Genomic DNA, 57,671 nt, shown 5'->3' with positions numbered 1-57,671 from the left:
ACGACGGGGCGGCGGTCGGCGAGCGCGCGCGGGAGGGTCACGGCTATCGCTTCGGCGGTCTCGGGGTGAGGGGCAGCAGACACGTGGAAAGGGTACGCCCCCCGCGGTGGGCCCCTGCCGGGGCGCGGGAGTGGAAGACTCGACGGCATGCAGCAGCTGATCAATCCCCTGCCCGGACCGGTGGACGACCCGTGGTCGCTGGAGTCGCTGGCCGAGGTGTACGCGTACCCGGAGCAGGTCCGGCGGGGCCGGGCCTGGCTGCGGGCCAACATGGTGTCGGGCCTGGACGGCGCCGCCCGGCTGGACGGACTGTCGGAGGGCCTGTCCGGCGCCGCCGACAAGCGGATCTTCGGGGTGCTGCGGGCCCTGTCCGACGTGGTGCTGGTGGGCGCGCAGACGGTCCGGGCCGAGGGCTACCGGCCGGCCCGGGCCCGGGCGGAGTTCGCGGCGGCGCGCGAGGCGGCCGGGCAGCGGCCGGCTCCGGTGATCGCGATCGTCTCGCGCGGTCTCGACCTGGACCTGTCGACTCCGCTGTTCACCGCACCGCTGGTCCGTACGGTGGTGGTGACCTGCGAGGACTCCCCCGCCGAGGCCCGTCGGGCGGTGGCGGCGGCGGCCGACCTGGTGGTGGCCGGCAAGGATTCGGTGGACCTGCCCGCGGCGCTGGCGGAGCTGGCCTCCCGCGGCTGGACCAGGCAGCTGACGGAGGGCGGCCCCCGGCTGCTGGGGCAGCTGGCGGCGGCCGGGCTGGTGGACGAGCTCTGCCTGTCGCTGGCGCCGCTGCTCTCCGGCGGCGGGTCGCCGCGCATCCTGGAGGGCCCGTCGATGCCGGCCGCCCAGCCGATGCGGCTGGTCTCGCTGCTGGAGCAGCAGGGGTTCCTGTTCACCCGCTACCTGCGGTCGGACGGCTCCGGGGGCGGTTCCCGGTGACGCCCGCCAGCCCGTGGCCCATGTGGCGCGTGAGCAGCGTGAGGAAAGCTTCCTCCGGGCAGTATGAGAAGGGACACCGGACCCGGGGGCCTGTGACAGCGAAGGGACTCACGTGTTCAAGACCGTACTGATGATCGAAAAGGCGCTCTCCGACGCCGATGTGGAGCTGGTCACCACGCTCCACGGCGAGGAGAAGGTCTCGTTCGTCGTCGTGATGCAGCCGCGCGGACGCCAGGACGAGCTGCTCCGCGCCCTCGACGACGTGGCCCTCGGTCACCTCGACAAGGCGGTGCACGAGCACGACGAGCACACCGACAGCCCCACTCTTGCGAGCGAATCCCTGGAGCACAGCCTGCGCCATCTCCAACGCGCCGGGGCGGAGGCCACCGGCATCGTGATCGAGGAGAAGCCGCTGGAACGCCTGCGCGACGTGGTCGAACAGAACCGCGCCGACGAGGTCCTGGTCCTCACCTCCCCGCACTTCGTCGAGGAGTTCTTCCACCGGGACTGGGCCTCGCAGGCCCGCCACAAGGTCGGCGTCCCGGTCCTGAAGCTGTTCGCCCGCGACTCCTAGAGGGTGCCGCCCGGTAGTGCAGAATCGTCCTTGCGGAACCCTCCGCGAGGACGATTCGCCGTCCTGCCCCCGGCCGCCCCTGCCGCAGCCCGCCGCACCCGAGTACGGAGCACTCTCTTGAACGACGCCGCCCACGACCTGCACGCCCCGCACTTCATCGGTATCGGCGGCGCCGGCATGTCCGGCCTGGCGAAGATCCTCGCGGTGCGCGGTGCCAAGGTGTCCGGCAGCGACTCCAAGGAGTCCGAGACGGTGCTGGCGCTGCGCGCCCTCGGCGCCGAGGTCCACGTCGGCCACGCCGCCGAGAACGTCCCCGCCGGCACCAGCAGCATCGTCGTCTCCAGCGCGATCCGCGCCGACAACCCGGAGCTGGCCGCCGCCCGCGAGCGCGGCATCCCGGTGGTGCACCGCTCCGACGCGCTGGCCGCGCTGATGGGCGGCCGCCGCGCCCTCGCGGTGGCCGGCACCCACGGCAAGACCACCACCACGAGCATGCTCGCGGTCAGCCTCGGCGAGCTCGGCCTCGACCCCTCGTACGCGATCGGCGGCGACCTCGACGCGCCCGGCTCCAACGCCCACCACGGCACCGGCGAGATCTTCGTCGCCGAGGCCGACGAGAGCGACCGCAGCTTCCACAAGTACGCGCCCGAGGTGGCGATCGTGCTCAACGTGGAGCTGGACCACCATGCCAACTACGCCTCGATGGACGAGATCTACGAGTCCTTCGAGACCTTCGTCGGGCGGATCGTCCCCGGCGGCACCCTGGTGGTCTCCGCCGACCACCCGGGCGCCCGCGAGCTGACCGCCCGGGTCGCCGGCCGACCGGAGCTGAACATCGTCACCGTCGGCGCCGCCGAGGACGCCGACCTCCGGGTGGTCTCCGTCGCCGCCCGCGGGATGACCAGCGAGGTCACCGTCGAACTGGACGGCGCCGAGCTCGTCTTCACCGTCTCCGTGCCCGGCCGGCACTACGCGCACAACGCCGTCTCGGCGCTGGCCGCCGGCATCGCGCTGGGCGTGCCGGCCGCCGATCTGGCCAAGGCCATCGGCAGCTACACCGGGGTCCGCCGGCGCCTGCAGCTCAAGGGCGAGGCCGCCGGCGTCCAGGTGATCGACTCCTACGCGCACCACCCTACCGAGATGGCCGCCGACCTGGAGGCGATCCGCGAGGCCGCCGACGGCCGGGTCCTGGTGGTCTTCCAGCCGCACCTGTTCAGCCGCACCCAGCAGCTGGCCGAGGAGATGGGCCGGGCACTGGCGCTGGCCGACGGCTCGGTGGTGCTCGACATCTACCCGGCCCGCGAGGACCCGATCCCCGGCGTGACCAGCGAGCTGATCATCGACGCGGCCCGCCGGGCCGGCGCCGAGGTCACCGCGGAGCACTCCTTCGCGGCCGCCCCCGCGCTGCTCGCCGGGCTCGCCCGTCCCGGTGACCTGGTGCTCACCATGGGCGCCGGCGACGTCACCAACCTGGGCCCCGAAATTCTGGCGGCCCTCGGCGGCGTTGCACCGAGGGACTGACACCAGCCGAGCCGGGGAGCCAGCCGTGAGCTACGAGATCGAGAAGACCGACGCCGAGTGGCGCGCCGAGCTGTCGCCCGAGGAGTACCACGTCCTCCGCGAGGCCGGCACCGAGCGCCCGTTCGTCGGTGAGTACACCGACACCAAGACCGTCGGCGTGTACGCCTGCCGGGCCTGCGGCAGTGAGCTGTTCAGCAGCGAGACCAAGTTCGACAGCCACTGCGGCTGGCCCTCGTACTACGCGCCGCTGGCCGGGGACCGGGTCGAGTACATCGAGGACGGCACGCTCGGCATGCGCCGGGTCGAGGTCCGGTGCGCGAACTGCGGCAGCCACCTCGGGCACGTCTTCGACGGCGAGGGCTACGGCACCCCGACCGACCAGCGGTACTGCATCAACAGCATCTCGCTGACGCTGCGACCTGCCGAGCGGCCGGGCGAGTAACCGTACGATCACCGCCGCCACCGGGCTCCTCCCGGCATGCCAGACTGATCATCGTTCAGGGTCGGTGGGAGGAGCACGGTGGCGCGGCGGCACGGCACGGGCGTACTGGGGATGCTGGCGGCGGCGCAGCGCGAGCAGCACCGCCAGGCGGAGGAGCAGCGCAAGGCGGCCGCCGCCGCACAGGCCCGGTACGAACGTGAACAGCGGTCCGCGCAACGGGCCGCCGCCCAGGGGCAGCGCGAGGCGCTGCGCGCGTACCAGCAGGCCCGGGAGGCCGACGCGGCCCGGCGCACCGCCGAACTCGACGCCCGGGTCGCCGAGCTGCGCGGCATCCTGGCCCGGGGCCTGGCCGGCCCGGCCTTCCGGCCGGCCGAGCTGATGCGCGCGGCGGAGCCGGCGCCGTTCGACCCCGGGCAGCTGGGCGAGCCCGTCCCACTGCCCGACCAGTCCTGGTACCACGTCGTCCCGCCGACCGAGCTGCAGGCGCGCGACCCGGGCATCCGGCGGCAGTACGAGGAGCGCCTCGCACACGCCCGTTCCCGGTTCGAGCACGACTGGTACGCCGCGCAGGCCGCTGAGCAGCAGCGCCTGCAGCGGCTCGCCGAGTACCGCGCCCAGTACGACGGTTGGGCAGCCGAGCAGCGCCGGTCCGCGGCCGCGCAGGCCGAGCCCGCGCGGCGCCTGGCGGCCGAGCTCGGCGCCGGTTCGACCACCGCGGTGGCCGAGTACTTCGAGACCGCCCTGGCCTGGCGGGGCGACTGGCCCGACGAGGTGCCGCAGGAGGCCGCGGCCCTCTGGGACCCGTCGGCGCGCCTGCTGGTGGTCGACTGCCGGCTGCCCGACTACCTGGTCGTCCCGGCGCTCTCCCGCTACCGCTACGTCAAGGTGGACGACCGGGAGGCCGAGGTGGCCCGCTCCGCCACCGAGCGCAAGGAGGTCTACCGCGAGGTGCTGGCCCAGTGCGCGCTGCGGGTGCTGACCGAGCTGTTCCGGGCGGACGCCGACGGCCTGCTCGACGCGGTGACGCTCAACGGCTATGTGGAGGCGCCCGATCCGGCCACCGGGCGGACCGGGCAGCGCCACCTGCTGACGGTGACCGTCGCGCGGGCCGACTTCCAGGCCCTCGCCCTGGACCGGGTCGAGCCGGTGAGCTGCCTGGTGGACGGACTGGGCGGCCGGCTCTCCGCCCGCCCGGAGAAGCTGGTCGCGGTCCCGGTCGGGCGGACGGCCGACCCGGCCGCCGCGGCCGTACCCGACCCGGCGCCGGCCGCGGCGCCCCTCCCGGCCCCGGCGGACGGGGACGGAACCGGGGACGGGGACGAGCCGGACCTGTTCGCGATGGACCCCCTGGCCTTCGAGGAACTCGTCGCCGAACTCTTCCGCCGCCGCGGCTTCGTGACCAGGACCACGGCCCGCAGCGGCGACCAGGGGGTGGACGTGGTCGCCGAGGACCCGGACCCGATCACCGGCGGGCAGATCGTCATCCAGGCCAAGCGCTACCGCGGCCGGGTCGACCCCACCGCCGTCCGCGACCTCGACGCCACCCGGGTCCACCACGGTGCGAACAAGGGCATCCTGGTCACCACCGCGACCTTCGGCAAGGGCTCGCGCGACTGGGTCAAGGGCAAGCCGCTGACCCTGGTCGACGGCGCGCAACTGGTCGAACTGCTGCACCAGCACGGCCTGCGGGGCCGGCTGGGCGCCAAGCCGGCCCCCGCGGCCCGCAGCCTTCCGGCCGAGGCGCTCGCCCCCGGACAGAACACCGTGCTGCCGACGGCCGACCTCGCCGAGCTCTCGGTCTCGTTCAGCTCGGCCGGGGCCGAGGCCGACCTCACCCTGCTGCTGCTCACCGCGGACGGACAGGTCCGCGGCGACGACGACTTCGTCTTCTACCACCAGCCCAACGCGGCCGCCGGAGCGGTGACGCTCGGACAGAAGACCTCGTCGAAGGGCGTGTCGACCGAGACCGCGGCGATCAGGCCGGCGACGCTGCCGGCCGCCGTGCACCGGATCGCGGTCTCGGTGAACATGGACACCGACTCCGGCGCGGACTGCGGGCAACTGCGCCGGGCCCGGCTGGAGGTGCGCGGCGCCGCCGGTACCGGCTGGGCCTTCATCCCGCCCGCCGACCCCGCCGTCTCGGCGATGCTGGTGGCCGAGGTCTACCGGCACCGGGCGGGTACCCCGCAGGAGGTGTGGAAGCTGCGCGCGGTGGGCCAGGGCTGGGCCGACGGCCTGGCCGGGCTGGCCCGCGCGCACGGCGTGCAGATCGCCTGATGGCGGAGGGCCCAGGGCGTGTTTGCAAAGTCCCGCCGGGTCCGCGACGCCGGGCATCCCGCCTGGACGCACGCCCGAATCGCCTAAGTACGGTCCAGTACGAGGCCGATCCGGGCGCACGCCCAGACGGGCGCCCAACGCCGCGGCCTCGTCCGACGCGACTTTGCAAGCGCGCCCTAGGCGAGGTCCCGGGTGTGCTTGAGCTCGGTGGCGCAACGGCGGTAGCCGAGCCGGGCGTTGATGGCCAGCATCGGCGCGTTCGAGCCGTCGTTGCTGGTGTAGGCGGCGGTGCAGCCCGCGGCGCGGGCCCGGTGCAGCGAGTCGAGCTTGGCGAGCTTCGCCAGCCCCCGGCCGCGGTACTCGGCGCGGGTGGCGGTGAAGGCCGACCAGTAGCGGGTGGCGCCGTCGGTCTGGGCCGCGCTGAAGGCGGCCGGGGTGCCGTCCACCACGGCCACGGTGGTCAGCGCGTGGTCGAGGTCCGGCCGCTGCCAGACCTCCGCGATCCACTCCTCGTACGGCTGGTCGTTGAGCGCGATGTCGCCCGGCTCGTCCTGGGCACCGGCCACGTCGATCAGGTAGACCGGGTACGGGTCGGACCGGAAGTCGGTGGCCGGGCGGAGCTCGACGCCCGCGGGCGGCGCGGGCAGCGGCGGCAGCCCGGTTGTGAGGTCCAGCCCGCCGAAGTGGGCCGCCCGGCCCCCGCGGTAGCCGTACCGGGCGGCGAAGGCCAGGGCGGCCGGCTCGTCGTCCACCCAGCCGTGCACCCGGGCGGCGCCGAGCGCCGCCAGCGCCTGCTCCCCGCCGCGCAGCAGGGCGCTGCCCGCGCCATGGCCGCGGTGCTCCGGCAGCACGCTGATGTTGAGGAAGGCCTGGCCGGGTTCGGCGCTGTCCACCAGCAGCCCGAACCGGGCGGTGCCGACCACGCGGTCGTCCAGTTCGGCGACCAGCAGGTGGTAGTGCGGCCGGGCGGCCAGCCAGCGGATCACCTCGGGGGTGGTCACCAGATGGGGGCGGCCGGCCGAGTAGGCGGCGGCAGCGCCGGGGGCGTCGGCAGGGCGGAATTCACGGACGGTCACAGTCATAGGCGCGTCACGTTAGCCACTCCGGTATCCGGGCGCCGCTGAATAATCCGCGGCCTCGCGGAAAGCTCAAGTTCAGCTCTGAGATTGCCGGGGACGGGTTGGCAGCGAGTCCTCGGGGATACACCCTCAGCAGCAGGGCGGAGCGCGATGGAGCCTCCCCCGCCCGGACTGGTTCCACACCTTTTCCCCGCCGTTCGGCAAGCCCTCCGGAAGGAGGCGTCACCCATGGATTTCCGTACTTCTGAAACACCCCGGCTGGGCGTCGGCATCGGCTGGCGGTCCGAGATCGACACCGTGGTGGAGCGGCTGCCCGACCTGGACTGGGTCGAGGTGGTCGCCGAGAACATCTGCGCCGGTCACCTCCCCGAGTCGCTGCGCGCCCTGCGGGCCCGCGGGGTCGCGGTGGTCCCGCACGGCGTCGCACTGGGCCTCGGCGGCGCCGCGCTCCCGGACCGCGCGCGGCTGGCCCGGCTGGCCGAGGTCGCCGAGGCCGTCGCGGCGCCGCTGGTCACCGAGCACCTGGCGTTCGTCCGGGCCGGCGGACTGGAGGCGGGACACCTGCTGCCGGTGCCCCGTTCCCGGGAGTCGCTGCGCGTGATCGCGGAGAACGTCCGGATCGCCCAGCAGGAGCTGCCGGTGCCGCTCGCCCTGGAGAACATCGCCGCCCATCTTCGCTGGCCGGACGACGAGTTCACCGAGGGCGAGTTCCTGGCGGAGCTGGTCGAGCGGACGGGCGTGCGGCTGCTGATCGACGTCGCCAACCTGCACACCAACCGGGTCAACCTCGGCCTGGACGTCACCGCCGAGCTCGACCGGCTGCCACTGGAGGCGGTCGCCTACGTGCACGTGGCCGGCGGGATCGAGCGGGACGGCGTCTGGCACGACACCCACGCCCACCCCGTCACCGCCCCCGTCCTGGAGGTGCTGGCCGAGCTGTGCGCCCGCACCGCACCGTCGGGCGTGCTGCTGGAACGGGACGACAACTTCCCGCCGCCGGCCGAACTGGCCGGCGAGCTGGCGGACATCCGCCGCGTCCTCGCCCGGCAGGTGCAGCATGCCTGAGCACGACGAGTACCTGCTGCGCGGCGAGAGCGCGGGCGATGCCGAACTGGTGGTCGCCCGGGCCGCGCTGGCCCGGCGGCAGACCGAGCTGGTGGCGGCCCTGGTCGCCGGCGGGCCGGTGCCGGAGGGCTTCGATCCGGAGCAGGTCCGGATCCAGGCCCAGGGCCTGGCCGCCAAGCGCCGGGACACCGTGGCCCGGGTCGCCCCCGAGCTGGCGGCGATCCTCGGCGAGGCGTACGGGCCGCTGTTCCGCCGGTACGCCGAGCAGCACCGCCAGACCGGCGGCTACCGGGCGGACGCCCGGGCCTTCGCCGAGTGGACGCTGGCGGCCGAGCCCGCGACGCCGTGGCGCGGCGCCATCTCCGCCTGGCTCCGGCCGGCCGACGGGCGAGGAGCTCGCCGCCGGTTCGGCCGCCGCACCACCTCACCCGGGCACTGAGCCCTCTCGTTCGCAACGTTCTACGGGGGAAACCACCATGTGGCACACCGAATTCGCCGTCGCCTTTGTGCTGGTGGCGGTCAGCATGCTCTGGACCACGATCGCGCTTCGGCGGATGCGCCGGGTCTCGGACCCGCAGGGCCTGCCCGGCCGCGGGCTGCCGCTGGCCGACGCCGCCTTCCTGGCCGGCGGCCCCACCCGGGTGGTCGACACGGTGATCGTCCGGATGGAGCGGGAGGGCCGGTTGGTGGTCTCCCGGGACAGCACCGTCACCGTCACCGACCCGGCGCCGCGGGACGCCGTGGAGGCCGCGCTGATCGAGGCGGCCGGCCCGGCCCGCCGCCAGCAGCTGACCGCGCTGCGCCGGCAGACCTGTGCCTCCCCCGCCGTGCAGCAGATCGGCGACCGGCTGGCCGCCCGCGGGCTGATGCTCCGCCCCGACCTGCACCGCGCGGTGGTCCGGGCCCGCCGGTTCTGGGGACTGGCCCTGCTGGCCACGGTGGTCCTGGCCGTGGTGTCGGGGTTCGCCTGGGTGGACCGGGTGTCCACCGAGCGGGACTTCAGCTTCCCGCCGTTCCCCGCCTTCGCCGTCCTGCTGATCGTCGGCCTGGTCGGCCTGCTGGCGACCCGGCCCGGCCGGGCCCGGATCACCCCGGCCGGCCGGCGGCAGCTGTCCCTGATGCAGCAGGGCTCGCCGTGGCGCCCCCACGACGTGGCCGGCGACCGGACGGACCAGCTGCTCTACGGCGCGGTGGCGCTCGGCGGCGCGGCCGTCCTGACCGACGAGGCCCTGCGGGAGGCGATGACGGCCCGGCTGGCGGCCGCCACGAACGGGAGCACGGGCTTCAGCGGGTCGGACTCCAGCAGCAGCGTGATCTGGTGCGGGTCCTCCGGCGACAGCGGGTCGTCCGGCGACAGCGGCTCCTCCGGCTGCGGGTCCTCCTCCAGCTGCGGCTCCTCCAGCTGTGGCGCCAGCAGCAGCAGCTGCGGCAGCTCCTCCTCCAGCTGCGGCTCCTCCAGCAGCAGCTGCGGCAGCTCGTCCTCCAGCTGCGGTTCGTCCAGCAGCTGCGGGGGCGGCAGCAGCTGCGGCTCCTGACCTGCGAAGTCCGGTCACAGTTCGGTATCGCGGTCCGGGGTTCCGCTGCTGCGGTGCCCCGGACCGGTCTACAACAGCCCCATGTGGCTGCTCCTGCTGATCCCCGCCTGCCTTGCCGCCGTGCTGTCCTGCCTGCGGCTGGTCCGGGTCGCGGCCACCTTCAATCCCTTCCCGCACGACGCGGCGGCCCGGCCGGACCAGCTGGCCGGCGTCGGGCTCTACGAGACGGCGTACCTGGCCGGCGGGCCGACCCGGGTGGTCGACCTCGTGCTGGTCCTGATGGCGGGCCGGGGCCGGCTGCACCTGGCGCACACCGGGTGGACGACGGTGGTCGACCCGCAGGGCCGCAGCCGCCTGGAACGGGCCCTGATCGGCTCGGTCGGTCGCGATGGCCAGTGCCGGACGGCCCAGCTGCGGACGGTCCTGGCCGGGCACCCGACGGTACGGGAGATCGGCGAGCGGCTCGCGGCGGCCGGGCTGGCCACCCCCGAGCCGGTACGGGAGAGCACATCACTGGCGCTGCGTCAGGTCCGCACCGCGTTCCTGTCCGGGCTGGCGCTGCTGGTGGCCGCGCTGGTGCTGGGCACCCCGGGCGCGGGGGACGCCGGGGCCGCGCTCGCCTGGTTCTCGCTGCCGCTGATCCTCACCGGCGGCACCCTGCTGATGGCCCGGGTCGACGTCCGGCCGTACACCCGCTGGGCCGCGCCGGCCGGGCAGCGGGTCCTGCACGCGGCCGCCCTGCCCCGGCAGTACGGCGGCCCAGTGGACGACGCCGAGCGGGAGCTGCTCACGGCGGTGGCCATGGTCGGCCCCCAGGCCGTGCCGGACGCACGGCTGCGGGCGGCGCTGCGGCACTGAAGCCGGCGCGCCGCCCGCGGCGGCGGGTGCCCGGAACGGGCCGGCCGTCAGACCAGACCGGCCAGCAGCTCCGCGACCGGCTTGCGGCGGCCGGTGTAGAACGGGACCTCCTCGCGCACGTGCAGCCGGGCCCGCGAGGGGCGCAGGTCGCGCATCAGGTCGACGATCCGGTGCAGCTCGTCCGCCTCGAAGGCGAGCAGCCACTCGTAGTCGCCGAGGGCGAAGGAGGCCACCGTGTTCGCCCGGACGTCCGGGTAGCCGCGGGCCATCATGCCGTGCTCGGCGAGCATCGCCCGGCGCTCCTCGTCCGGCAGCAGGTACCACTCGTAGGAGCGCACGAACGGGTAGACGCAGATGTAGTCGCGCGGGCGCTCGTCGGCGAGGAACGCCGGGATGTGCGACTTGTTGAACTCCGCCGGGCGGTGCAGCGCCATGTTCGACCAGACCGGCTCCAGCACCCGGCCGACGGCGGTCCGCCGGAAGCGGTTGTACGCCTCCTGCAGGTCGTCCGAGTTCTCCGCGTGCCACCAGATCATCACGTCGGCGTCGGCCCGCAGGCCGGACACGTCGTAGGTGCCGCGGACGGTCACGTCCTTGGCGTCGAGCTGCGCGAACAGCTCGTCCACCTCGGCGGCCAGTGCGGCCCGGTCCTCGGGCAGCTCGCCCTTCAGCTTGAACACCGACCACATGGTGTAGCGGATGACCTGGTTGAGGTCACGGGCCTTCTTCTTCACGGGCTGCTCTTCAGTGGTCTCAGTCATGCCCCCATTGTCCCTTCCGTAGCGGATCCGCCCCGAGCCGGGGTCGGCGGTCCGTCGAGGCCCGCCAGCCCCGCGACCGCCCTGCGGGCGCTCGCGACACAGGCGGGAATGCCCACCCCGTCGTACGCCGCCCCGCAGACCGCCAGCCCGCCGGCCGCCTCGACCGCGGCCCGGATCCGGGCCACCCGGTCCAGGTGGCCGACCGGGTACTGCGGCAGCCCGCCGGCCCAGCGGGTGACGGCGGTGTCGTACGGGCGCGCCCGCAGGCCGACCGCCTCCGCCAGGTCGGCGAGCGAGCGGGCCACCAGCTCCTCGTCCGGCAGGGCGAGTGCCTGCTCCTCGCGGTAGCGGCCGAGCGAGGTGCGCAGCAGGAAGGCGTCGGGGGCGGCGCGGTCCAGCCAGCCCCACTTGTTCGAGGAGAAGGTGGAGGCCTTGATCGACCGGCCGTCCACCGGCGGGACCAGGAAGCCGCTGCCGACGAGCGGCTCGGCCAGCTCCGAGCGGTGGAACGCCATCGTGACCAGGGCCATCCCGGCGTACTCGATCCCGCCCAGCTCGGCGGCGGCGCCCGGCAGTTCGGCCCGCAGCAGGGCGGCGGCGTGCGGGGCCGGGACGGCCAGCACCACGGCGTCCGCGGGCAGTTCCCCGTCCTCGGTGACGACCCGCCAGCCGCCGGGGGTGCGGCGCAGCCCCGTCACCGGGCTGTCGGTGCGCAGGTCGGCGCCGGCCGTGCGGCAGTACGCCTCGACGGCCTGCGGGAGGGTACCGATGCCGCCGCGCAGGCCCTGGAACACCGGGCCGCCGGCCGGCGCCCGGCCCAGCATCCGGTGCACGCCCTCGACCAGGGAGCCGCCCTCCCGGGCCACCGCCAGCAGTTGCGGCACGGCGGCCCGCAGCGAGATCTCCCGGGCCTGTCCGGCGTACACCCCGCCGAGCAGCGGTTCGACCAGCCGGTCGACCACCTCCGGGCCGAGCCGGGCGGCGACGTAGGCGCCGATCGCGACGTCCGGTCCGAGTTCGGCGTCGCGCTCCTGCCGGGCGCGCTCCAGGCCGGCCGGCGAGAGGACCCCGGAGGCGGCCAGCGCGTCCAGGTCGCCGGGCACGCCCATCAACTGCCCGGCCGGCAGCGGACGCAGTGCGTCCCTGGTCCAGACGGCGGCCTTGGCGGTACTCGGCGGTTCCAGCTCGGCCCCCAGCCCGACCAGTCGGGCCAGCTCCACCGCCTCGGGCCGCCGGGCCAGCATCGACTCGGCCCCGAGGTCGACCCGGACCCCGCCGACCTCCCCGGTCATCAGCTTCCCGCCGACCCGCCCGGAGGCCTCCAGCAGCGTGACCCGGCCGGGGCCCGCGCTCAGAAAGGCCGCGGCGGCCAGACCCGCGATGCCACCGCCGACCACCACGACATGCGCTTGTGCCATGTCCGGCAGTCTCTCAGGCCTTACTCATCGCCCGCGGACCAGCCCGTCGAGGTCGACGGTGACCGGGAACGGCACCGGCCGCTCCAGCTTCCCCCGGAAGATACCGGCGGGCGCGTACGCGGAGGTTGACCGGTCGAGCTCGTAGGCGTGCACCACCGGGCGGTGGGGCTCCTCCTCCTCGATCAGCCAGTAGTGCGGGATCCCGGCCTCGGCGTACTTGCGCAGCTTGACGGTCCGGTCCCGGTGGGCGGACTCCGGGGAGAGCACCTCGACCACCAGCTGGACGTCCTCGGGGGCGAACCAGGTGCGGTCCGACTCGTAGGGGACGGTGACGACGACCAGATCCGGTTCGGGACGGTTACGGCCGTCCAGCCGGATCGTCATCTCGCGCTCCGGCTCGAACCCCTCCGGGGCCTGCGTCACCAGGACGTTGGTGAGAGCGGTGACGACCCGGCCGTGCCAGTTCCGCTGGGGGGACATCATGAAGACGAGTGCTCCGTCGATCAGCTCGGTGTGTCGCGGGGCCTCGGGAAGGTGATCGAGGTCCTCCGCGTACCAGCCCTCCTGCCGAGGAGGAGTCATCCACTCGGGCAACGCGCTCATACCGCCCACTCTAGCCATGCGGCGCCCTCGGATCGGCGGGCTTCGAGCAGGGCGCGCACGGCCCGGCCGTTCTCGGCGTCCGCCCGTTCGCCTCCCCGTTCTACATCCGAACGCGTCCGGGATGTGACCGGTTCGGGACCAACCGGCGGGATCCTGCCGGGATGCGGCTGCGTCGGATCGGTGGAGCAGGCCCGCCGACGGGCACTGCCGGACGGGAACGGGGAGGGCCAGGAATCGTGCGGGAGCGAAGAGTTGTGGGCGCGCTCGGGGTGGCGGCCGTACTGCTGCTGAGCGGCTGCAGTGCGGCGGGCGGCGGGGCGGACTCGGCGGCGAACCGCGGGGCGGCACCGGCCGCGGCGGCCGCGCCGGAGGCGGGGAACCCGGCCGCCGCGGACGGCAAGGCCGCACCGGGGGACGGCAAGGCCGCCTCGGGCGGCGGGGCGGGCCAGCAGTCGGCGGCCCCGGTGGTCGACCCCAAGTACATCGAGTTCAAGGCGCAGTTGAGCCTGGAGGTGAAGGACGTCGGCAAGGCGGCGGAGGCGGCCACCGCCGCGGCGCAGGCCGCCGGCGGCTACATCAGCAACCAGAGCGTGTCCGGCGGGGACGCCCAGCTCACCCTGAAGGTGCCCTCGACCGGGCATCAGCAGGCGCTGGACCAGCTCGCCGCGCTCGGCACCAGAACCCTGCGGCTGACCAGCCAGGCCGAGGACCTGACCCAGCAGGTGGTGGACGTCGACAGCCGGGTGCGGACCCAGCAGGCCAGCGTGGACCGGGTCCGGGCGCTGATGGCGGATGCGAAGACGCTGGCCGAGGTCGTCTCGCTGGAGAGCGAGCTGAGCCGGCGGGAGGCCGACCTGGAGTCGTTGAAGAGCCAGCAGCAGAAGCTGTCCGCGCGCACCTCGTACTCGACCATCACCCTGGAGCTGCACGCCGAGCGGGCCCCGGCGGAGCCGGCCAAGAAGAAGGACGGTTTCCGGGCCTCGGTCGGCCATGCGGCGGCCGGCGGCTGGCACGTGCTGGTGGCGGTCTTCCAGGGCCTGCTGGTCGCGCTGGCCGCGATCGCGCCGTTCCTGGTGGTGGCCGTCCCGGCCGGGCTGCTCTTCCGGATGCTGCGGCGCCGGCGCCCGCGGCGGGCGGCGGGGGTGGCCGTCCCGGCGCAGCCGACCGGGACCGACCCGTGGGCGGCTCCGGCCGCCGAGCCGCAGAGCCCGCCCGCGCCGCCGTCCGGCGAGGCACCGCCGCGGTGACACCGCTCCGACACCACCGCCCGGTGGCCCTCCCCCTGCGGGGCGGGCCACCGGGCGGTGGGTTCCGCGGGCGGTCGGCTCAGCGGGCGCTGGCCTCGTGCACGAAGGCGACCAGCCGGCTCAGCGCGTCCGGGTCCATGCTCGGCATCACGCCGTGGCCCAGGTTGAAGATGTGGTGGCTGTCGCCGACCGCCTTGGCCGCGGCGTCCAGCACCTCGCGGGCCTTGGTCTCGACGACGGCGGTGGGGGCGTAGAGGACGGCGGGGTCGAGGTTGCCCTGCAGGCCCTTGCCGGGGCCGACCCGTTCGGCGGCGACGTCCAGCGGCACCCGCCAGTCGACACCGACGATGTCGGCGCCGGCCTCGCCCATCAGGCCGAGCAGCTCACCGGTGTTGACGCCGAAGTGGATCCGCGGCACGCCGTAGGAGGCGACCGCGTCGAACACCTTGGTGCTGGCGGGCAGCACCGAGCGGCGGTAGTCCTCGGGGGCGAGCGCGCCGGCCCAGGAGTCGAAGAGCTGGATCGCGGAGGCACCCGCCTCGATCTGGATCTTCAGGAAGGCCGCGGTGATGCCGGCCAGCCGGTCGACCAGCTCGGCCCACACCTCGGGCGCGCCGTACATCATGGCCTTGGTGTTCTCGTAGCTCTTCGAGGGGCCGCCCTCGACCAGGTAGCTGGCCAGCGTGAACGGCGCTCCGGCGAAGCCGATCAGCGGGGTGCCGCCGAGCTCGTCCACCAGCAGGCCGACGGCCTCGGTGATGTACGGCATGTCGTCCGGCTCCAGCGGGCGCAGCCGCTTGAGGTCCTCGGCGGTACGGATCGGGTCGGCGATCACCGGGCCGACCCCGCCCTTGATCTCGACGTCGATGCCGACGGCCTTCAGCGGCACCACGATGTCGCTGAAGAAGATCGCGGCATCCACCTTGTGCCGGCGGACCGGCTGCAGGGTGATCTCCTTGACCAGGTCGGGCCGCATGCAGGACTCCAGCATCGGAATCCCCTCGCGCACCTTCAGGTACTCCGGCAGGGAGCGGCCGGCCTGCCGCATGAACCAGACCGGGGTGTGCGGCACCGGCTCGCCACGGGCAGCGCGCAGGAAGGCGGAGTCGTGCGCGGCGCCGCGGCGCGCGAGGGGCTGCTGACCGGTCTGGGCTGCGGGGGTGGCCGCGGAAGTCTCGCTCACGCTCCAAATCTTCGCACGCGCCCCGAGCGCGCCCGGCCCCGGCAAGTGGTGAATTCCTCCAGAATGGGCGCCTTCGCGGGGCTTCCGGCACGCCGGACCGGCGAAAGGTACTCGGAATGCGGCGCCCGGCCACCTAGTCTTCAGAGCATGGCAGCGGTCGGCGGGCACCCCGCACACGGTGGAGGAACGGGCAAGGAGTCGGCGCCGATCGAGTTCCAGGACGCGGTCGAGGCGCTGGCCGGGGCGCGGTTGCGCCCCGAACTGGTGCTCTCCCCCACACCCGCGCCGCGCCGGCTGGCCCCGTTCGCGTACGCGGTCGCCGCGACCGTCGAGGTGGACGGCGAGGAGCTGGCCGACGGCCGGCTGGTGCTGCTGCACGACCCCGCAGGGCAGGACTCCTGGCACGGCGACTTCCGGGTGGTCACCATGACCCGCGCCGAGCTGGAGCCCGAGATGGCCGGCGACCCGATGCTCTCCGAGGTCGGCTGGGCCTGGCTGATGGACGCCCTGCAGGCCCACGGCGCCGGGTACACCGCGCCGGGCGGCACGGTGACCCACTGCGCCTCGCAGTACTTCGGCGCGCTCGCCGACCGGCCGTCCTCCACCGAGATCGAACTGCGCGCGTCCTGGACGCCGTCCGACGGCCGGTTCGAACGCCACCTGGCCGCCTGGGGCGATCTCCTGTGCGTCTGCGCCGGCCTGCCGCCGGTGGTGCCCACGCCACTGCCGCCGGCCGACGCCCCGTCACTCGGCGGAGTGGTACCGATGCCCGCGCGCCGCCGTCCGCGCCCCCACTGAGGGTCATCCCGGCGTCCAGCGCGCCATGCCACCCGCAGGACTGACGGATTGTGACTTCTGTCGCGCACTGTGTCAATTACCTGCCCGGACGTGATCATTCCGATCCGGATTTGATCGAATCTGTACGATTTCTGGGCATGTCGCATCAGTCACCTGCGCGATTTGTCCGTATTGTTACTCACTAGATCGTGATCTTTCGCTAAAGCCGGGCACGGATGCTGCCGAAGGTGTCAGTGACCCTTTCCACCCGCGGAACACTCCGACCGCCCCCATCGGGGTTCCGTCCGCCACTCCACCCAGGAGGCCTGGTGTCGGTCCTTCTCGAGCACCCCGCAAACGTGGTCGCGTACCGTCCGACGAAGCCCACCGCCATGGTGGTCATCGCCGACCCACGCGTCCGAAACACCGTCACCCGCCACCTGTGGGCCCTGGGTGTGCGCGACGTCATCGAGGTCTCCTCGATTGCCGAGGCCCGCCCCCGGGTCACCACCCCCCGCGACATCTGCATCGCCGATGTCCATCTGCCGGACGGCTCCGGCCTCACGATCCTGGCCGAGACCCGGGCCGCGGGCTGGCCCAACGGCCTGGCGCTCTCCGCCGCCGACGACATCGGCGCGGTCCGCAGCGCGCTGGCCGGCGGCGTCAAGGGCTACGTCGTCACCGGCACGCGGACCAACGTCGCGATGCCGGGCCGCCCCGGTATGCCGCTCGGCGCCGCCGGAATGGCCGGCCGGATGCGGCGCCCCGGCATGCCGGGCGTGCCCGGTGCGGCCGGCGTCCCGGGTGCACCCGGCGCACCGGGCGCTCCCGGCACCCAGAGCTCCGCGTACCGCGAGCTGTCGGGCCGTGAGGTCGAGGTGCTCCGGCTGGTCGCCGAGGGCCAGTCCAACAAGGCGATCGGTGTCGCCATGGGCCTGTCCGCACTGACGGTGAAGAGCCACCTGGCCCGGATCGCGCGCAAGCTGGGCACCGGGGACCGGGCCGGCATGGTCGCGGTCGCACTGCGGACGGGCATCATCCACTGAGCCGATCCACACAACCCCGACACAGCGGTGGCGGCCCGGAGGAACGTTTCCTCCGGGCCGCCTCCTTTTCTCCCCGCTCCCCCCTCTTCGAGGCCGCCCGGGCGGCCCCCGGCAGCCTCCCGGCGCTTCCCGAACGGCTTCCCGAACGGCCGGCCGGGCCTGCGGCATATGTCGGAACCCGGTCTGACCAGTCCGACAACACTCCCGGGAGCGGGTGCCGTCGTACCCTTGGGGGGTGACCGACGCCGTAGCAGCCATCCCAGAAGAGACAGCCCCGGTCCCGCTCCTCGAACCGAGGGAGGGGCTGCCACCCGTCGTGGCCGACCAGGAGGCGCTGGCCGACACGATCGCGGCCTTCGCCGCGGGCACCGGGCCGGTCGCCGTCGACGCCGAACGGGCTTCCGGCTACCGCTACGGCCAGCGCGCCTACCTGATCCAGCTGCGGCGCGCCGGCGCGGGCACCGCGCTGATCGACCCGATCGCCTGCCCCGACCTGGGCGCGCTCGGCGAGGCACTGGCCGACACCGAGTGGGTGGTCCACGCGGCCACCCAGGACCTGCCGTGCCTGTCCGAGGTCGGCATGCGGCCGCGCCTGCTGTTCGACACCGAGCTGGCCGGCCGACTGGCCGGGTTCCCGCGGGTCGGCCTCGGCCCGATGACCGAGAACGTGCTCGGCCTCTCGCTGGCCAAGGAGCACTCGGCCGTCGACTGGTCCACCCGCCCGCTGCCCGAACCGTGGCTGCGGTACGCCGCCCTGGACGTCGAGGTGCTGGTCGAGCTGCGGGACGCGCTCGAACGGGAGCTGGACGCCCAGGGCAAGCTCGGCTGGGCGCTGGAGGAGTTCGCGGCCCTCGTCGACGCGCCGAAGCCCGCGCCCCGGGTCGACCCCTGGCGGCGCACCTCCCAGCTGCACAAGGTCCGCCGCCGGCGCCAGCTGGCCGCCGTCCGCGAGCTCTGGCAGACCCGCGACCGGATCGCCCGGGAGCGCGACGTCTCCCCCGGCCGGGTCCTGCCGGACCTGGCCATCGTCAACGCCGCGCTCGCGATGCCGCTCAACGCGCCGGCGCTGCTGGCCGTCTCCGGCTTCGGGCCGCGGGTGAACCGGCGCCAGCTCGACCAGTGGCTGGCCGCCCTCCAGCGGGCCCGCGAGATCCCCGAGAACCAGCTGCCGCCGGCCTCCGCGCCGCACGACGGCCCGCCGCCGCCGCGCGCCTGGGCCGACAAGGACCCGGTGGCCGCGGCACGGCTGAGCGCCGCCCGCGCGAGCGTCTCCGCGCTGGCCGAGGAGCACAACCTGCCCGCCGAGAACCTGATCACCCCGGACCTGGTCCGCCGGGTGTCCTGGGAGCCGCCGGCCGAGCAGTCCGCGGAGAACGTCTCGGCCGCCCTGCGCCGCCTGGGCGCCCGGCAGTGGCAGGTCGACCTGGTCGGCCCGGCCCTCGCCGCCGCCTTCACCGAGCCGGCCCCGGTGGCCGAGTAGGCACGGAGGTCCGAAGGGGCGCCGGGTTCATCCCGGCGCCCCTTCGCGTCCCCGCACACCCGTGCGGGGCGGTACCCGGTCCGGCCGCAGAGGCACGTGGTGGGGGACACACAGGCATATCGGGCCGTCGCCTATGGGCAACGTAGTTACCGGCGGGTAGCATGGCCGTGAAGCAGCGCTGCTCCACCCGTGAGCCGAGGTCTGCGTTTAACGTCATGTCCCCCTGGGAGGAGAGCCCCCGTGCCTCGTACCGCGAGGGACGTCGTCTTCGTTGACGGCGTCCGCACCCCGTTCGGCAAGGCCGGCCCGAAGGGCATCTACCACGAGACCCGTGCCGACGACCTGGTCGTCAAGTGCATCCGTGAGCTGGTGCGCCGCAACCCGAACCTGCCCGTCGAGCGCATCGACGAGGTCGCCGTCGCGGCCACCACGCAGATCGGCGACCAGGGTCTGACCATCGGCCGCACCGCAGCGCTGCTGGCCGGTCTGCCGAAGTCCGTCCCGGGCTACTCGATCGACCGGATGTGCGCCGGCGCGCTGACCGCCGTCACCGCGACCGCGGGCGGCATCGCCTTCGGCGCGTACGACATCGTGGTCGCCGGCGGTGTCGAGCACATGGGCCGCCACCCGATGGGCGAGGGCGTGGACCCGAACCCGCGCTTCGTGTCGGAGAAGCTGGTCGACGAGTCCGCCCTGTTCATGGGCATGACCGCCGAGAACCTGCACGACCGCTTCCCGCACCTCACCAAGGAGCGCTGCGACGCCTACGCCGTGCGCTCCCAGGAGAAGGCCGCCAAGGCGTACGCCAACGGCGACATCCAGCCCGACCTGGTGCCGATCGCGATCCGCAACACCAACCCCGACGTCGGCGAGACCGGCTGGGGCCTGGCGACCACGGACGAGCCGCTGCGCCCGGGCACCACGATGGACAGCCTGAGCGGCCTCAAGACCCCGTTCCGCCCGCACGGCAACATCACCGCGGGCAACTCGGCCGGCCTGAACGACGGCGCCACCGCGTCGCTGCTCGCCGCCGAGGACGTCGCCGAGGAGCTCGGCCTCCCGGTCAAGATGCGCATGGTCTCGTACGCCTTCGCCGGCGTCGAGCCCGAGGTGATGGGCATCGGCCCCGTCCCGGCGACCGAGAAGGCGCTGGCCAAGGCCGGCCTGACGATCGACGACATCCAGGCCTTCGAGGTCAACGAGGCCTTCGCCGTGCAGGTCCTGGCGTTCCTGGACCACTACGGCATCGCGGACGACGACGAGCGGGTCAACCCGTACGGCGGCGCGATCGCCTTCGGCCACCCGCTGGCCTCCTCCGGCGTGCGCCTGATGAACCAGCTGGCCCGCCGCTTCGAGCAGCGTCCCGACGTCCAGTACGGCCTGACCACCATGTGCATCGGCTTCGGCATGGGCGGGACCATCATCTGGGAGAACCCGCACTTCGAGGGTGGTAAGTGACCATGAGCACCACTGAGCTGCTGAAGCGCGCCGCCGAGCTGTTCCCCGGCGAGGTCGTCACCACCGCGCACGTGCGCCACCTGGACCTGCCGCTGCAGGCCGGCAAGCTGGCGCTGATCACCCTGGACAACGGCTTCGACCACACCAAGCCGACCACCTTCGGGCCGGGCTCGCTGGCCAAGCTGTCCGAGGCGCTGGACCAGGTCGAGGCCGAGGCCGCCGCCGGCACCATCGCCGCCGTCGCGATCACCGGCAAGCCGTTCATCTTCGCGGTCGGCGCCGACCTCAAGGGTGTCGAGGTGCTCAAGGAGCACAGCGACGCGCTGGCCATCGGCAAGGGCGGCCACGACGTCTTCAAGCGGATCGCCGCGCTGCCCGTCCCCAGCTTCGCCTTCTACAACGGCGCGGCGATGGGCGGCGGCGTCGAGGTCGGCCTGCACGCCACCTACCGCACCGTCAGCTCGGGCGTCCCGGCGTTCTCGCTGCCGGAGGTCTTCCTGGGCCTCGTCCCCGGCTGGGGCGGCTGCACCATCCTGCCGAACCTGATCGGCCCGGCGAAGGCCGTCAAGGTCATCGTCGAGAACTCGATGAGCCAGAACAAGCAGCTCAAGGGCAAGGAGGTGTTCGAGCTCGGCATCGCGGACGCGATCTTCGAGCCGGCCGACTTCCTGGAGCAGTCGCTGACCTGGGCCGCCAAGGTCCTCACCGGCGCCACCGTGGTGGAGCGCGAGGAGATCGACCGCGGCAAGACCTGGGACGACGCCGTCGCCTGGGGCCGCCTGGTCGCCGACTCCAAGGTGCACGGCGCGGCCCCGGCCGCCTACAAGGCGCTCGACATCATCGCCCAGGTCAAGGACCAGGACCTGCAGGCGGGCTTCGACGCCGAGGACGCGGCCCTCGCCGACCTCATCATGAGCGGCGAGCTGCGCAGCGGCATCTACGCCTTCAACCTGGTGCAGCGCCGGGCCAAGCGCCCGTTCGGTGCCCCGGACAAGTCGCTGGCCCGCCCGGTCTCCAAGGTCGGCGTGGTCGGCGCGGGCCTGATGGCCTCCCAGCTGGCGCTGCTCTTCGCGCGCCGCATGGAGGTGCCGGTGGTGCTCACCGACATCGACCAGGAGCGCATCGACAAGGGCGTGGGCTACGTCCACGGCGAGATCGACAAGCTGCTGGAGAAGGGCCGGATCGGCCAGGACAAGGCCAACAAGCTCAAGGGCCTGGTCTCCGGTCACCTCGACAAGGCCGTCGCCTTCGGCGACGCGGACTTCGTCATCGAGGCCGTGTTCGAGGAGATGGGCGTCAAGCAGAACGTCCTCGCCGAGCTGGAGGCCGTGGTCTCGCCGACCACCATCCTGGCCACCAACACCTCGTCCCTCTCGGTCTCCGAGATGGCCTCGAAGCTGGAGCACCCCGAGCGGGTCGTCGGCTTCCACTTCTTCAACCCGGTCGCGATCCTGCCGCTGCTGGAGATCGTCCGCGCGGAGAAGACCGACGACGGCTCGCTGGCCACCGCGTTCGGGGTCGCCAGGAAGCTGAAGAAGACGGCCGTCCTGACCAAGGACGCCCCGGCGTTCGTGGTGAACCGGATCCTGCTGCGCTTCATGGACGCGATCCAGGGCGCCATCGACGAGGGCACCCCGATCGAGACGGTGGAGAAGGCCGTGCTGCCGCTCGGCCTGCCGATGTCCCCGATCGTGCTCCTGGAGCTGGTCGGCCCGGCCATCGCCCTGCACGTGTCGGAGACCCTGGCCGCGGCCTTCCCGGAGCGGTACACCGTCTCCGAGAACCTCGGCAAGCTGGTCAAGGCCGGCAAGCGCGGCTTCTACGTCTGGCAGGACGGCCAGCAGGTGCTGGACCCCGAGGTCCTGGCGCTGCTGTCGTTCGGCGACACCGTGCTGACCGAGGAGCAGGTCCTCGCCCGGGCCCTGGAGGCCGTCGCGCAGGAGATCGGCCTGATGCTGGACGAGGGTGTCGTCGGCGAGGCGCAGGACATCGACCTGTGCATGATCACCGGCGCCGGCTGGCCCTTCCACCTGGGCGGGATCACCCCGTACCTGGACCGTGAGGGCGTCTCGGAGCGGGTCAACGGCAAGCGGTTCCTGGCCCCCGGCGTGGCCTCGATCCCGGTCTGAACCACGGCCTGAGAGACGGCGGAGTGGCCCCTGCGGGGGCTGCTCCGCCGTTCTGCGTTGCGGCTGCCGCCGGGGCGAGCCGGGTACGGAGAGCGGGCCGGGCTCCGGCGTCCGGGTGCGGCGCCGTACCTTCCGCACTCACGCGGTTCCGCCCCCGGCCTCCGGCCGGGAGAAGCCCCTGGCGGCCCTGTCGGCGCCCCGGGTCGGTGGGGCGTCGGGGGTCAGCGCTTGAGGCGGTAGATGACGGTGTCGCCGGTCATCCCGACGACCTCGTAGTGGGTCTCCAGGAGACTCTCGATCCTGGGCACCAGCTCGGGGTTGTACGGGGCGGTGCCGGAGTCGTCGACGACGACCTCGGGCAGGCCCTTGGCCTGCAGCTCGGCGTCGAAGGTCTGCCAGGCCTCGGAGACGCTGTACTGCTCGCCGACCTGCTGGCCGTCCTTGCCGCCGCTGAAGTTGGTCAGGAACCCGGCCGTCAGGTAGCGGCTGGCGGGCCTGCGGTCGGCCAGCCAGTACAGCTCGGGGTGCATGCCCCAGACCAGCACGGTGTCCTTGGGCGTGGTCTGCGCCGCGACGGCGGTGGCTACCTCGGTGGTCTGGTAGAGCCGCTGGCCGGGCCAGAAGACCGCCAGGCCCCAGAAGAAGGTGGCGGCGACCGCGGAGTACACCACCACCGGCCGCCAGCGGACCGCCGAGGTGGAGACCGCGCCGACGCCGAGCAGCACCAGGGGCGGCATCAGCTGGAGGTAGTAGTGGCCGAAGAAGTGGAAGCCGACGCTGACCGCGACCACCGAGGAGAGCAGCCAGATCCACAGGTCGCTGGTGGAGCCGTGCTCCTCGGCCGCGCCCGGCAGCAGCCGCTGCCGGCGCCGCAGCCAGAGCCGGTAGCCGACCGGGGCCAGGAAGCCGAGGCCGGCGGCCACCAGGATGCCGGAGTTGCCGAGCGCCCGGCCGAGCATCTGCAGCCAGTTGGAGCCCAGGGTGGCGTAGTCGCCGCTGCCGGTGACCACCCAGAACAGAAAACCCCTGGGCTTGGTCAGGATGGCCGCGACCAGCGCTATCGGCAGCGCGAAGCCGAACCAGATCTTGAACAGGGCCGGCCGCCAGGCCACCCCGCGGTGCCGGGCGTCCTGGAACAGCATCCACAGCACGGGCAGCATCACGGCGCCGCCGGTCTGCTTGGTCAGTGAGCACAGGGCCACCGCGATGCCTGCGGCCAGCCAGCGCCGCCGTTCGGCGTACCGGAAGGCCGCGACCATGGCGGGCAGCATGAAGACCTCGAAGGTCGCCGCCTGGGTGTCCTCCGGGGAGAGCCCGATGGACAGCATCAGGTAGAGCACCCCGGCTCCGGCGCCGGCCCGGTTGCCCCAGCGGCCGCGGGCCAGCGAGGCCAGCAGCACCGCCGTCACCAGGTGGGCGACGATGGCGAGGCTGCGCAGCGGCCAGAGCGAGGCGGAGCCGAAGACGGCGAAGCAGGCCTCGTAGAGCCAGGGCAGCAGCGGGGGCTTGCGGTCGACCACGGTGTCGTAGAGGACGCCGCCGTCGGCCAGCATGCGGGCCTGGGTGGCCAGGTAGCCCTCGTCGGGGCTCCACACCGGTCGCAGGAAGGACGGGATGTGGGTGACCACCGCGAGCAGCGCGAGCACCGGGACCACGCGGGTCCAGTACCCGGTCCGGACGCGCTCGGGCACGCGTGCGGTCAGGGCGGTGAGGCGGCTGGTGTTGATGGGCACAGGTGACAACCTACCGGGCGGTTTTTGCGCGGACGCTGCCGGTCCCGGCATCGGTACGACAATAGTCCGATCGTGGGCGACGGAGCACGGGATTAGCACGGGGCCGCACAGCCCACCGGCCCCGGGAGCGGACGGTGCCGCTCCCGGGGCCGGTGACCGTGGTGACCCGGGCCCGGGCCGGGGTCAGGCCTGGACGGTCTGCGCGCCGAGCCGGGAGACCAGGGCGGTGACCTGCCGGGCGATGTCCGGGGCGGTCAGACCGATCTCGGCCATGATCTGGTCGCGGGTCGCGTGGTCGAGGAACTCCTGCGGGATCCCGAAGTCGCGCAGCGGCAGGTCCACGTCGGCGTCGCGCAGGGCCTGGGCGACCGCCGAGCCGACACCGCCGGCGCGGCCGTTGTCCTCGACCGTGACGACCACCCGGTGCTCGGCCGCCAGGCCGGGCAGGGCCGGGTCGACCGGCTTGACCCAGCGCGGGTCGACCACGGTGGAGGTGATGCCCTGGGCGGCCAGCAGCTCGGCGGTCTCCAGGCAGAGCGGGGCCATCGCGCCGACCGAGACGATCAGCACGTCGGCCCGGCGGTCGCCGTCGCGCTCGCCGTTCTCCAGCAGCACGTCCATTCCGCCGATCCGGCCCAGCGACGGCACGGCGGGGCCGACCGTGCCCTTGGAGTAGCGGACCACGGTGGGCGCGTCGGCCACCTCGACGGCCTCGCGCAGCTGGGCGCGCAGCTGGTCGGCGTCGCGCGGGGCGGCCAGCCGCAGGCCGGGGACGACCTGCAGGATCGACATGTCCCACATGCCGTTGTGCGAGGCGCCGTCGGTGCCGGTGACGCCCGCGCGGTCGAGCACGAAGGTGACGCCCAGCCGGTGCAGGGCGACGTCCATCAGGACCTGGTCGAAGGCCCGGTTGAGGAAGGTCGCGTAGACCGCGACGACCGGGTGCAGGCCGTTGGTCGCGAGGCCGGCCGCGGAGACCGCGGCGTGCTGCTCGGCGATGCCGACGTCGAAGATCCGCTGGGGGTAGGCCTTGGCGAACGGGGCGAGGCCCACCGGGTGCAGCATCGCCGCGGTGATGGCGACGATGTCCTTGCGCTCGCGGCCGAGGGCGACCATCTCCTCGCCGAAGACCGAGGTCCAGTCCTTGCCGGCGGACTTGATCGGCAGGCCGGTCTCCGGGTGGATGACGCCGACCGCGTGGAAGCGGTCCTCGTCGTTGTTCTCGGCGGCGTGGTAGCCGCGGCCCTTCTCGGTCAGGCAGTGCACGATCACCGGGCCGCCGAAGCCGCGCGCCTTGGTGAGCGCGGACTCCAGGGCGGTGAGGTCGTGGCCGTCGATCGGGCCGATGTACTTGAGGCCGAGGTCCTCGAACATGCCCTGCGGGGCGATGAAGTCCTTGAGGCCCTTCTTGGCGCCGTGCAGCGTCTCGAACAGCTGCTGGCCGACCACCGGGGTGCGCTGCAGCGCGTCCTTGCCCCAGGACAGGAACCGCTCGTAGCCCTGGGTGGTGCGCAGGGTGGCGAGGTGGTTGGCGAGGCCGCCGATGGTCGGGGAGTACGAGCGCTCGTTGTCGTTGACGACGATGACCAGCGGGCGGTCCTTGGCGTCGGCGATGTTGTTGAGCGCCTCCCAGGCCATGCCGCCGGTGAGCGCGCCGTCGCCGATCACGGCGACCACGGGCCGGTCCTTGTGGCCCTGGAGCTGGTTGGCCTTGGCCAGGCCGTCGGCGTAGCCGAGCACGGTGGAGGCGTGCGAGTTCTCGATCACGTCGTGCTCGGACTCGGCGCGGGACGGGTAGCCGGACAGGCCGCCCTTGGTGCGCAGACCGGAGAAGTCCTGGCGGCCGGTGAGCAGCTTGTGCACGTAGCTCTGGTGGCCGGTGTCGAAGAGGATGCGGTCGCGCGGCGAGTCGAAGACCCGGTGCAGCGCGATGGTCAGCTCGACCACGCCGAGGTTCGGCCCGAGGTGGCCACCGGTCTTGGAGACCTCCTCGACCAGGAAGCCGCGGATCTCCTCGGCCAGTGCGGCCAGCTGCGCCGGGGTGAGCCGGTCGAGATCGCGCGGTCCCCTAATGCGGGTCAGCAGGGCCACCCGTTCCTCCTCGTTCACAGTTCCCGGGCCCAGGGCGGGCCCGATGGGCGCTGTCGCCCGTGGGTGCGGAGTGCTTCGGCGCCGGCCGGCGCACCCTTGACCGGTCGAGTCTAATGTCCACCTGCCGGACGCCACGCGGCACGGCGCTTGTCGTACTAGTCGTACCAGTGCGGTCGCCCTGGGCCGACGGCGCCCCACCAGGACGGATGGACACCCACCCAACACGACGAGGCCCGGCACCCGAATGGTTCGGGTGCCGAGCCTCACACCGTGCTGCGGGGGTCAGCCCCGGCCGGAGGACTTCTGGGTCCGCCGGGAGACCGAGTCCAGCACCACCGCGCCGAGCAGGACCGCGCCGGTGATCATGTACTGGATGGCCTGGTTGACGTGGACCAGGTCCAGGCCGGTGATGATCGACTGGATCACCAGGATGCCGAGCAGCGCCGACCAGGTCTTGCCCCGGCCGCCGAAGAGGCTGGTGCCGCCGATGACCGCGGCCGCGATCGAGTTCATCAGCACGCTGCCGCCACCGAGGAGCTTGTCCGCCGAGCCCTGCTGGGACGCGATGAACAGGCCGCCGAGGGCCGCCATGCCCGCCGAGATCATGAAGACCGAGATCCGGACCCAGGCGACGTTGATACCGGCCCGGCGGGCCGCCTCGACGCCACCGCCGACCGCGAAGATCTGGCGGCCGTAGGAGGTGCGGCGCAGCACGAAGTCGGTGATCACCACGATGCCGAAGAAGACCACCAGGGGCAGCGGCAGGCCGCGGTCCTGGTTCAGCATGTACGCCGCGACCAGGCCGATCACCGCGATCACACCGGTGCGCAGGGCGATCTCGCTCATCGGCCGGGCCGACAGGCCGGCGGCGGAGCGGCGGCGGCTGTCGATCAGCTGGCCGGCGCCGAACAGGGCGATGCCGAGGATCGCGAAGGCCCAGGTGAAGAAGACGTCGCCGTCGCCCAGGAAGTAGGTGTCCAGCTTGGCGATCACGCCGTCGTTCAGCAGGTTGACGGTGCCCTTGTCGCCGAGCACGGAGTTCTGCAGGCCCATCCAGGCCAGCATGCCGGCCAGGGTGACCACGAAGGCCGGGACGCCGATCTTGGCGAAGAAGAAGCCGTGCAGGGCGCCCATGCCGATGCCGACCGCCATCGCGATCAGCACGGCAAGCCACTCGTTGATGCCCGAGCGCACCGAGAGCACGGAGGCGATGGCCGCCGAGACTCCGGCGACCGAGCCGAGCGACAGGTCGATCTCACCGAGCAGCAGCACGAAGACGATGCCGACCGCGATCAGGCCGGGGCCCGCGATCCACTTGGTGATGTTGGTCAGGTTGTCCGCGTTCAGGAAGTCGCCCGACACGGTCTGGAAGATGGCCGCGATCAGGATCAGGCCGAGCACGACCGGGACGGAGCCCAGGTCGCCGCTCTTCATCTTCCGCTTGAACTCCTCGACGTAGCCCGCGAAGCCCGCCTCGCGGACCAGCAGCCGGGGGTCGATCGCGGCCGGCGGCGTGTCGGTGGTGGTCTGGTTGGTGCTCACTTCGCGTCCTCCGCGAGACGTGCCTGACGCCGGGTCACGGCGTTCTCGGTGGCGCCGGTGATGGCGGAGATGATCTCCTCGTGCGAGGTGGTGGCCACCTCGAAGACGCCGTTGTTGCGGCCCAGGCGGAGCACCGCGACGGTGTCCGCGACGGCCTTGACGTCGGCCATGTTGTGGCTGATCAGGATCACGCCGAGGCCGCGGTCGCGCAGCCGCTCGACCAGGTCGAGCACCTGGGCGGTCTGCTCGACGCCGAGTGCGGCGGTCGGCTCGTCCAGGATGACGATCTTCGGGTCGCCGACCAGGGCGCGGGCGATCGCGACCACCTGGCGCTGGCCGCCGGAGAGCGCGGCGATCGGGATCCGGACGCTGGGGATGCGGATCGACAGCGTGTCGAGCAGCTCCTTGGCCCGCTTCTCCATGCCGACCTCGTCGAGCGTGCCGAACTTCTTCAGCTCACGGCCGAGGAAGAGGTTGCCGACCACGTCGAGGTTGTCGCAGAGCGCGAGGTCCTGGTAGACGGTGGCGACGCCGAGCGCCTGGGCGTCGTGCGGCCGGTTGATGCCGACCTGGGCGCCCTCCCACTCGATGGCACCCTCGTCGATCGGGTGGACGCCGGCGATGGTCTTCACCAGCGTCGACTTGCCCGCGCCGTTGTCGCCCACCAGGGCGACCACCTCACCGGCGTGCACCTCCAGGTGGACGTCGGTCAGCGCCTGGACGGCGCCGAAGCGCTTGGAGACCCCGCGCAACGCCAGTACGGGTGCGCCTGTCACGTGAACCATCTCCTTCATTCCGTGCACCCGCCGCGATCGGCATGGCACGGCCGCCGCGCGCCGACCCGGGCGCGAAGGGGTAGTGCGAAAAGGTTTGGGGGGCACGGCGGCCCGCCTTCACCGGAGGAGGGCGGGGGAGCCGACACGCCGTGCCGGAGCGGGCGACGCTCTCCCGGGGTGGGGGAGGCGTCGCCCGCCTGGGAACTACTTCAGGCCGGCCGTGGCGCAGGCGGCGGCGTAGTCGCCGGTGCAGATGTCGGCGGCCTTGTAGAGGCCGTCGGCGATCACGGTGTCCTGGATGTTGGCCTTGGTGACGACCTTCGGCTCCAGCAGCTTGGCCGGGATGGCCTTGTCGGTGTCGCTGTCGATGCTGGCGGAGGCGACGGACTTGATGTCCTTGCCCTGCAGCAGGTCGACGGCGAGCTCGGCGGCCGAGTCGGCCAGCGGCCGGTAGGCCTTGTAGATGGTGTAGGCCTGGTCGCCGGAGACGAGGCGCTGGATGGCGTCGAGGCCCGCGTCCTGCCCGCCGACCGGGACGGTGATGCCCGCGCCCTTGAGCTGGGTGATGATCGCGGCGGCCATGCCGTCGTTGGCGGAGTAGACGGCCTGGAAGCCGTCCTTGCCGAGCTGGGTGATGGCGGCGCCGACCTTCTGGCCCGCGACGGTGGGCTTCCACTCACCGGACTGCTCGTAGACGACCTTCTTGACCTTGCCGTCCAGGACCTTGTGCGCACCGGACTTGAACTTGCCGGCGTTCGGGTCGGCGTCGTCACCGTTGATCATGACGATGTTGGCGTCGGCGGCCTTGGCGCCCAGGGCGTCGACCAGGGCCTGGCCCTGCAGCTCGCCGACCTTCTCGTTGTCGAACGAGACGTACGCGGCGACCGGGCCGGTGGCCAGGCGGTCGTACGCGATGACCTTGACGCCCTTGTCGGCCGCCTCCTTGACCCAGGACTGGGTCGACTTGGCGTCGAAGGCGTCCAGGATGATGACCTTGACGCCCTGGGCGATCAGGGTGTCGAACTGCTGCTTCTGCTTGGCGGCCGAACCCTCGGCGTTGCTGTACTTGACGTTGCAGTCGGCGCAGAGCGCCTTGACCTTGGCCTCGATGAACGGCTTGTCGAAGGACTCGTACCGGGTCGACGAGGCGTTCTCGGGGAGCAGCAGACCGATCGACTTGGTGTCGCCGGACGCGGCGCTGTCCTTCTTGTCACTGCCGGCCTTGCCACAGGCGGCCATGGAGAGGGCCATCGAAACCGCGGCGGTACCGATGACAGCGCGACGCATCATTGCGTTCATGTGGGGGGTGCCTCCCTGACAGAGCCGCAACGTTGCGGCGAGGTGGAAGGGAGTCAACCCGGCCCGTCTGCTTGTCGTCAATAAGTAAAACCGGAAGACCGAGGATTCGAACCCTTTCGTTATCTTCCTGAAGGCGAAGCCGAGACCAACCTGGCAGTGCGGCCCCGGCACCCGCCCTGTCGCCCGGTCAGCCCTGGCTCCCCGAAGCCGCCCCGGTCTGCCGGATTGCGCCCGATTCGCCCATCTCGCTCATCACCAGTGCGAGCGCGCCGAGCACCTCCGCACGGCCACCGAGCGTGCCCGGAACGACCGAGAGCTGACGGGCCGCGCTGGGGATCGCATACCGGGCCACCGAGTCCCGGATCGGGGAAAGCACCAGCTCACCGGCCTCGGCGAGGTCGCCACCGAGGATGATCCGACGCGGGTTGAGCAGGTTGCACAGGGTGGCGACGCCCATCCCGATCTGCCGGCCCGCGTCCGCGATCACCCGGCGGCAGCCGAGGTCGCCCTGCTGGGCCAGCTGGACCACCTTGGTCAGGGTCAGCTCCCCGGGGTGGTTGGCGTTCAAGAGGTTGAGCAGGTAGCGGGAGCCGACGAAGGTCTCCAGGCAGCCCCGGTTGCCGCAGCGGCAGACCGGCCCGGCCTCGTCCAGCGTGATGTGCCCGATCTCGCCCGCCGTGCCGCCGGGGCCGCGGTAGATCTGACCGTTTATCACCAGCCCGGAGCCGACACCGCTGGCCACCTTGATGTACGCCAGGTCGCTCAGCCCGCGCCCGGCCCCCCAGACCAGCTCGCCCAGCGCGCCCAGGTTGGCGTCGTTGTCGACGTGCACCTCCATGCCCAGGCGCTGGGCGAGCTCCTTGCCCGGGGCGATGCCCGTCCAGCCGGGCAGGATCGCGGTGGAGCCGAGCGCGCCGGTCTCCAGGTCGATCGGCCCCGGCACGCCCAGGCCGACGCCGATCACCTTGTCCGGACGGAAGCCCGCCTGCGCCAGCAGCCGCTCCACCAGGGCCTCGGCCCGGTCGAAACCCTGCTGCGCGGAGACGTCGACGTCGATCGGCTCGCTCTCCTCGGCCAGCACCCGGTGGGCCAGGTTGCCCACCGCGACTCTCAGGTGGGTGTGGCCGAAGTCGACGCCGACCACGATCCCGGCGTCCCCGCTGAGCGAGACGCTGCGGGCCCGGCGGCCGCCCGAGGAGGTGTCGGCGACCACGACGGTGCCGCTCTCCTTGAGCTCCCGGACGATGTTGGACACCGTGGCGGCCGACAGGCCCGTGCCACGGGCGATCTCGGCCTGGGTGAGCGAGCCGGCCATCCGCACCGCACGCAGCACCCGTTCGAGGTTGGCCCGGTGCAACGAGGACTGCGATCCCGGTGTGTCCATCGACATGATTCACCCTCCCAGGGCACGGGGACTCGACCGTCCCCGCCCCTGCCGCGCCTTTGCGGCGGAGCTCCTGTGGCCTCGGCGATCGTCACCTCACGGTGTTGATCCCTCAACCAACTGTTCAGCTTCAACTTCTGAACTCTAAGCTCAGCGCCCCACTCGCCGCCGAGTGAAGCGCCAACCGGGACCGTTCCGAAACCTCGGTCCGGCCGCCCACAGGGCGGGAATACCAAGGTCCACACCGGCCCCGGCATGGGAGGATGCCTGTGCATCCGAGCCTGACAAAGGAGTCCTGCGAGTGCCTGGCACCAACTTGACCCGTGAGGAGGCCCGCACCCGGGCCCAGCTCCTGCACGTGGACGCGTACGAGATCGAGCTCGACCTGGGCACCGCCCGGGCGGGAGGCACGTTCAGGTCCACCACCGTGGTCCGGTTCTCCGCCACGACTCCGGGCGCCGACAGCTTCATCGACCTGGTTGCGCCGAGCGTGTCCGAGATCGTGCTGAACGGTGAGGCCCTCGACCCGGCCGGCTTCGCCGACAGCCGGATCGCGCTGCCCGGCCTGCAGGCCCAGAACGAACTGCGGGTGGTCGCCGACTGCGCCTACACCAACACCGGCGAAGGCCTGCACCGCTTCGTCGACCCGGTCGACAACGAGACCTACCTCTACACCCAGTTCGAGGTGCCGGACGCCCGCCGCGTCTTCGCCAGCTTCGAGCAGCCCGACCTGAAGGCCACCTTCCGGTTCACCGTCACCGCCCCGCGCGGCTGGGTCGTGGTCTCCAACTCCCCCACCCCCGAGCCGGCCGGCGAGGGCGACACCCAGGTCTGGTCCTTCGAGCCGACCCCGCGGATCTCCAGCTACATCACCGCGCTGGTGGCCGGCCCGTACGTGGGCGTCTTCGACGAGTACGCCGACGGCGAGCAGCGGGTGCCGCTGGGCGTGTACTGCCGTCCGTCGCTGCGCGAGTTCCTGGACGCCGAGGCGATCTTCGACGTCACCAAGCAGGGCTTCGACTACTTCCAGGAGAAGTTCGACTTCGCCTACCCGTTCGCCAAGTACGACCAGCTCTTCGTTCCGGAGTTCAACGCCGGCGCGATGGAGAACGCGGGTGCCGTCACCCTGCGCGACCAGTACGTCTTCCGCTCCAAGGTGACCGACGCCGCCTACGAGAGCCGGGCCGCCACCATCCTGCACGAGCTGGCCCACATGTGGTTCGGCGACCTGGTCACCATGGAGTGGTGGAACGACCTCTGGCTGAACGAGTCGTTCGCGACCTTCGCCGAGGCGGTCTGCCAGGCCGAGGCCCCCGGCTCCAAGTGGCCGAACTCGTGGACCACCTTCGCCAACCAGATGAAGACCTGGGCGTACCGGCAGGACCAGCTGCCGTCCACCCACCCGATCATGGCGGAGATCAACGACCTGGAGGACGTCCAGGTCAACTTCGACGGCATCACCTACGCCAAGGGCGCCTCGGTGCTCAAGCAGCTGGTGGCCTACGTCGGCCAGGACGCCTTCTTCGAGGGGGTCCGCGCCTACTTCAAGCAGCACGCCTGGGGCAACACCCGGCTCAGCGACCTGCTCGGCGCCCTTGAGAAGGCCAGCGGCCGGGACCTCAAGACCTGGTCCAAGGCCTGGCTGGAGACGGCCGGCATCAACATCCTGCGCCCGGCCGTCGAGGTCGACGGGGACGGCACCATCACCTCCTTCGCCGTGCTCCAGGAGGCCCCGGCCCTGCCCGCCGGCGCCAAGGGCGAGGCCGTGCTGCGCCCGCACCGGATCGCCATCGGCGTCTACGAGCTCCAGGACGGCGCGCTGGTGCGCACCGACCGGATCGAGCTGGACGTCGACGGCGAGCGCACCGAGGTGCCCCAGCTGGTCGGCCGCCGCAAGCCCGCCGTCCTGCTGCTCAACGACGACGACCTCTCGTACGCCAAGGTCCGCCTCGACGAGGCCTCGCTGGCCGTCGTCACCGAGCACCTCGGCGCCTTCGCGGAGCCCCTGCCGCGCGCGCTGTGCTGGGCCTCCGCGTGGGACATGACCCGCGACGGCGAGCTCGCCGCCCGCGACTACCTGGAGCTGGCCGTCTCCGGCCTCGCCCGGGAGTCCGACATCGGCGTGGTCCAGTCGGTGCAGCGCCAGGCCAAGCTGGCCCTGGACGCGTACACCGACCCGGCCTGGCGCGAGCAGGGCCTGCAGCGCTGGGCCGCCGCCGCGGAGCAGCAGCTGCGCGCGGCCGCCCCCGGCAGCGACCACCAGCTCGCCTGGGCCCGCACGCTCTCCGCCGCCGCCCGCACCGACGAGCAGCTCGCCCTGCTGGCCGGCCTGCTGGACGGCTCCACGGTGCTGGACGGTCTGGCCGTCGACACCGAGCTGCGCTGGACCCTGCTCGGCCGCCTGGTCGCCACCGGTCGCGCCGACGACAGGGCCGTCGAGGCGGAGCTCGCCCGCGACAACACCGCGGCCGGCCTGGAGCACGCGGCCAGCTGCCGTGCCTCCCGCCCGACCGTCGAGGCCAAGGCCGAGGCCTGGGCGTCGGTGGTGGAGTCGGACGAGCTCACCAACTACGTCCAGGAGGCCGTCATCAGCGGCTTCCAGCAGTCCGACCAGCGGGAGCTGCTCGCCCCCTACGCCGCCAGGTACTTCGCCGCGGTCAAGGGGATCTACGAGACCCGCAGCCACGAGATCTCGCAGCAGATCATCGTCGGCCTGTACCCGGCCTTCCTGGTCGAGCAGGCCACCCTGGACGCCACCGACGCCTGGCTGGCCTCGGCCGAGCCGGTCCCGGCCCTGCGCCGGCAGGTCGTGGAGGCCCGGGCGGGCATCGAGCGCGCGCTGAAGGCCCAGGCGGCCGACCGCGCGGCCGGGGCCCGGGCGCTGGGTCACTGACACACCGCTGACGGAATCGGGGCCGGACACACGTTCGGCTCCTTTTTCGTGCCCGGACGTCCCGCAACCGAGTGATGGTGCTCAGTCAGAGATCGGCGTCGGACGAAGGATTGAGTGATTGTCAGACTGCAGGCCGTCCCGCCCGCAGCGCCTCTCGTCCGAGCACTCGTCCCGAACGGAGCCCGAATGCGCCCGTCCACGCGCCACGCGTCCGCAGCAGCCCTCCTCCTTCTGGCCCCACTCGCCGCGGCCCCGGCCGCCTCCGCCGTCGGCGCCCCCGCCCCGCACCGGGCCACCCCGGCGCCGCTGCACAGGTCGGCGCAGGCGATTCCCGGCCAGTACATCGTCACGCTGACGAAGGGCCTCGACGCCGGCGCCACCGCCCAGCAGGCCGTCCCGGGGCTCAAGCCGCTCTTCACCTACACGTCCGTCCTGAACGGCTTCGCGGCACAGCTCACCCCGGCCCAGCTGGAGGCGGTGCGCAAGCTGCCGGGCGTCGAGGCGGTGGAGGAGGACGGCGTGGCCTCGGGCACCCCGGTCACCGCGAGCGCACCGCCCGTCTTCGGCCGGCGGGCGGCGGCCGCGAGCTGGGGCCTGGACCGGATCGACCAGGCCTACCTGCCCCTGAACCAGCAGTTCGACGTGGGCGGCACCGGCAAGGGCGCCACCGTCTACGTGCTCGACACCGGCATCGACTTCAAGCACGCCGAGTTCGGCGGCCGCGCGGTGCCCGGCTTCGACGCGATGGGCGACGGCCGGGGCGGAAGCGACTGCAACGGCCACGGCACCCACGTCACCGGCACCGTCGGCGGCTCGACGTACGGCGTGGCGCGCGAGGCGGCGCTGGTCAGCGTCCGGGTACTCGGCTGCGACAGCAGGGGCAGCTGGTCCGGGATCATCGCCGGCCTCGACTGGGTCGCCAAGAACGCGAAGCCCGGCTCCGTGCTCAACGGCTCGCTCGGCGGACCGAAGACCCAGGCCGTGAACAACGCCGCCACCGCGGTCTCGGACATGGGCGTCCTGCCGGTCCTCGCGGCCGGCAACGACGCGGTGGACGCCTGCGGCATCTCGCCCGCCGGCGCCGAGCGGGTGGTCACCGTCGGTGCCACCGACCCCTACGACCAGGAGACCGACTTCAGCAACTTCGGCCCGTGCCTGTGGATGTACGCCCCCGGCAGGGCCATCGTCTCCGCCAGGCTCGGCGGCGGCTCCGTCGCCCTGGACGGAACCTCGATGGCCAGCCCGCACGTGGCCGGGGTGGCCGCCCTCTACAAGGCCAGGAACCCCGCGGCCAGCAGTGAGGACGTCGCCCTCTGGCTGTCCGAGCAGTCCACCAAGGACGTCCTCAAGGTCAGCAAGGGCTCGCCCAACGCGCTGCTCCACACCGGCGGCCTCTGACCCCGCACCGGCACCCACGACGACGACCCCCGCCGCCTCCGAGGAGACGACGGGGGTCCCGGGTGTCTGCTGCTACTTCTTGCCCTTGCCGAGCGAGGGGAGCATGACCAGGCCGGCGATCACCACGAACATCGCGATCGGCAGCGCCACGAACAGGCCCAGCGTCTGGGCGACGCTCAGGCTCTGCCCCGGGTCGTCACCGTCGTCCCGGACCAGCGCCATGGCGGGCGACGACATCAGCATCATCAGCGTGGCCGCTGCGGAGACCGCACCAGCGCGCAAAGCGTTCCTCTTGTCCACGTTTTCCAAGGTACCGGCCGCCTACCGGGCCCCGCGCGCCGGGGTGCGCCTTCCGGTACGGGCGGCGGCCAGGGCCGCGAGGCGGGCGGCGGCCGGGGCGGCGGCCAGGTGTTCCAGGGTGACGGGGGTGCCGGTGGCGTCGGCGACCGGGAGGCGCCAGTTCGGGTACTGGTCCCAGGTGCCGGGCAGGTTCTGCGGGCGCGGGTCGCCGACCGTGTCGGGCAGCCAGACGCCGACCAGCTCGGCCGGGGTGGCCAGCAGGAAGGCGTGGAGCGCCTCGGGGGTGAGGTCGTCCCCGGCCCCGATCAGGCCGGCCCGGACCAGCTCGGCGTGCCACTCCGTCAGCTCGGCCGCCGCCTCGGCCTGCTCCTCGCCGAGCGGGCGGGCCAGCAGCCCGAGGCGGTGCCGCAGCTCGACGTGCTCGCCGGTCAGCCGGGCCGCGGTGCTGGGCAGGTCGTGGGTGGTGAGGGTGGCCAGGCAGCCGGAGCGCCAGCGCTCGGGCGGCAGGATGGCGCCCTTGTCCTGCCAGTCCCGCTCGAACCAGAGCACCGAGGTGCCGAGGACGCCCCGGGCGGTCAGCTCCTCGCGCACCCCGGGCTCGACCGTGCCCAGGTCCTCGCCGATCACCCGGGTGCCGGCCCGGTGCGCCTCCAGCGCGAGCACCCCGAGCATCGCCTCCGCGTCGTAACGGACGTACGCGCCGCGGGTCGGCGGGTGCCCGGCCGGCACCCACCAGAGCCGGAACAGGCCCATCACGTGGTCGATCCGGATCGCCCCCGCGTGCCGGGCCGCGGCGCGCAGCAGCTCCGCGTACGGGGCGTAGCCGGCCTCGGCCAGCGCGTCGGGGCGCCAGGGCGGCAGGCCCCAGTCCTGACCGTGCGCGTTGAAGGCGTCCGGCGGGGCGCCGACCGAGATGCCCTCGGCGAGGACGTCCTGCAGGACCCAGGCGTCCGCGCCGTCCGGGTGCACGCCGACCGCCAGGTCGTGGATCAGGCCGACCGCCATCCCGGCCTGCTCGGCCGCGTGCTGGGCCTGGCCGAGCTGCTCGTCCACCAGCCAGGCCAGCCAGCGGTGGAACTCGACGGCCGGTGCCAACTCCTCCCTGGCCAGGGCGACATGGGGGCTGTCCGGGTGCCGCAGGCCCTTCGGCCAGCGGTGCCGGTCGCCGCCGTGCCGCTCGGCCAGCGCGCACCAGGTGGCGTACTGCTCCAGCCAGGCGCCCTCACGGGCGACGAACGCCCGGTAGGCCGCGTCCCGGCCGACGCCCCGGGGCACCCGGTGCAGGATCTCCAGGGCTTGCCGCTTCAGGTCCCAGACGGCGTCGCGGTCGATCAGGCCGTCGTGCCGCAGCACCTCGTCGCGCAGGTGGGCGGCGCGGCGCGGCAGGTCGCCGAGGTCGGCGTAGGCGTACTCGGGGAGCGCTTCGATCCGCAGGTGCACCGGATCGGCGAAGCGCCGGGAGGAGGGGCGGTACGGGGACGGGTCGGAGGGCGCGCCGGGCAGGCCCGCGTGCAGGGGGTTGAGCTGGACGAAGGCGGCGCCCAGCTCGTTGCCCGCCCACTGCGCCAGCTCGCCCAGGTCGCCCAGGTCGCCCATGCCCCAGGAGCGTTCGGAGAGCACCGAGTACAGCTGCGCGAGGAATCCCCAGCCGCGGCCGCCGGGCTCCGGCACCCGCTGGGGCGCCACGATCAGCGGCGCACTGCCCTCGCGGCCGGCCACCCGGGCGGTGAGGCGGTGCCGGCCGAGCGGAAGGTCGGCGGGCAGCCAGTGCGAGTGACCGGTCGGCAGGGTCCAGGTGCCGCCGTCCTCCAGTTCGATGCTCAGCCGGGCGTCCGCGGGCACGTCCAGCGCGGTGCGCCGTCCGGCCCGGGCCACGACGCACGGCGGCAGCAACCGGGCCGCCTGGGCCGCCCGGTGACGCTCCAGCGACTCCTGGACCGCCTGCGGCGTACCGGCGTCCACGCCGAGCGCCGCGAGCACCGCCACCAGCGTGTCCGGCGCCACCGGCACCGGGCCGCTGCCCGGGTCGTACGTGCTGTCCACCCCGTACGCGTGCGCCAGCGCGACCAGTTCCGGCGGCGGCGCCGGACTGTCCTCGGCGGGCGCCTGCCCGCTCTTGCCGGTTTCGTCACGGTCCAGGTATGCGGCCACTCTGCGGCTCCCAGAGGTCGTTGAGGACACCCGATGCGAACAGCCACAGTCCTACCCGTACGGGGGCCGCGCGACCCCGACCGACACGAGCGCGCGGGGTCGCGCGGGCGGCCGGGCCGGTCCGGTCCGGCATCCTCGACGGACAATCCGGACATTGGACGCATTGAAGTCAACGACGTTGACACCGGACCAGGCACCTGGTGGGCTGTGGTCGCTAGGCGGGTCAAGGGTGGTGCGGCAGTTCGACGATCCGCGGCGGCGGGACGGTGAGCTGCGCTTTCGGTGCGAGGAGGCTCCTGTGCAGGCGCGCGTTTCGGAAGCGGCGGGACGGCGGCTCAGGCAGCAGATCAGGCACAGCGCGGCCCTGCGCGACGTGCTCTACCACCCGGCCGCACTGGCCGCCCGGCGGACGGCCGCCCGGACGGCCCGCCAGCTGGCCCCCAGGGCCGCCGACCGGTTCATCGCCGACATCAAGGGCACCGCTCCGCTGCTCGCCTCGGTCCGGGCGGAGCGCAGGTCCGGGCGCCGCAGCGGCACGCTCCAGCTCGCCGCGACCCTCTCGGCCGCCGCCGTGGTCAGCGGGCTGCTGATCGGATCCCCGGGTGCGTACGCGGCCCCGGTCGGCGACCACCGGGTGGCGAGCTCCTCGCTGGTCACCCCGCTCGGCTCGCTCGCCGACCCGCAGGTGTACCCGCGCCCGCAGCAGCTCCAGGCCGCCGGGCGCCCCGTCAGCGTGCCGGGCACGGTCAGCCTGGTCACCGGCGACGGCGCGGACGGCGCGGCGCTGGAGGCCGTCCGGCAGGTGCTGGGCAATGCCGGAGCCACCGAGGTCACGCCGACGCCGGAACCGCCGGCCCCGACCGCCGGTTCGCTGGTGGTGTACGTGGGCGGCGCGGGCGGGCAGGCCGACCGGATCCTGCGCGAGCTGGCCGACGCGGGCGGCAGCACCCCGCCGGAGACGGCCGGACTCCCGGCCGGCGGCTACGTGCTGGCGATCGGACAGCTGCCCGCCCCCGGCGGCGGCAGCTACGGCGCCGTGGTGCTGGCCGGCGCGGACGGCCCCGGCACCTTCTACGCGGCGCAGAGCCTGCGCCAGCTGCTCGCCCCGCTCTCCCCCGGCCAGGGCCAGGGCGACGGCCCCAAGGGCTTCCCGGGCCTGGCGATCCGCGACTGGCCGAGCGGCGCCGCCGTACGCGGCACCGCCGAGAGCTTCTACGGCACCCCGTGGACCGCCGAGGAGCGGCTGGAGCAGATCGACTTCCTCGGCCGCACCAAGCAGAACTTCTTCCTCTACGCGCCCGGCGGCGACCCGTACCGGCTCTCCCGCTGGCGCGAGGCCTACCCCGCCCGCCAGTCGGACGAGCTGCGCGAGCTGGCGGCCCGGGCCCGGGACAACCATGTGACCCTCGGCTACGCCATCGACCCCGGGCAGTCGTTCTGCTACAGCTCGGGCAAGGACGTCGACGCGCTGCTGGCGAAGCTCGACTCGCTGCGCCAACTGGGCTTCCGGGCCTTCCAGTTGCAGTTCCTGGACGCCAGCTACGACGAGTGGCACTGCTCGGCCGACCGGAAGGCCTACGGCACCGGCCCGGCCGCCGCCGCCAAGGCGCAGGCCGCGCTGACCGGCAAGGTCCGCGAGCACCTGGCCAAACGCCCGGATCCGGTCCTGCTGTCGGTGATGCCGACCGAGTACCAGAAGCAGGGCGCCACGCCGTACCGGACGGCCCTGGCGGCGGCCCTGCCGAAGGACGTCCAGGTGGCCTGGAGCGGCGGATCGGCGATCCCGGCCAAGGTGACGGGCGGCCAGTTCGACGAGACGGCCGCACTGTACGGCCGCCCGCTGGTGACCATGGACAACTACCCGGTGAACGACTCCACCCCCGAGCGGCTGTACCTCGGCGGCTACGCCGGGCGCGACCCCGAGGTGGCGAAGCGTTCGGCGGTGCTGCTGACCGCGGCGATGAGCCAGCCGGTGGCCTCCCGGATCCCGCTGGCGACCGCCGCCGACTTCGGCTGGAAGCCGGAGGGCTACCAGCCGCTGGACTCCTGGAACGCCGCCCTGCACTCGCTGGCGGCCAACCCCGCGGAGCTGGCCGCGCTGACCGCGCTGGCCGGCAACAGCTCCTCCTCGCCGCTCGCCCGTCAGGAGTCGGGCTACCTGGTGCCGCTGCTGGAGCGGTTCTGGGCGGCGCTGGAGCCGACCGGCGGCAACGCCCCGGACCTGGCGCGGCTGGCCGAGGCCGCCGCCCCCGTCCGGGACGCCTTCGCCACCATGGCCACCGCCCCGCAGGCGCTGTCCGCCGACCCGATCGGCCCCGAGGCCGGCCCCTGGCTGACCAAACTGGCCGCCTACGGCCAGGCCGGCCAGGCCGCCGTCGACATGCTGCTGGCCCAGCGCGGCGGCGACGGCAACGCCGCCTGGGACGCCCGGATCCGGCTGCGCAGCCTGCGCGAGCAGCTGGACGGCAGCCCGGTGACGGTCGGCGCGGGCGTGCTGGACGGCTTCCTGGAGCGCGCCGTGCAGTCCGCCGACACCTGGTCCGGCATAACGGCCGGCGGGATCACCGCCACCAGCACCTTCGGAAGCGCCCACGACCACGTACCGGCGCTGATGGCGGACGGCTCCGCGGACACCTTCTACTGGAGCGCCGGCCCGCCCACCACGGGCGACACCGTCGGCCTGGACCTGGGCACCGCCCGCCCGCTCGGCCGGGTCACCGTGCTGATGGGCTCCTGGGGCGACAGCCCGGACGCGGCCGGCGCCGCCGGGGACTACCTGCACGACGCGGTGCTGGAGTACTCCACCGGGACGGGCGGCTGGCGCCAGCTGGCCAAGGTGCACAACCAGACGAGCATCTCGGTGGACGCCCCGGCCGGCACGGTGGCCAAGGCCGTCCGGCTGCGCGCCACCGCGGGCCAGAAGACGGCGGTCGCGATCCGCGAGTTCAGCGTGGCGGCCCCCGGCGACAGCCCGGCCAGCGTGAGCGCCCCGCCGGCCGCGCCCGGCTCCTCGGCGTCCGCGGTGCTGGACGGCGACCCGGACACCGCCTGGCGGGCCGCCGGCGCGCCGGGCAGCAACACCACCCCGCTGACCGTCGAACTGGGCGCGCCGCGCCCGCTGGACCGGGTGACCGTGCTCACCGACCCGACGGTCCGGGCCTCGGCCACCGCCGAGGTGCGCCGGCCCGACGGCAGCTGGGCGGCGATCGGCCCGGTCAAGCCCGGCTACAACGAACTCCCCGCGGGCGGCGCCCCGGCCGAGGCGATCCGGCTGGTCTGGGCACCGGGCGGGGAGGCCCCGGTGGTCAACCAGATCATCCCCTGGTACGCCGACATCCCGGCGGCCCGGCTCAACCTCTCCCCCGGCGTGCTCGACGTGGTGGCCGGCCAGAGCACCCCCGCGCAGACCAAGGCGGTGCTGGAGGCGGGCCGCCCGGAGGGTGCCGCCGGTCTGCTCAAGGCCGAGGTGCCCGCCGAGGCCAAGGGCCTGACGGTCACCCCCGCGGGCGCCGTCACCGTGCCGCGCGGCGCGAAGGTGGCGGCCCCGGTGCAGGTCACCGCGGCGGCCGGGACGCCGTCGGGCGTGTACCAGGTGCCGATCACCTTCACCGTCGGCACGCTGACGGTACGGCAGGTGCTCCAGGTGCACGTGGTACCGCCGACCGGCGGCCCGGACCTGGCCAGGAACGGCACGGCCTCCTCCTCCGGCGACGCCTCCGCCTCCCAGCCGGCCTCGGCCGTCGCCGACGGCGACCCCAAGACCCGCTGGTCCGCGAAGGCCACGGACGACGCCTGGGTGCAGATCCGGCTGCCGGAGAAGACCCGGCTGGGCTCGGCGGTGCTGCACTGGCAGGAGGCCCACGCCTCGTCGTACCGCCTGCAGACCTCCGCGGACGGGGTCCTCTGGACCACCGTCGCCACGGTCGACGACAGCACCGGCGGCACCGAGACGCTGCGCTTCGACGCCCCGGACACCCAGTACCTGCGCGTGCAGGGGGTCACCAGGGCGACCACGTACGGGTACTCGCTGTGGGGCGTGGAGGTCTACGCCGTGACCCCGTGACGGCCGTCCGGCAGCCCGGTCAGGTCGGTCAGCCCGGTCAGGCCGGTCAGCTCGGTCAGGCCGCTCAGTGAGGCGAGCGCGCCCGGGGTGCGGCCGGTGCGGTCCAGCAGCAGGGCGGGCAGGCCGGCCGCGCGGGCGCCGGCCAGGTCCTCGACCGGGTGGTCGCCGACGTGCAGGACCTGCCCCGGCGGGACGCCCAGGCGCTCGGCGGTGAGCAGGTAGATGCCGGGGTCGGGCTTGTGGATCCCGCACTCGGCGGCCCGGGTGACCACGGTGAACAGGCTCTCCAGGCCGAGCCAGCCCAGTTCGGTGTTGCCGTTGCTGGTGAGCGCCAGCGGCATCCGCGAGGCCAGCCCGCGCAGCACGTCCAGGGTCTCCGGGTAGAGCTCGGTGCGCTCGGCCCGGACGGCGTTGAAGGCCCGGTGGAGCTCCTCGGCCAGCCCGGGTGCGCCGCCGCGGCGACGCACCGACTCCGCGAAGGCGGCCCGCCGGATCACCCCGTAGCCGGCGCCGGGCAGGCCCAGCGCGACCTCGTCCCGGACCTCGTGCAGCCACCGCACCGTCACCGGCGGACCGCCGAGCGCCTCGGTGAGCAGGCGGGCGGTGTGCTCGACGGCCGCGTCGAAGCCGGAGGCGAAGTCCCAGAGGGTGTCGTCACCGTCGAAGGAGATCGCCGCGACGGGCGCCCGGGGGCCGGGCGGCGGTGCGATGGGCAGGCGCATGGGGGGTGGGGTCCGTCCGTTCGGGCGCGGGGCTGGGCGGGGGCTCGGGGCGGGGGCTCGGGGCCGGGCCGAACGCCGCCGGGCTCCGGTGGCAGACGGCGGGCCGCCCGCGCTCCCGCTGGGGGTGCGCAGGCGGCCCATGAGGCATACCGAGGGATGTGTCGGGCAGGCCCTTGTCTGTCAGGCGGAGAGCGGCTCGGGCTGCTCACCGCGGCGGATGGGGCGCGACCGGCCGTGCGGGGCCGGCAGAACGCCGCCGCCGTCGGTATGGTCGTGGTGCTCGAAGCCGCTCAGCTGCTGGTGCAGCTGGTCGAGGCCGCCGTACGGCTCCAGGTAGGGGCGCCAGCGCGGGTCCTTGATCCCGGTGCCGATCACCCGCCAGGCCAGGCCGCTCGGTGCGGCCGGGGGGTGCTTCATACGCCAGCCGAGCTCGGTCAGGTGGCGGTCGGCCTTGGTGTGGTTGCAGCGGCGGCAGGCCGCGACCACGTTGTCCCACCGGTGCTGGCCGCCCCGGCTGCGCGGGATGACGTGGTCGACGCTGGTGGCGGCGGCCCCGCAGTAGACGCAGCGCCCGTGGTCCCGGGCGAACAGTGCGCGGCGGGTGAGCGGGACGGGCCCGCGGTAGGGGACCCGGACGAAGCGGGTCAGACGGACGACGGACGGCGCCGGGACGGCGCTGGTGGCGCTGTGCAGAGTGATTCCGGAGTCCTCCAGGCAGACCGCCTTGTGACTGAGGACCAGGATGAGTGCGCGGCGCATCGATACGACGCCGAGTGGCTCGTACGACGCGTTGAGGACCAGGACATGCGGCACGGAGGCCTCCTTGGACGCCTGCGGCGCGTGGCTCGCGCCGGGACGAGCGGGTGATCACGCACTTGAGCGCGATCTCCACCAGTGTCGCCTTACGTGTTCGTGCGGCGCCACCATTTCCTTCCTAACAGATCGTTCAGTAACGGACAGTGCACATCCGGGGGCACCCGGATGTGCATTCCGTCATACCCGGTATGCCCACCAGGCGCGCCCGCTGCACTCCGCGCCCCTGGTGGGGGCCCCTGTCGACGGCGTCCGGACGGCTGACGGCGCGTCCGACCGGGTGGTGGGCGGCCGATAGGCTGGGCGCGACGGTCCGTCCCGACCGGGCGGCCCCGTCGTAGCCCTGCCCGGAAGGAAGCCCCGCACGTGGTTCGATCCGCCCCCGTCAGCCCGATCGCCGACACCACCCCGTCGCCCGCGACGCCCTCACTCACCTTCACCCTGCCGACCAGCGCGGACGAGGTGAGCAGTTCCACCAAGCAGGCCGCGAGCTGGCTGGACGCGAACTGGCAGGGCTGGGTGGAGGGCGCGCTGCGGATCCTGTTCATCGTGGTGCTCGCCCTGGTACTGCGGGCGATGGTACGCAAACTGATCGACAAGCTGATCGCGCGGATGGGCCGCCCGTCGGAGGCCGAGGCCGAGCTGAGCCGGCTCGGCGGGCTGCTGGCCAACAGCGGCATGGTCAACACCGAGCGCCGCCAGCAGCGCTCGGAGGCGATCGGCTCGGTGCTGCGCAGCGTGGCCTCGTTCACCATCCTGGGGACGGCCGCGCTGATGGTGCTGTCCGCCCTCGGGGTGAATCTGGCGCCGCTGCTGGCCAGCGCCGGTGTCGCGGGTGTGGCGATCGGTTTCGGCGCGCGGAACCTGGTGACGGACTTCCTGTCCGGGGTTTTCATGATCATGGAGGACCAGTACGGCGTCGGCGACGAGATCGACACCGGGGTGGCCACCGGCACGGTGCTGGAGGTCGGGCTGCGGGTGACCAAGCTGCGCGGCACCGGCGGCGAGATCTGGTACATCCGCAACGGCGAGGTCAAGCGGATCGCCAACATGAGCCAGGGCTGGGCGACCGCCGCGGTGGACGTGCAGGTCGGCTACAAGGAGGACCTGGAGCGGGTCGAGGCGCTGATCACCGAGGCCGCCGAGCAGTTGGCCAAGGAGACCCCGTTCGACGAGCTGATCTGGGGCCGGGTGAAGGTGCTGGGCGTCGAGTCGGTGGCCGCGGACTCGGTGGTGCTGCGGGTCGAGGCGCGCTGCTCGCCGGGCAACGCCGCACTGGTCTCCCGGACGCTGCGGCTGCGGCTGAAGGCGGCGTTCGACCTGGCGGGCGTGAAGCTCAAGGAGGAGGTGGCACCGGCCGGTGCCGCCGCCGCGACGCCCGCCGTGGTCGAGCTCCTGCCGCCCTCGGTGCTGGGCGATCCGGGTTCGGCCCGGTCGCTGGCGGCCAAGCCGATTCCGCCGCAGACCGCGGACGGGGCCGGGCCGGCCGCCGGCTGACCCCTCCCCGCCGCCCCTTCCGGAGCCCCGTCCCCCTGCCGGGGGGCGGGGCTCCCGGCGTTCGAGGTAACGCTTGCGCATCCGGGCCCGGCGGGCCCATTGACACTCCCCCGGGCCGGGATCTACGGTCCTCTTCAGGAATTGGAAACTTTCCTAACAGTTCATCGAACCACGACCCCGGGCCGCACCGTGCCCCGTCGGCGGAGGAGGATCGGGCCTGTGACCGACAACACCCGTTCCCGTGCGCCCCTGGCCGGCACCCCCAGCCTGCTGCGCGCCATCAACGACCGCGCCGCCCTCGAACTGCTGCTGGCCAACGGCCCGCTCTCGCGAACCCAGATCGGGACGCTGACCGGCCTGTCCAAGCCCACCGCCTCCCAGCTGCTGGCCCGACTGGAGGCCGCCGGCCTGGTCGTACCGGTCGGCACCACCGCCGGCGGGCCCGGGCCGAACGCGCAGCTCTACCAGGTCAACCCGGCCGCCGGGTACGTGGCCGGTCTGGACGTCACCACCACCCACGTCCGGGTGGCCGTCGCCGACATCACCGGCGGCACCCTCGCCGAGCACCAGGTGGCGACCAAGGGGTGGCCCGCCGCGGAGACCGTCCGGCGGGTGGCGGACGCCGTCGCCGAGACCGTCCGTCTGGCGGGCCTGCCCGAGGGCAGCCTGCACCAGGCCGTCCTCGGCATCGGCGGCGCGCTCGACCCGGTCACCGACCGCCTCCGGTACGCCACCCACCTGCCCGGCTGGCACTCGCCCCGGCTGGTCGCCGAGCTGTCCGAGGCGGTCGGCGCCCCGGTCACCATCGAGAACGACGTCAACCTGGCGGCCATCGCCGAGCAGGCCGTCGGCGCCGCCCGGGGCAGCGAGGACTTCGTCCTGCTCTGGGCCGAGGAGGGCATCGGCGCCGCGATCGTGATCGCCGGCCGGCTGCACCGGGGCTTCACCGGCGGCGCCGGCGAGGTCGGCTACATGCCGGTGCCCGGCGCCCCGGTGGTCCACAACGTCCGCCGGAAGAACTCCGGCGGCTTCCAGGAACTGGCCGGCGCCCCCGCCGTCCTCGCCCTGGCCCGCGAGCACGGACTGAACGCGCCCGGCGCCGAGCAGGCCGTGGCCCTCGCGCTGGAGACCCCCGGCGCGGGCGAGGAGTTCCTGGCCGTCCTGGCCGACCGGATCGCCGTCGGGCTGGCCGCCATCGTCGCCGTGGTCGACCCGGAACTGCTGGTGCTGGCCGGCGGGGTGCCGACGGCCGGCGGCGAGCGCCTGCGGGAGCTCGTCCAGGAGTCGCTGGCCCGGATCGCCATCCCCCGGCCGGAGGTGCGCTCCAGTACCGTCCCCGGCTCCCCCGTCCTGCACGGCGCACTGCAGCGCGCCCTCGCCACCGCCCGGGACGCCGCCTTCACGACCCACTGAAGCCGGCCGTCCGCCCCGACCACCCCGTACCACCGCTCACCCGCACACCACCGAAGGCACCCCCACGCACGGGCCGACGGGCACTGCCGCCTGCCCCCGTACCTCCAGGAGAACCCCCGTGGACATCACCCGCCGAACGCACCGCGCGCTCGCCGCCCTGACCGGTACCGCCTGCCTGGCCCTGCTCGCCACCGCCTGCACCGGCACCAACTCCGCCGGCGGCCAGGACGGCTCGGCCGCCGGCCAGGACGTGACCATCACCTTCTGGCACGGCTGGAGCCAGGACAACGAGGTCAAGGCGATCGCCGACAACGTGGCCGCCTTCGAGAAGCTGCACCCGAACATCCACGTCAAGGTGGTCGGCAACATCGCCGACGACAAGAGCGAGCAGGCGCTGCGGGCCGGCGGCGACGCGGCGCCGGACGTGGTCTCCTCCTTCACCACCGACAACGTCGGCAAGTTCTGCTCCGCGGGCGTCTGGGCCGACCTCAAGCCGCTGCTGCAGAAGGACGGCATCGACCCGGCCAAGACCTTCCCGGCCGCGATGCTCCAGTACAGCCGGTTCCAGGGCAACCAGTGCTCACTGCCGCTGCTCGGCGACGCCTACGGCCTGTACTACAACAAGACCGCCTTCGCCGCGGCCGGGATCACCGCGCCGCCGAAGACCTTCAGCGAGTTCGAGGCCGACGCCGTCAAGCTGACCCTGGCCGAGGGCGACGGCTACAAGCAGCTCGGTTTCATGCCGAACTACCACGGCTACGAGTCCACCCCGACGCACTTCCTCGGCCAGTACGGCCCGGCCTACTTCGGCGCCGACGGCACGTCGGACATCGCCTCCGACCCCAGGGTCGCCGCGATGTACACCTGGCAGAAGGCCCTGGTCGACAGGCTCGGCGGCTTCGACAGGCTGGAGAAGTACCGCACCGGCTTCGGCGACGAGTTCAGCACCAAGAACCCGTTCACCGCCGGCCAGGTGGCGATGGCCATCGACGGTGAGTGGCGCACCGCCTCGCTGGCCGAGGACAAGCCCGACTTCGAGTGGGCCACCGCGCCGTTCCCGGTGCCGGACGACCAGGCCGCCACCTACGGCCGCGGCTACCAGACCGGCACCATCATCGGCATCGCCAAGGGCAGCAGGAAGCAGACCGCCTCCTGGGAGCTGGTCAAGTACCTGACCACCAACACCGACGCCGTGGTCGGCTTCGCCAACGCGATCCACAACGTGCCCAGCACCGTCGAGGCGCTCGACTCGCCCAAGCTGGAGGCCGACGCGAACTTCCGGACCTTCATCGACATCGCCAAGAACCCGAACTCCAGCACCACCCCCGCCAGCATCAACGGCGGCGCCTACCAGGTCTCCATGCAGAACTTCGGCTACGAGTACGAGGCCGGCAGGCAGACCGACCTCAAGGCCGGGCTGGCCGCCACGGCCAAGGAGATCGACGCGGCCGTCCAGCAGGCGAAGTGACGCACCATGGCACTCGCTAGCACCCCCGTCCCGCCGGCGCTGAAGGCCAAGCGCCGCCGGGAGGCCGCCCGCACGGTGGCCTTCCTCTCCCCCTGGCTGATCGGCTTCGGCGTCTTCTTCGCCTACCCGCTGATCTCCACCGTCTACTTCTCCTTCATGCGGTACGACGGCTTCACCGCACCGACCTTCAACGGCCTGAAGAACTGGGACTACGTCCTGAACGAGTACCCGTCGTTCTGGACGGGTCTGGGCAACACCCTGTGGCTGGTCCTGGTGATGGTCACCCTGCGGGTGGCCTTCGGCCTCGGCATCGGACTGCTGATCACCAAGGTGAGGACCGGCGCCGGCTTCTTCCGGACCGCCTTCTACCTGCCCTACCTGGCCCCGCCGGTGGCCGCCACGATGGCCTTCGCCTTCCTGCTCAACCCCGGCACCGGCCCGGTCAACCACCTGCTCGGCGACCTCGGCCTGCCGCAGCCGGGCTGGTTCACCGACCCGAGCTGGTCCAAGCCCGCCCTCACCATGCTCGCACTGTGGGGCATCGGCGACCTGATGGTCATCTTCATGGCCGCCCTGCTCGACGTCCCGAAGGAGCAGTACGAGGCCGCCGAGCTCGACGGCGCCGGCCCCTGGCAGAAGTTCCGGTTCGTCACCGCCCCGAACATCTCACCGATCGTGATGTTCGCCGTCGTCACCGGCGTCATCCAGACCATGCAGTACTACACCCAGGCGATCGTCGCCGGAAAGGTCGCCAGCGGCGTGATCGGCGGCTCCGGCCAGCAGTTCGAGCCCGGCTACCCGCACGGCTCCACCTGGACGCTGCCGCAGATGGTCTACAACCTCGGCTTCCAGCGCTTCGACACCGGCTCGGCCTGCGTGGTCGCCGTGATCCTGTTCGCGATCTCGATGGCCTTCACGTCGCTGCTGCTGCGCCGCAAGTCCGGCTTCATCAACGAGGACTGAGCCATGACCATCACCTCGACCGTGCGCCTGCCCGCCCGGGCCGGCTCCACCGCCGCCGCCCGGGTGGCCCGCCGCCGCGCCGCCCTGCACTGGGTGGCCGTGCACTCCCTGGCCATCGCCGCCGCGCTGTTCTTCCTGCTGCCGTTCGTCTTCGTCCTGCTCACCTCGGTGATGAGCGACCAGCAGGCACTGACCTCCAACCTGTGGCCGACCGAGTGGCACTGGGGCAACTACGGCAAGGTCTGGCGGACCCCCGGCTTCCTCACCTGGTGGCGCAACACCCTGCTGTACGCCGCCGGCGGCACCGCGCTGACCGTCGTCTCCAGCCTCCCGGTCGCCTACGCGCTCGCCAAGTTCCGCTTCCGCGGCCGCAACCTGGCCCTGACGGCCGTCATCTCGATGATGATGCTGCCGCCCCAGGTCACCGTCATCCCGATGTACCTGTTCTGGGCCAAGCAGATGCACCTCACCGGCTCGCTGTGGCCGCTGGTCATCCCGATGGCCTTCGGCGACGCGTTCTCCATCTTCCTGCTGCGGCAGTTCCTGCTGACCATCCCCAAGGAGTACCTGGAGGCCGCCAGGATCGACGGCTGCGGCGACCTGCGGACCCTGGTCCGGGTGGTCCTGCCGATGGCGAAGCCCGCCATCGCCGCGGTCGCCCTGTTCCAGTTCTTCTTCTGCTGGAACGACTACTTCGGCCCGCAGATCTACTCCAGCGAGAACCCGGGCGCCTGGACGCTCAGCTACGGCCTGGAGTCGTTCAAGGGCGCCCACCACACCAACTGGAACCTCACCATGGCGGCCACGCTGCTCGTGACGGCTCCGGTGCTCGTGCTGTTCTTCTTCGCGCAGAAGGCCTTCATCGAAGGCGTGACACTGACAGGGGTCAAGGGCTGATGTCCGCACTGAAGTTGGCAATCGTCGGCGGCGGTTCCACCTACACACCGGAGCTGATCGACGGCTTCGCCCGGCTGCGGGACACCCTCCCGATCGGCGAACTCGTCCTGATCGACCCGGCCGCCGACCGGCTGGAGCTGATCGCCGGCCTGGCCCGCAGGATCTTCGCCAGGCAGGGCCACGGCGCCACCGTCACCACCGCCACCGAGGTCGCCGCCGGGGTCCGGGGCGCCGACGCCGTCCTGCTCCAACTGCGCGTCGGCGGACAGGCCGCCCGCAACGAGGACGAGACCTGGCCGCTGGAGTGCGGGTGCGTCGGCCAGGAGACCACCGGCGCCGGCGGCCTCGCCAAGGCGCTGCGCACCGTCCCGGTGGTGCTGGACATCGCCGAACAGGTCCGCCTCGCCAGCCCGGACGCCTGGATCGTCGACTTCACCAACCCGGTCGGCATCGTCACCCGCGCCCTGCAGAGCGCCGGGCACAAGGCCGTCGGCCTGTGCAACGTCGCCATCGGCTTCCAGCGGAAGTTCGCCGCCCACCTGGGCGTCGACCCCGAGCTGGTCCGCCTCGACCACGTCGGCCTCAACCACCTCACCTGGGAGCGCGGCGTCACCCTGCTCGACACCCCCGGCGCCGCCGGCGGCCACGAGGTGCTGCCCGAACTGCTGGACGGCTTCGGCGAGCAGATCGCCGCCGACCTGCACCTGCCGTCGGCGGTGGTCCGCCGGCTCGGCGTGGTGCCCTCCTACTACCTGCGCTACTTCTACCAGCACGACCTGGTGGTCGAGGAGCTCAGGGTCAAGGGCTCGCGGGCGGCCGAGGTCTCGGCGATCGAGCGGCAACTGCTGGAGATGTACGCCGACCCGGCCCTGGACACCAAGCCCGAACTGCTCGGCAAGCGCGGTGGCGCGTTCTACTCCGAGGCCGCCGTCCAGCTGATCTCCGCCCTGCTCGGCACCGGCGGCGGCAGCAGCGTCCAGGTGGTCAACACCCGCAACGACGGCATCCTGCCCTTCCTGCCCGACGACGCCGTGATCGAGGTCCCGGCGACGGTGGACGCCGACGGCGTCCGCCCGCTGCCGCAGCGACCGGTCGAGCCGCTCTACGCGGGCCTGATCGCGAGCGTCACCGCGTACGAGCAGCTCGCGCTGGAGGCCGCGCTCAAGGGCGGCCGGGACCGGGTCTTCGACGCGCTGCTGGCCCACCCCCTGGTCGGCCAGCTGGACCTCGCCGACCGGCTCACCGACCGGCTGCTCGCCCACAACCGCGCCCACCTGAGCTGGGCGTGACGGCAGATGACCACCGTGCACCACCGTGGGGGAGACCGATGAACCACCGTCAGGAGGAGCAACTCCCCGGCGTCCTCGCCATCGACGCCGGGAACAGCAAGACCGACGTCGCCCTGGTGTCGGCCGACGGCGCCGTCCTCGGCACGGCCCGCGGCGGCGGCTTCCAGCCGCAGCTGGACGGCGCCGAGCAGGCCGTCGCCGCCCTCGCCCCGCTGGTCGAGGAGGCCGCCCGGCAGGCCGGCCTGAGACCTGGCCGGGTGCTCACCAGCCACGTCAGCGCCTGCCTGGCCAACGCCGACCTGCCGGTCGAGGAGCAGCAGCTGAGCGCCGCGCTGGCGGCCCGGCCGTGGGGGGCGACCAGCCACGTCGCCAACGACACCTTCGGCCTGCTGCGGGCGGGCACCGACGGCCCGCGCGGCGTCGCGGTGGTCTGCGGCGCCGGGATCAACTGCGTCGGCCTGCTGCCCGACGGCCGGACCGCCCGTTTCCCCGCCCTCGGCCACCTCACCGGCGACTGGGGCGGCGGCGGCGGGCTGGCCGCCGACGCGATGTGGCACGCCACCCGCGCCGAGGACGGCCGGGGCGGCCCCACCGCGCTCGCCGCGGCCATCGCCGGGCACTTCGGGCAGCCCAGCGCCACCGCCGTCGCCGAGGCCGTCCACCTCGGCCGGCTGGACCGCGTACGGCTGCACGAGATCTCCCGGGTGCTGTTCGCCACCGCCCGGGCCGGCGACCCGACCTCGCTCCAGCTGATCGACCGCCAGGCCGACGAGATCGCCCGGCTCGCCGTCGTCGCCCTCACCCGGCTCGACCTGCTCGGCGAACCCACCCCCGTGGTGCTCGGCGGCGGCGTGCTGGCCGCCCGGCACCCGCTGCTGATCGACAACCTGACGGCCCGGCTGGCCGAGGCCGCCCCGCTGGCCGAGCCCCGGATCGTGGTGGCCCCGCCGGTCCTCGGCGCCGCCCTGCTCGGCCTCGACCGGCTCGGCGCGGGGCCCGCCGTCCAGCGGCGCCTGCGGTCCGCCTACCCGACGACCGCACCGGTCGCCGCCTGAACCCCCGCCGCCTGGCCGCCGGGGCCCGCACACCCCGGCGGCCCGGCGGCGGGCGCCTCCCCGCTCGGGGCGCGCGCGTCGGGTGACGATCAGTCGGCGGGTCCGCCGACCCGGCCGCGGAACGAGCGGCGGTACTCGCGCGGGGCGACGCCGACCCGGCGGGTGAAGACCGGACGCAGTGAGACTGCGGAGCCGAAGCCGCAGCGGACGGCGATCTCGTCGACCGGCAGGTCGGTCTCCTCCAGCAGCCGCTGGGCGGTCAGGACGCGCTGCTCCAGCAGCCAGCGCAGCGGCGGGGTGCCGGTGGACTCGGCGAACCGGCGGGCGAAGGTGCGCTCGGCCATCGTCGCGAGCCGGGCCATCCGGGCGACCGTCCAGGGGGTGTCGAGTGCGGCGAGCACCGCCGTGCGGACGGCCGCGAGCGGGTCCGCGGAGTCGGTCACCGGGACGGGGGACGGGATGAACTGCGCCTGGCCGCCGGCCCGGAAGGGGGCGGTGACCATCGCGCGGGCGATCGCGGCGGCGGCCTGCTGGCCGTGCGCGGAGCGCACCAGGTGCAGGCACAGGTCGATGCCGGCCGCGACCCCGGCCGAGGTCCAGACCAGTCCGTCGCCGGTGAAGAGCACCTCGGGGTCGACGGTCACCGCCGGGTGGCGGCGGGCGAGTTCCTCGGCGAGCCACCAGTGCGTGGTGGCCCGGCGGCCGTCCAGCACGCCGGCCTCGGCGAGGACGAAGGCCCCGGCGCAGAGCGAGGCGATCGGGATGCCCCGGGCGTGGGCGGTGCGCAGCACGTCGAGCAGGCGGGGGTCGGCGGGGGCGAACGGGTCCGCGACGCCGGGGACGACCACCAGGTCGCAGTCGAGCAGGGCGTCGAACTCGTCGTCCGGGCGCCGTTCCAGCCCGCCGCCGAGCTGGACGGGCCGGCGGTCCGGGCCGCAGACCCGCAGGTCGAAGACGGGCAGGCCGTCCCGGGAGAGGCGGTTGGACCAGACCTCGCCGATCACGGCGTAGTCGAAGGCCCGTACTCCGTCGAAGATCGGGCAGCCCACGATGCGCATGGCAGGATTATATCGATGGTGGGCATTCCCGCCTATCACGGCGGGAGTGGCGGCGCCCGCAGGATGGAGCCATGACGAACACCAGTGCATTCAACGCCCCGCTCGAACTCGCCGCCGACGCCGTCCTGGTGGTGATCGACGTCCAGCAGGGCTTCGAGGACTACGCGTTCTGGGGCGAGCGGGACAACCCCGAGGCCGAGCAGCGGATCGGCGCCGTGCTGGACGCCTGGCAGGCCACCGGCCGGCCGGTCGTGATGGTGCAGCACCAGGGGGCCGGCAGTCCGCTCGCCCCCGGCACCCCGGGGTACGAACTGAAGCCCGTGGTGGCCGGCGCCAAGCCGGACCTGACCATCACCAAGACCGTCAACAGCGCCTTCTACGGCACTCCCGACCTGCACGCCTGGCTGCAGGAGCGCGGCGCCACCCAGCTCGTCACCATCGGGATCATGACCAACGTCTGCAACGAGACCACCGCGCGGATGGGCGGCAACCTGGGCTACGACGTGATCTTCCCGATCGACGCGATGCACACCTTCGCGATGGCCGGTCCGGACGGTGTGACGATCCCCGCGGCCGACCTCGCCCGGGCCACCGCCGCATCGCTGCACACGATGCGCTTCGCCAAGGTGGTCGGCACCGAGGAACTGCTCGCGGCGGCCCTGGCCTAGGCCGCGGGGCGGAGAAACCCCCGGTTGCGTCCGGATGAATATTTGATGTTCCGACAAGATGCCCGCTTTTGGCCATTGAGTCCGCCGAGTGATCGCCGGTAGCGTCCGCAGCGCAGCGGCGTCGACCTGCTCGGTGCCCGAACAGTCCGGGATTTCAAGCCGGTTGGCGACTCACCGGACGCCCCACTAGAACGTGAGCTGAGTGTGCACCCAGTCGGCGAGGATCTTCGCGCAGTCGTCCACCGACTCCCGCCAGGTGCGAGCGGCGCCCGCACCGGCCTCGTCGCTGACGTGCTTGACCAGGCGGATCGGCAGCTCGGCCCGCTGCGCCACGGTGGCGAGCGCGTAGCCCTCCATGTCGACCAGGTCCGCGCTCTGCGCCAGCCGGTCCCTGGCCTCGGGGTCGGAGACGAACAGGTCACCCGTGGCCAGCACCGGGCCCGGCTCCGCGCCGAGCTCGATCGGGCCGCCGTAGGTGCGGCCGGTGAGCGTGTGCAGCACCCGGGTGTCCAGGTCGTGCTGGAGCACCCGGGAGACCTGGTGGGTGCCGGCCCAGCCGGGCCGCAGCGCGCCGGCCGTACCGAGGTTCACGATCTCGGACGGCCGGTCGCCGCGTGCCAGCACGGTCGCCAGCGCCGCCGTCGCGTTGATCTTGCCCATGCCGGTCAGCAGCACGGGGAGGCCGTCGCCGAGGTGCGCCGCCTCCTCGTGCGCGGCGACGACGAGCAGCGGGCGGTCGGGGGTCACGGTGCCGATCAGACGCATGCTTCCCATGCTACGGGGGCGCCCGGAGCGGGCGTGACGGCAGGGGAACCGGCGCGCGCGACGGTCCGCGCGCGCCGACAGGACACGGAATGTCCGGGTACGGGCCGGGGCGGGGGCGATCGGAAGCTCAAGTCCGGCGCAAGTCAGGTGTACCCGTCGGTGCTCACAGCAATACTGCAGACATCGGGCCCGGCCGCGGATTCGGGGCGGCCACAGGGGAGGGCGGGGCGGTGGCGACACCAGTGATCACGGGGGAACGGGCGTCCGCACGGACGGCGGCGCCCGGTACGGCACCAAGACCGGTCAGCACGGCCGCCCTGCGGCGCGCCGTGGACACCCCGCCCGGCCGGCTGCGGCTGGCCGGCGCGGTGCTGGCCGCCCTGGTGCTGCTGTTCGGCGCGGTGACGGCCTGGCAGGCCGGCTCGCGGGCCACGGCGTCCGGGCATGTGGCCGGCCGCAGCGGGCCGCTGAGCCAGGACGCGGCCGAGATCTACCGGTCGCTGGCGGACGCGGACACCACCGCGGCCTCCGGCTTCCTGCTCGCGGGCGCCGAGCCCGCGGCCGTCCGCAAGCGCTACCAGGACGACCTGGCGACGGCCTCCCGGCTGCTCGCCGAGGCATCGGCCCGGGCCGGCGCCGACGCCGACGCACAGCGCTGGATCAGCGAGCTCAACCAGCAGGTTCCGCAGTACGCGGGCCTGGTGGAGACGGCCCGGGCGAACGACCGGCAGGGCCTGCCGCTCGGCGGCGCCTATCTGCGGTACGCCTCGACGCTGATGCAGGACACCATGCTGGCGAACGCGCAGCACCTGGTCGACGCCGAGTCGCGGCAGCTGGACGGCGACTACGCCGACGCCGAGTCCCTGCCCTGGGCGGCGCTCGCCCTCGGCCTGCTCGCGCTCGGCGCGCTGGCCCGCTACCAGCTGGTGCTGTTCCGGCGGACCAACCGGGTGTTCAACCCCGGCCTGGTCACCGCGAGCGCGACGCTGCTGGTCGCGGTCCTGTGGCTGCTGATCGGTTCGCTGTCCGCGGGCTCCTGGCTGGCGGACAGCCGCACGTACGGGACGGAGCCGCTCATGGCGCTCAACCAGGCCCGCACGCAGGCCCTGCAGGCGCACACCGCGGAGAACCTCAACCTGGTCGCCCGCGGCTCCAGCGACACGTACACCAAACGCTGGGCCGCGGTCACCGACGCCCTCGCCGGGCCGGCCGGCCAGGACGGCGCCGCCCGGGACGGCGGATCGCTGGCGCAGGCCCTGCGGCTCGCGCCGCGCGACGCGAGCGACCGGGTGGCCGAGGCCCGCAAGCAGTTCACCGGCTGGGACGCCCGCCACCGGCAGGCCGCCGAGAAGGAGGGCGCGGGCGACTTCGACGCCGCGCTGCAGGGCACCGTGGGGGCGGGCCGCGACGACACCGCGGAGGCCTCGTTCGCCGCGCTGGACCAGCAGTTGGGCCGGGCCGCGACGGTCGAACGGGCCCGGTTCAAGGCCGAGGCGGACGGGGTCGACGGGACCTTGGAGGCCCTGGCGGTCGGCGCGGCCGTGCTCGCCGTGCTGTCCGCCGTGGCCGTGGTCCGGGGCATCGGCCGCCGACTGGCCGACTACCGCTAGAGGGGGTGGGGACGATGATGCGTACGGTACGGGCCAGGGCCCTGGTGGCCGCGGTCGCGCTGGCCGCCGGGGTGTTCGGTGCGGGGACCTCGCAGGGCGCGCCGGGCGGTGGCGTCCGGGCGGAGCCCGCCGCCGCCCCGGCGCTGGCGCCCGAGGCGGACACCTGCGACACCACGAAGAGCGTGCCGGCGGCCAAGGACGCCAACGGCGCGAAGATCAGGAAGATCCGGGAGCGCGGCACCCTGGTGGTCGGCGTCGACCAGAACAGCTACCACTGGGGCTACCGCAACCCCCAGACCGGCACCATCGAGGGCTTCGACATCGACCTGGCGCGCGCCGTCGCCAAGTCGATCCTGGGCGACCCGGGCAAGGTCTCCTTCAAGGCCGTCCCGACCGCCCGCCGGATCGAGGCGGTCAAGGCCGGCGAGGTGGACGTGGTCATCCGGACCACCACCATCACCTGCGCGCGGCTCCAGGAGGTCGCCTTCTCCAAGCCGTACTTCGCGGCCGGACAGCGCCTGGTGGTCCCCAAGTCCGCCAAGGCGACCGGTCTGGAGCAGGGGATCAAGGGCAGGCGGGTCTGCGCCGCGGCCTCCTCGTCCTCGGACACCGAACTGAAGACGAACCGGCACGGCGCCACCGACGTCGTCGTGGTGGAGAACCAACTGGACTGCCTGGTGCTGATGCAGCTCGGCAAGGTCGACGCGACGCTGACCGACGGCGTGCTGGCCGCGGCCCAGGCCGCCCAGGACCCGACGGTCGAGGTGGTCGGCGAGACCCTGCTGGCCGGCTGGATGGGCGTGGTGGCCAACCAGGCCGACACCGACCTGGTCGCCTGGGTCAACCAGGCACTGCTCGACTACCGGGCCGACGGCGGCTGGCGGCGCAGCTACGACCACTGGCTGGCCGACTCCATGGGCGCCTCGCCCGAACCGTACGAGTACAAGCAGTAGCGGTGCCGGGCGGGCGGCGGGGCAGTACCGGCACCGCCGTCGACCGGCGGGCCGCGATCCGGGAGACTGACCGCCGGGAGACGCACCGCCGACACCCGTCGGAAGCACGGTCAGCCAGTCGCCCCGTCAACTGCGCTGTCCGTCGTGGCAGAGAGGAAGGACCCCGCGTGGCAGGATCGGCCGGTCCGGTGATGAGCCGGGAGGAGGTGGACCGTGCGCTGGCCCGGCTGGGCGCCGAGCGCGACGCGGTCGAGGCCGCGCTGCTCGCACTCCAGGACCACCCGGGCCGCCGGCTGCTGGAGGGCGCCGACCTGAGCGGCCGCACCGCGGAGCGCTGGTCCGTCGCGGGCCAGGGCCTCGGCCTGCTGTGGGCACTGTTCGACCGGTACTCGGAGGCGCTCGCCTCGGCCCGGGCCGTCCGGGCCCGCCGCAACCGGCCGGGCAGCGCCGAGCTGGCCCAGCTCAGCGAGCTGCTCACCGGGCCCGC

The 57,671-nt window shown here is 73.4% G+C and carries 45 protein-coding genes and 1 pseudogene (2 of these 46 only partly in view); 28 read left to right on the top strand and 18 right to left on the bottom strand.

The window, feature by feature from the left end; all coding sequences use genetic code 11:
- Positions 1–83, bottom strand: partial view of a cell division protein ZapE gene (gene zapE / locus OG871_RS26105; RefSeq protein ID WP_371499809.1) — the start only. It extends 988 nt beyond the left edge of the window; 83 of the gene's 1,071 nt are visible here — the first part of the coding sequence; the start codon lies at positions 81–83; its stop codon lies off the left edge, out of view.
- Between the two features lie 64 nt (positions 84–147).
- Between zapE and OG871_RS26100 the strand changes: the two genes are divergently transcribed.
- The 5 genes from OG871_RS26100 (at position 148) to OG871_RS26080 (ending at position 5,744) form a co-directional block, all read left to right on the top strand.
- On the top strand, positions 148–930 hold the full coding sequence (locus OG871_RS26100) for a pyrimidine reductase family protein (protein WP_371499807.1): 783 nt from the start codon (positions 148–150) through the stop codon (positions 928–930).
- A gap of 112 nt (positions 931–1,042) precedes the next feature.
- Positions 1,043–1,504, top strand: coding sequence for an indole-3-glycerol phosphate synthase (locus tag OG871_RS26095; RefSeq protein ID WP_371499805.1), 462 nt, complete (start codon positions 1,043–1,045; stop codon positions 1,502–1,504).
- Between the two features lie 138 nt (positions 1,505–1,642).
- Positions 1,643–3,025 carry a UDP-N-acetylmuramate--L-alanine ligase gene (gene murC / locus OG871_RS26090; RefSeq protein ID WP_371503428.1) on the top strand — a complete coding sequence of 461 codons (1,383 nt, stop codon included), beginning with the start codon at positions 1,643–1,645 and terminating at the stop codon, positions 3,023–3,025.
- 25 nt (positions 3,026–3,050) lie between these two features.
- Positions 3,051–3,467: a peptide-methionine (R)-S-oxide reductase MsrB gene (msrB, locus tag OG871_RS26085; protein WP_371499803.1), complete on the top strand. Its 417-nt coding sequence runs from the start codon at positions 3,051–3,053 to the stop codon at positions 3,465–3,467.
- 78 nt (positions 3,468–3,545) lie between these two features.
- Entirely contained in the window at positions 3,546–5,744 is a 2,199-nt protein-coding gene (locus tag OG871_RS26080; protein ID WP_371499801.1) for a restriction endonuclease, read from the top strand.
- Between the two features lie 176 nt (positions 5,745–5,920).
- On the opposite strand, the gene OG871_RS26075 is transcribed toward OG871_RS26080, so the two are convergent.
- Positions 5,921–6,826, bottom strand: coding sequence for an N-acetyltransferase family protein (locus OG871_RS26075; RefSeq protein ID WP_371499799.1), 906 nt, complete (start codon positions 6,824–6,826; stop codon positions 5,921–5,923).
- A gap of 225 nt (positions 6,827–7,051) precedes the next feature.
- Here OG871_RS26075 and OG871_RS26070 point away from each other — a divergent pair.
- The 3 genes and pseudogenes from OG871_RS26070 (at position 7,052) to OG871_RS26060 (ending at position 10,281) form a co-directional block, all read left to right on the top strand.
- A pseudogene (locus tag OG871_RS26070) lies at positions 7,052–8,327 on the top strand (DUF692 domain-containing protein).
- A 37-nt stretch (positions 8,328–8,364) separates the two neighbouring features.
- Positions 8,365–9,423, top strand: a complete 1,059-nt coding sequence (locus OG871_RS26065) for a TIGR04222 domain-containing membrane protein (protein WP_371499797.1) — start codon at positions 8,365–8,367, stop codon at positions 9,421–9,423.
- An 81-nt stretch (positions 9,424–9,504) separates the two neighbouring features.
- A complete protein-coding gene (locus OG871_RS26060) occupies positions 9,505–10,281 on the top strand; it encodes a TIGR04222 domain-containing membrane protein (RefSeq protein ID WP_371499795.1) in 777 nt (258 codons plus the stop codon).
- Between the two features lie 47 nt (positions 10,282–10,328).
- On the opposite strand, the gene hemQ is transcribed toward OG871_RS26060, so the two are convergent.
- The 3 genes from hemQ to OG871_RS26045 are packed head-to-tail and all read right to left on the bottom strand — an operon-like array spanning position 10,329 to position 13,063.
- The gene (gene hemQ / locus OG871_RS26055; protein WP_371499793.1) at positions 10,329–11,042 is read right to left on the bottom strand and encodes a hydrogen peroxide-dependent heme synthase; all 714 of its coding nucleotides are present in this window, start codon (positions 11,040–11,042) and stop codon (positions 10,329–10,331) included.
- Entirely contained in the window at positions 11,039–12,460 is a 1,422-nt protein-coding gene (gene hemG / locus OG871_RS26050) for a protoporphyrinogen oxidase (protein ID WP_371499791.1), read from the bottom strand. The genes hemQ and hemG overlap by 4 nt, the downstream gene beginning before the upstream one ends.
- A 24-nt stretch (positions 12,461–12,484) precedes the next feature.
- Positions 12,485–13,063: a Uma2 family endonuclease gene (locus tag OG871_RS26045; protein ID WP_371499789.1), complete on the bottom strand. Its 579-nt coding sequence runs from the start codon at positions 13,061–13,063 to the stop codon at positions 12,485–12,487.
- A 236-nt stretch (positions 13,064–13,299) separates the two neighbouring features.
- On the opposite strand from OG871_RS26045, the gene OG871_RS26040 reads away from it, so the two are divergent.
- The gene (locus tag OG871_RS26040; RefSeq protein WP_371499787.1) at positions 13,300–14,310 is read left to right on the top strand and encodes a DUF4349 domain-containing protein; all 1,011 of its coding nucleotides are present in this window, start codon (positions 13,300–13,302) and stop codon (positions 14,308–14,310) included.
- 79 nt (positions 14,311–14,389) lie between these two features.
- Here the strand turns inward: OG871_RS26040 and hemE are convergent, their stop codons facing one another.
- A complete protein-coding gene (hemE, locus tag OG871_RS26035) occupies positions 14,390–15,493 on the bottom strand; it encodes a uroporphyrinogen decarboxylase (protein WP_371499785.1) in 1,104 nt (367 codons plus the stop codon).
- Positions 15,494–15,640: 147 nt separating this feature from the next.
- Here hemE and OG871_RS26030 point away from each other — a divergent pair, with 147 nt between their 5' ends.
- The 5 genes from OG871_RS26030 (at position 15,641) to OG871_RS26010 (ending at position 22,383) form a co-directional block, all read left to right on the top strand.
- Positions 15,641–16,291, top strand: coding sequence for a DUF3000 domain-containing protein (locus OG871_RS26030; RefSeq protein ID WP_371499783.1), 651 nt, complete (start codon positions 15,641–15,643; stop codon positions 16,289–16,291).
- Between the two features lie 308 nt (positions 16,292–16,599).
- Positions 16,600–17,316 (top strand): LuxR C-terminal-related transcriptional regulator, encoded by a 717-nt coding sequence (locus tag OG871_RS26025; protein ID WP_371499781.1) that lies wholly within the window; start codon positions 16,600–16,602, stop codon positions 17,314–17,316.
- A 235-nt stretch (positions 17,317–17,551) separates the two neighbouring features.
- Complete coding sequence (locus OG871_RS26020; RefSeq protein ID WP_371499779.1) at positions 17,552–18,796, top strand: HRDC domain-containing protein; 1,245 nt, start codon at positions 17,552–17,554, stop codon at positions 18,794–18,796.
- Between the two features lie 240 nt (positions 18,797–19,036).
- Positions 19,037–20,254 (top strand): acetyl-CoA C-acyltransferase, encoded by a 1,218-nt coding sequence (locus OG871_RS26015; RefSeq protein ID WP_371499777.1) that lies wholly within the window; start codon positions 19,037–19,039, stop codon positions 20,252–20,254.
- Between the two features lie 2 nt (positions 20,255–20,256).
- Entirely contained in the window at positions 20,257–22,383 is a 2,127-nt protein-coding gene (locus tag OG871_RS26010; RefSeq protein WP_371499776.1) for a 3-hydroxyacyl-CoA dehydrogenase NAD-binding domain-containing protein, read from the top strand.
- Positions 22,384–22,604: 221 nt separating this feature from the next.
- Here the strand turns inward: OG871_RS26010 and OG871_RS26005 are convergent, their stop codons facing one another.
- The 6 genes from OG871_RS26005 to OG871_RS25980 all read right to left on the bottom strand — a co-directional run bounded on the left by OG871_RS26005 (position 22,605) and on the right by OG871_RS25980 (position 31,208).
- Complete coding sequence (locus OG871_RS26005) at positions 22,605–24,167, bottom strand: ArnT family glycosyltransferase (protein ID WP_371499774.1); 1,563 nt, start codon at positions 24,165–24,167, stop codon at positions 22,605–22,607.
- 132 nt (positions 24,168–24,299) lie between these two features.
- Positions 24,300–26,207 (bottom strand): 1-deoxy-D-xylulose-5-phosphate synthase, encoded by a 1,908-nt coding sequence (gene dxs / locus OG871_RS26000; RefSeq protein ID WP_371499772.1) that lies wholly within the window; start codon positions 26,205–26,207, stop codon positions 24,300–24,302.
- A gap of 282 nt (positions 26,208–26,489) precedes the next feature.
- Positions 26,490–27,749: a sugar ABC transporter permease gene (locus OG871_RS25995; RefSeq protein ID WP_371499771.1), complete on the bottom strand. Its 1,260-nt coding sequence runs from the start codon at positions 27,747–27,749 to the stop codon at positions 26,490–26,492.
- Entirely contained in the window at positions 27,746–28,534 is a 789-nt protein-coding gene (locus tag OG871_RS25990) for an ATP-binding cassette domain-containing protein (RefSeq protein WP_371499770.1), read from the bottom strand. Before OG871_RS25990 ends, OG871_RS25995 begins: the two co-directional genes overlap by 4 nt.
- Positions 28,535–28,729: 195 nt before the next feature.
- Positions 28,730–29,824, bottom strand: a complete 1,095-nt coding sequence (locus OG871_RS25985; protein ID WP_371499769.1) for a sugar ABC transporter substrate-binding protein — start codon at positions 29,822–29,824, stop codon at positions 28,730–28,732.
- Between the two features lie 187 nt (positions 29,825–30,011).
- Complete coding sequence (locus OG871_RS25980; RefSeq protein ID WP_371503427.1) at positions 30,012–31,208, bottom strand: ROK family protein; 1,197 nt, start codon at positions 31,206–31,208, stop codon at positions 30,012–30,014.
- Between the two features lie 301 nt (positions 31,209–31,509).
- On the opposite strand from OG871_RS25980, the gene pepN reads away from it, so the two are divergent.
- Positions 31,510–34,101 carry an aminopeptidase N gene (gene pepN, locus OG871_RS25975; protein WP_371499767.1) on the top strand — a complete coding sequence of 864 codons (2,592 nt, stop codon included), beginning with the start codon at positions 31,510–31,512 and terminating at the stop codon, positions 34,099–34,101.
- 186 nt (positions 34,102–34,287) lie between these two features.
- Positions 34,288–35,499, top strand: a complete 1,212-nt coding sequence (locus OG871_RS25970; RefSeq protein WP_371499766.1) for a S8 family peptidase — start codon at positions 34,288–34,290, stop codon at positions 35,497–35,499.
- Between the two features lie 72 nt (positions 35,500–35,571).
- Here OG871_RS25970 and OG871_RS25965 read toward each other — a convergent pair whose 3' ends face one another.
- Positions 35,572–35,799, bottom strand: coding sequence for a hypothetical protein (locus tag OG871_RS25965; protein ID WP_371499764.1), 228 nt, complete (start codon positions 35,797–35,799; stop codon positions 35,572–35,574).
- Positions 35,800–35,820: 21 nt separating this feature from the next.
- Entirely contained in the window at positions 35,821–37,950 is a 2,130-nt protein-coding gene (gene malQ, locus OG871_RS25960) for a 4-alpha-glucanotransferase (RefSeq protein WP_371499762.1), read from the bottom strand.
- Positions 37,951–38,248: 298 nt separating this feature from the next.
- On the opposite strand from malQ, the gene OG871_RS25955 reads away from it, so the two are divergent.
- The gene (locus tag OG871_RS25955; protein WP_371499760.1) at positions 38,249–42,013 is read left to right on the top strand and encodes a beta-N-acetylglucosaminidase domain-containing protein; all 3,765 of its coding nucleotides are present in this window, start codon (positions 38,249–38,251) and stop codon (positions 42,011–42,013) included.
- On the opposite strand, the gene OG871_RS25950 is transcribed toward OG871_RS25955, so the two are convergent.
- On the bottom strand, positions 41,995–42,735 hold the full coding sequence (locus tag OG871_RS25950) for an HAD family hydrolase (protein WP_371499758.1): 741 nt from the start codon (positions 42,733–42,735) through the stop codon (positions 41,995–41,997). The two genes, OG871_RS25955 and OG871_RS25950, sit on opposite strands and share 19 nt — an antisense overlap.
- A 180-nt stretch (positions 42,736–42,915) precedes the next feature.
- The gene (locus OG871_RS25945) at positions 42,916–43,548 is read right to left on the bottom strand and encodes an HNH endonuclease (protein WP_371499756.1); all 633 of its coding nucleotides are present in this window, start codon (positions 43,546–43,548) and stop codon (positions 42,916–42,918) included.
- Between the two features lie 366 nt (positions 43,549–43,914).
- Between OG871_RS25945 and OG871_RS25940 the strand changes: the two genes are divergently transcribed.
- The 7 genes from OG871_RS25940 (at position 43,915) to OG871_RS25910 (ending at position 52,130) form a co-directional block, all read left to right on the top strand.
- Positions 43,915–45,045, top strand: a complete 1,131-nt coding sequence (locus tag OG871_RS25940) for a mechanosensitive ion channel family protein (protein WP_371499754.1) — start codon at positions 43,915–43,917, stop codon at positions 45,043–45,045.
- A 249-nt stretch (positions 45,046–45,294) separates the two neighbouring features.
- Positions 45,295–46,458 carry an ROK family transcriptional regulator gene (locus OG871_RS25935; RefSeq protein WP_371503426.1) on the top strand — a complete coding sequence of 388 codons (1,164 nt, stop codon included), beginning with the start codon at positions 45,295–45,297 and terminating at the stop codon, positions 46,456–46,458.
- A gap of 124 nt (positions 46,459–46,582) precedes the next feature.
- Positions 46,583–47,926 carry an extracellular solute-binding protein gene (locus tag OG871_RS25930; protein ID WP_371503425.1) on the top strand — a complete coding sequence of 448 codons (1,344 nt, stop codon included), beginning with the start codon at positions 46,583–46,585 and terminating at the stop codon, positions 47,924–47,926.
- Between the two features lie 6 nt (positions 47,927–47,932).
- Positions 47,933–48,889 carry a carbohydrate ABC transporter permease gene (locus tag OG871_RS25925; RefSeq protein ID WP_371499752.1) on the top strand — a complete coding sequence of 319 codons (957 nt, stop codon included), beginning with the start codon at positions 47,933–47,935 and terminating at the stop codon, positions 48,887–48,889.
- A 3-nt stretch (positions 48,890–48,892) separates the two neighbouring features.
- On the top strand, positions 48,893–49,786 hold the full coding sequence (locus tag OG871_RS25920) for a carbohydrate ABC transporter permease (RefSeq protein ID WP_371499751.1): 894 nt from the start codon (positions 48,893–48,895) through the stop codon (positions 49,784–49,786).
- 8 nt (positions 49,787–49,794) lie between these two features.
- Positions 49,795–51,075 carry a 6-phospho-beta-glucosidase gene (locus OG871_RS25915; protein WP_371503424.1) on the top strand — a complete coding sequence of 427 codons (1,281 nt, stop codon included), beginning with the start codon at positions 49,795–49,797 and terminating at the stop codon, positions 51,073–51,075.
- 38 nt (positions 51,076–51,113) lie between these two features.
- On the top strand, positions 51,114–52,130 hold the full coding sequence (locus OG871_RS25910) for an N-acetylglucosamine kinase (RefSeq protein ID WP_371499749.1): 1,017 nt from the start codon (positions 51,114–51,116) through the stop codon (positions 52,128–52,130).
- Between the two features lie 89 nt (positions 52,131–52,219).
- On the opposite strand, the gene OG871_RS25905 is transcribed toward OG871_RS25910, so the two are convergent.
- Positions 52,220–53,188, bottom strand: coding sequence for a GlxA family transcriptional regulator (locus OG871_RS25905; protein WP_371499747.1), 969 nt, complete (start codon positions 53,186–53,188; stop codon positions 52,220–52,222).
- 71 nt (positions 53,189–53,259) lie between these two features.
- Here OG871_RS25905 and OG871_RS25900 point away from each other — a divergent pair, with 71 nt between their 5' ends.
- On the top strand, positions 53,260–53,856 hold the full coding sequence (locus OG871_RS25900) for a cysteine hydrolase family protein (RefSeq protein ID WP_371499745.1): 597 nt from the start codon (positions 53,260–53,262) through the stop codon (positions 53,854–53,856).
- A 186-nt stretch (positions 53,857–54,042) separates the two neighbouring features.
- Here OG871_RS25900 and OG871_RS25895 read toward each other — a convergent pair whose 3' ends face one another.
- Positions 54,043–54,621 (bottom strand): nucleosidase, encoded by a 579-nt coding sequence (locus tag OG871_RS25895; protein ID WP_371499743.1) that lies wholly within the window; start codon positions 54,619–54,621, stop codon positions 54,043–54,045.
- A gap of 230 nt (positions 54,622–54,851) precedes the next feature.
- Between OG871_RS25895 and OG871_RS25890 the strand changes: the two genes are divergently transcribed.
- The 3 genes from OG871_RS25890 to OG871_RS25880 all read left to right on the top strand — a co-directional run.
- The gene (locus tag OG871_RS25890) at positions 54,852–56,231 is read left to right on the top strand and encodes a hypothetical protein (RefSeq protein WP_371499741.1); all 1,380 of its coding nucleotides are present in this window, start codon (positions 54,852–54,854) and stop codon (positions 56,229–56,231) included.
- A 14-nt stretch (positions 56,232–56,245) separates the two neighbouring features.
- Entirely contained in the window at positions 56,246–57,184 is a 939-nt protein-coding gene (locus OG871_RS25885; protein WP_371499739.1) for a glutamate ABC transporter substrate-binding protein, read from the top strand.
- Positions 57,185–57,375: 191 nt separating this feature from the next.
- Positions 57,376–57,671, top strand: the 5' portion of a protein-coding gene (locus OG871_RS25880; protein WP_371503423.1) for a hypothetical protein. Its footprint extends 1,024 nt past the window's final position; only the first 296 of its 1,320 coding nucleotides appear in the window; it begins with the start codon at positions 57,376–57,378; the stop codon falls past the right edge of the window.

This window comes from Kitasatospora sp. NBC_00374, assembly GCF_041434935.1.
Lineage (GTDB): Bacteria > Actinomycetota > Actinomycetes > Streptomycetales > Streptomycetaceae > Kitasatospora.
Note: the sequence above shows the minus strand (reverse complement) of the source record. Positions and strands in the feature narration are given on the sequence as shown.

Coding starts and splice junctions, on each gene's coding strand:
- OG871_RS25990 (WP_371499770.1), bottom strand. CDS start 28,534: ATGGTTCACGTGACAGGCGCACCCGTACTGGCGTTGCGCGGGGTCTCC.
- OG871_RS25900 (WP_371499745.1), top strand. CDS start 53,260: ATGACGAACACCAGTGCATTCAACGCCCCGCTCGAACTCGCCGCCGAC.
- OG871_RS25950 (WP_371499758.1), bottom strand. CDS start 42,735: ATGCGCCTGCCCATCGCACCGCCGCCCGGCCCCCGGGCGCCCGTCGCG.
- OG871_RS25925 (WP_371499752.1), top strand. CDS start 47,933: ATGGCACTCGCTAGCACCCCCGTCCCGCCGGCGCTGAAGGCCAAGCGC.
- OG871_RS25985 (WP_371499769.1), bottom strand. CDS start 29,824: ATGAACGCAATGATGCGTCGCGCTGTCATCGGTACCGCCGCGGTTTCG.
- hemQ (WP_371499793.1), bottom strand. CDS start 11,042: ATGACTGAGACCACTGAAGAGCAGCCCGTGAAGAAGAAGGCCCGTGAC.
- OG871_RS26100 (WP_371499807.1), top strand. CDS start 148: ATGCAGCAGCTGATCAATCCCCTGCCCGGACCGGTGGACGACCCGTGG.
- OG871_RS25970 (WP_371499766.1), top strand. CDS start 34,288: ATGCGCCCGTCCACGCGCCACGCGTCCGCAGCAGCCCTCCTCCTTCTG.
- OG871_RS25895 (WP_371499743.1), bottom strand. CDS start 54,621: ATGCGTCTGATCGGCACCGTGACCCCCGACCGCCCGCTGCTCGTCGTC.
- OG871_RS26065 (WP_371499797.1), top strand. CDS start 8,365: ATGTGGCACACCGAATTCGCCGTCGCCTTTGTGCTGGTGGCGGTCAGC.
- OG871_RS25980 (WP_371503427.1), bottom strand. CDS start 31,208: ATGGACACACCGGGATCGCAGTCCTCGTTGCACCGGGCCAACCTCGAA.
- OG871_RS25920 (WP_371499751.1), top strand. CDS start 48,893: ATGACCATCACCTCGACCGTGCGCCTGCCCGCCCGGGCCGGCTCCACC.
- OG871_RS25905 (WP_371499747.1), bottom strand. CDS start 53,188: ATGCGCATCGTGGGCTGCCCGATCTTCGACGGAGTACGGGCCTTCGAC.
- OG871_RS25910 (WP_371499749.1), top strand. CDS start 51,114: ATGAACCACCGTCAGGAGGAGCAACTCCCCGGCGTCCTCGCCATCGAC.
- OG871_RS26030 (WP_371499783.1), top strand. CDS start 15,641: ATGGCAGCGGTCGGCGGGCACCCCGCACACGGTGGAGGAACGGGCAAG.
- OG871_RS26075 (WP_371499799.1), bottom strand. CDS start 6,826: ATGACTGTGACCGTCCGTGAATTCCGCCCTGCCGACGCCCCCGGCGCT.
- hemG (WP_371499791.1), bottom strand. CDS start 12,460: ATGGCACAAGCGCATGTCGTGGTGGTCGGCGGTGGCATCGCGGGTCTG.
- OG871_RS25885 (WP_371499739.1), top strand. CDS start 56,246: ATGATGCGTACGGTACGGGCCAGGGCCCTGGTGGCCGCGGTCGCGCTG.
- OG871_RS26045 (WP_371499789.1), bottom strand. CDS start 13,063: ATGAGCGCGTTGCCCGAGTGGATGACTCCTCCTCGGCAGGAGGGCTGG.
- OG871_RS26060 (WP_371499795.1), top strand. CDS start 9,505: ATGTGGCTGCTCCTGCTGATCCCCGCCTGCCTTGCCGCCGTGCTGTCC.
- OG871_RS26005 (WP_371499774.1), bottom strand. CDS start 24,167: ATGCCGGGACCGGCAGCGTCCGCGCAAAAACCGCCCGGTAGGTTGTCA.
- OG871_RS26010 (WP_371499776.1), top strand. CDS start 20,257: ATGAGCACCACTGAGCTGCTGAAGCGCGCCGCCGAGCTGTTCCCCGGC.